Annotated in this window: 46 protein-coding genes, 1 other RNA gene and 1 pseudogene (2 of these 48 cut by a window edge); 32 read left to right on the top strand and 16 right to left on the bottom strand. The window is 57.4% G+C overall.

The annotated features are described in order from the left end of the window. The 3 genes from IE038_RS07095 to IE038_RS07085 all read left to right on the top strand — a co-directional run. On the top strand, positions 1-369 hold the 3' portion of the coding sequence (locus IE038_RS07095; RefSeq protein ID WP_189395387.1) for a DUF2076 domain-containing protein. It extends 381 nt beyond the left edge of the window; the window shows 369 of its 750 coding nt (coding positions 382-750); the start codon falls outside the window, past its left edge; it ends in the stop codon at positions 367-369. Positions 370-463: 94 nt separating this feature from the next. Further along, entirely contained in the window at positions 464-943 is a 480-nt protein-coding gene (locus IE038_RS07090) for an NYN domain-containing protein (protein WP_099775881.1), read from the top strand. Positions 944-962: 19 nt separating this feature from the next. Then, on the top strand, positions 963-1568 hold the full coding sequence (locus IE038_RS07085) for a 3'-5' exonuclease (protein ID WP_163933096.1): 606 nt from the start codon (positions 963-965) through the stop codon (positions 1566-1568). On the opposite strand, the gene IE038_RS07080 is transcribed toward IE038_RS07085, so the two are convergent. Next, positions 1565-2023 (bottom strand): Lrp/AsnC family transcriptional regulator, encoded by a 459-nt coding sequence (locus tag IE038_RS07080; protein WP_163933099.1) that lies wholly within the window; start codon positions 2021-2023, stop codon positions 1565-1567. The genes IE038_RS07085 and IE038_RS07080 overlap by 4 nt on opposite strands. A 148-nt stretch (positions 2024-2171) precedes the next feature. Between IE038_RS07080 and yedA the strand changes: the two genes are divergently transcribed. Both yedA and rhlE1 read left to right on the top strand, forming a co-directional pair. Further along, complete coding sequence (yedA, locus tag IE038_RS07075) at positions 2172-3104, top strand: drug/metabolite exporter YedA (RefSeq protein WP_189395386.1); 933 nt, start codon at positions 2172-2174, stop codon at positions 3102-3104. 99 nt (positions 3105-3203) lie between these two features. After that, positions 3204-4535 carry an RNA helicase RhlE1 gene (rhlE1, locus tag IE038_RS07070; RefSeq protein ID WP_189395385.1) on the top strand — a complete coding sequence of 444 codons (1332 nt, stop codon included), beginning with the start codon at positions 3204-3206 and terminating at the stop codon, positions 4533-4535. 49 nt (positions 4536-4584) lie between these two features. Here rhlE1 and IE038_RS07065 read toward each other — a convergent pair whose 3' ends face one another. Further along, the gene (locus tag IE038_RS07065) at positions 4585-5856 is read right to left on the bottom strand and encodes a TIGR03862 family flavoprotein (protein WP_189395384.1); all 1272 of its coding nucleotides are present in this window, start codon (positions 5854-5856) and stop codon (positions 4585-4587) included. Positions 5857-5972: 116 nt separating this feature from the next. After that, positions 5973-6884, bottom strand: a complete 912-nt coding sequence (locus tag IE038_RS07060; protein WP_163933102.1) for a histone deacetylase family protein — start codon at positions 6882-6884, stop codon at positions 5973-5975. A gap of 96 nt (positions 6885-6980) precedes the next feature. On the opposite strand from IE038_RS07060, the gene IE038_RS07055 reads away from it, so the two are divergent. The 7 genes from IE038_RS07055 (at position 6981) to IE038_RS07025 (ending at position 14699) form a co-directional block, all read left to right on the top strand. Beyond that, positions 6981-7550, top strand: coding sequence for a GNAT family N-acetyltransferase (locus tag IE038_RS07055; protein WP_163933105.1), 570 nt, complete (start codon positions 6981-6983; stop codon positions 7548-7550). Between the two features lie 75 nt (positions 7551-7625). Further along, a complete protein-coding gene (tesB, locus tag IE038_RS07050; RefSeq protein ID WP_189395383.1) occupies positions 7626-8495 on the top strand; it encodes an acyl-CoA thioesterase II in 870 nt (289 codons plus the stop codon). Then, positions 8492-9091, top strand: coding sequence for an HAD family hydrolase (locus IE038_RS07045; protein WP_189395382.1), 600 nt, complete (start codon positions 8492-8494; stop codon positions 9089-9091). Before tesB ends, IE038_RS07045 begins: the two co-directional genes overlap by 4 nt. Positions 9092-9408: 317 nt before the next feature. Next, the gene (locus IE038_RS07040) at positions 9409-10665 is read left to right on the top strand and encodes an aromatic amino acid transport family protein (protein WP_189395381.1); all 1257 of its coding nucleotides are present in this window, start codon (positions 9409-9411) and stop codon (positions 10663-10665) included. A 414-nt stretch (positions 10666-11079) separates the two neighbouring features. Continuing rightward, a complete protein-coding gene (locus IE038_RS07035) occupies positions 11080-12636 on the top strand; it encodes a methyl-accepting chemotaxis protein (protein ID WP_189395380.1) in 1557 nt (518 codons plus the stop codon). Between the two features lie 236 nt (positions 12637-12872). Continuing rightward, entirely contained in the window at positions 12873-13757 is an 885-nt protein-coding gene (locus IE038_RS07030; protein WP_189395379.1) for a helix-turn-helix domain-containing protein, read from the top strand. Positions 13758-14546: 789 nt separating this feature from the next. After that, complete coding sequence (locus IE038_RS07025; protein ID WP_189395378.1) at positions 14547-14699, top strand: hypothetical protein; 153 nt, start codon at positions 14547-14549, stop codon at positions 14697-14699. Between the two features lie 159 nt (positions 14700-14858). Here the strand turns inward: IE038_RS07025 and IE038_RS07020 are convergent, their stop codons facing one another. Then, a complete protein-coding gene (locus IE038_RS07020) occupies positions 14859-15707 on the bottom strand; it encodes a hypothetical protein (protein ID WP_229775636.1) in 849 nt (282 codons plus the stop codon). Positions 15708-16210: 503 nt separating this feature from the next. On the opposite strand from IE038_RS07020, the gene IE038_RS07015 reads away from it, so the two are divergent. The 11 genes from IE038_RS07015 to IE038_RS06965 all read left to right on the top strand — a co-directional run bounded on the left by IE038_RS07015 (position 16211) and on the right by IE038_RS06965 (position 36148). Beyond that, a complete protein-coding gene (locus IE038_RS07015; RefSeq protein WP_189395377.1) occupies positions 16211-16411 on the top strand; it encodes an AlpA family transcriptional regulator in 201 nt (66 codons plus the stop codon). A 380-nt stretch (positions 16412-16791) separates the two neighbouring features. Next, a complete protein-coding gene (locus IE038_RS07010; protein WP_229775635.1) occupies positions 16792-17388 on the top strand; it encodes an inovirus Gp2 family protein in 597 nt (198 codons plus the stop codon). Between the two features lie 484 nt (positions 17389-17872). After that, a complete protein-coding gene (gene drmD / locus IE038_RS07005) occupies positions 17873-20998 on the top strand; it encodes a DISARM system SNF2-like helicase DrmD (protein ID WP_189395376.1) in 3126 nt (1041 codons plus the stop codon). Next, positions 20995-25338, top strand: a complete 4344-nt coding sequence (locus tag IE038_RS07000) for an Eco57I restriction-modification methylase domain-containing protein (RefSeq protein WP_189395375.1) — start codon at positions 20995-20997, stop codon at positions 25336-25338. Before drmD ends, IE038_RS07000 begins: the two co-directional genes overlap by 4 nt. A 71-nt stretch (positions 25339-25409) precedes the next feature. Then, entirely contained in the window at positions 25410-26825 is a 1416-nt protein-coding gene (locus IE038_RS06995) for an ATP-binding protein (RefSeq protein ID WP_189395374.1), read from the top strand. Between the two features lie 3 nt (positions 26826-26828). Next, positions 26829-27824, top strand: coding sequence for an O-methyltransferase (locus IE038_RS06990; RefSeq protein WP_189395373.1), 996 nt, complete (start codon positions 26829-26831; stop codon positions 27822-27824). A gap of 13 nt (positions 27825-27837) precedes the next feature. After that, a complete protein-coding gene (locus IE038_RS06985) occupies positions 27838-29040 on the top strand; it encodes a restriction endonuclease (protein ID WP_189395372.1) in 1203 nt (400 codons plus the stop codon). A 9-nt stretch (positions 29041-29049) separates the two neighbouring features. After that, on the top strand, positions 29050-33084 hold the full coding sequence (gene drmA, locus IE038_RS06980) for a DISARM system helicase DrmA (protein ID WP_163935497.1): 4035 nt from the start codon (positions 29050-29052) through the stop codon (positions 33082-33084). A gap of 2 nt (positions 33085-33086) precedes the next feature. Beyond that, entirely contained in the window at positions 33087-34943 is a 1857-nt protein-coding gene (gene drmB, locus IE038_RS06975; RefSeq protein WP_189395371.1) for a DUF1998 domain-containing protein, read from the top strand. A gap of 1 nt (position 34944) precedes the next feature. Continuing rightward, complete coding sequence (gene drmC, locus IE038_RS06970) at positions 34945-35709, top strand: DISARM system phospholipase D-like protein DrmC (protein WP_163935499.1); 765 nt, start codon at positions 34945-34947, stop codon at positions 35707-35709. Between the two features lie 16 nt (positions 35710-35725). Continuing rightward, the gene (locus IE038_RS06965; RefSeq protein ID WP_163935503.1) at positions 35726-36148 is read left to right on the top strand and encodes a very short patch repair endonuclease; all 423 of its coding nucleotides are present in this window, start codon (positions 35726-35728) and stop codon (positions 36146-36148) included. Here IE038_RS06965 and IE038_RS06960 read toward each other — a convergent pair. The 9 genes and pseudogenes from IE038_RS06960 to IE038_RS06920 form a co-directional block, all read right to left on the bottom strand. After that, entirely contained in the window at positions 36093-37154 is a 1062-nt protein-coding gene (locus IE038_RS06960) for a DNA cytosine methyltransferase (RefSeq protein ID WP_163935506.1), read from the bottom strand. The two genes, IE038_RS06965 and IE038_RS06960, sit on opposite strands and share 56 nt — an antisense overlap. A 15-nt stretch (positions 37155-37169) precedes the next feature. Then, positions 37170-37532, bottom strand: a complete 363-nt coding sequence (locus IE038_RS06955) for a hypothetical protein (protein ID WP_163935509.1) — start codon at positions 37530-37532, stop codon at positions 37170-37172. Between the two features lie 362 nt (positions 37533-37894). Beyond that, a pseudogene (locus tag IE038_RS06950) lies at positions 37895-38234 on the bottom strand (integrase arm-type DNA-binding domain-containing protein); the annotation flags it as partial. A 173-nt stretch (positions 38235-38407) separates the two neighbouring features. After that, positions 38408-38799, bottom strand: a transfer-messenger RNA (tmRNA) gene (gene ssrA / locus IE038_RS06945). A 124-nt stretch (positions 38800-38923) separates the two neighbouring features. Beyond that, positions 38924-41734 carry an FAD-binding and (Fe-S)-binding domain-containing protein gene (locus IE038_RS06940; protein WP_163931249.1) on the bottom strand — a complete coding sequence of 937 codons (2811 nt, stop codon included), beginning with the start codon at positions 41732-41734 and terminating at the stop codon, positions 38924-38926. Next, the gene (locus tag IE038_RS06935) at positions 41731-42402 is read right to left on the bottom strand and encodes a LutC/YkgG family protein (RefSeq protein WP_189395370.1); all 672 of its coding nucleotides are present in this window, start codon (positions 42400-42402) and stop codon (positions 41731-41733) included. The genes IE038_RS06940 and IE038_RS06935 overlap by 4 nt, the downstream gene beginning before the upstream one ends. Further along, entirely contained in the window at positions 42402-43856 is a 1455-nt protein-coding gene (locus IE038_RS06930; RefSeq protein WP_163931246.1) for a LutB/LldF family L-lactate oxidation iron-sulfur protein, read from the bottom strand. The genes IE038_RS06935 and IE038_RS06930 overlap by 1 nt, the downstream gene beginning before the upstream one ends. Then, complete coding sequence (locus IE038_RS06925; RefSeq protein ID WP_163931243.1) at positions 43853-44677, bottom strand: (Fe-S)-binding protein; 825 nt, start codon at positions 44675-44677, stop codon at positions 43853-43855. Before IE038_RS06925 ends, IE038_RS06930 begins: the two co-directional genes overlap by 4 nt. Positions 44678-44827: 150 nt before the next feature. Then, positions 44828-46516, bottom strand: a complete 1689-nt coding sequence (locus IE038_RS06920) for a lactate permease LctP family transporter (RefSeq protein WP_163931240.1) — start codon at positions 46514-46516, stop codon at positions 44828-44830. 254 nt (positions 46517-46770) lie between these two features. On the opposite strand from IE038_RS06920, the gene IE038_RS06915 reads away from it, so the two are divergent. After that, positions 46771-47538 carry a GntR family transcriptional regulator gene (locus IE038_RS06915; RefSeq protein ID WP_163931237.1) on the top strand — a complete coding sequence of 256 codons (768 nt, stop codon included), beginning with the start codon at positions 46771-46773 and terminating at the stop codon, positions 47536-47538. A 73-nt stretch (positions 47539-47611) separates the two neighbouring features. On the opposite strand, the gene smpB is transcribed toward IE038_RS06915, so the two are convergent. Then, entirely contained in the window at positions 47612-48094 is a 483-nt protein-coding gene (gene smpB / locus IE038_RS06910) for an SsrA-binding protein SmpB (RefSeq protein WP_163931234.1), read from the bottom strand. A gap of 114 nt (positions 48095-48208) precedes the next feature. Here smpB and IE038_RS06905 point away from each other — a divergent pair, with 114 nt between their 5' ends. Genes IE038_RS06905 through IE038_RS06895 form a run of 3 tightly spaced genes read left to right on the top strand, consistent with a single transcriptional unit; the run spans position 48209 to position 50364 of the window. Beyond that, positions 48209-49612, top strand: coding sequence for a sodium-dependent transporter (locus tag IE038_RS06905; RefSeq protein ID WP_163931231.1), 1404 nt, complete (start codon positions 48209-48211; stop codon positions 49610-49612). A 7-nt stretch (positions 49613-49619) separates the two neighbouring features. After that, on the top strand, positions 49620-50054 hold the full coding sequence (locus IE038_RS06900; RefSeq protein ID WP_163931228.1) for a type II toxin-antitoxin system RatA family toxin: 435 nt from the start codon (positions 49620-49622) through the stop codon (positions 50052-50054). Further along, the gene (locus IE038_RS06895) at positions 50047-50364 is read left to right on the top strand and encodes an RnfH family protein (RefSeq protein ID WP_163931225.1); all 318 of its coding nucleotides are present in this window, start codon (positions 50047-50049) and stop codon (positions 50362-50364) included. The genes IE038_RS06900 and IE038_RS06895 overlap by 8 nt, the downstream gene beginning before the upstream one ends. Positions 50365-50418: 54 nt before the next feature. Here IE038_RS06895 and IE038_RS06890 read toward each other — a convergent pair whose 3' ends face one another. Further along, positions 50419-50940: an outer membrane protein assembly factor BamE gene (locus tag IE038_RS06890; RefSeq protein ID WP_163931222.1), complete on the bottom strand. Its 522-nt coding sequence runs from the start codon at positions 50938-50940 to the stop codon at positions 50419-50421. Positions 50941-51037: 97 nt separating this feature from the next. Between IE038_RS06890 and fur the strand changes: the two genes are divergently transcribed. Next, positions 51038-51442: a ferric iron uptake transcriptional regulator gene (gene fur / locus IE038_RS06885; RefSeq protein ID WP_163931219.1), complete on the top strand. Its 405-nt coding sequence runs from the start codon at positions 51038-51040 to the stop codon at positions 51440-51442. Between the two features lie 73 nt (positions 51443-51515). Here the strand turns inward: fur and recN are convergent, their stop codons facing one another. Continuing rightward, a complete protein-coding gene (gene recN / locus IE038_RS06880) occupies positions 51516-53189 on the bottom strand; it encodes a DNA repair protein RecN (RefSeq protein WP_163931216.1) in 1674 nt (557 codons plus the stop codon). 230 nt (positions 53190-53419) lie between these two features. Here recN and grpE point away from each other — a divergent pair, with 230 nt between their 5' ends. The 4 genes from grpE to dapB form a co-directional block, all read left to right on the top strand. Next, the gene (grpE, locus tag IE038_RS06875; RefSeq protein WP_163931213.1) at positions 53420-53986 is read left to right on the top strand and encodes a nucleotide exchange factor GrpE; all 567 of its coding nucleotides are present in this window, start codon (positions 53420-53422) and stop codon (positions 53984-53986) included. Positions 53987-54087: 101 nt separating this feature from the next. Then, a complete protein-coding gene (gene dnaK / locus IE038_RS06870) occupies positions 54088-56004 on the top strand; it encodes a molecular chaperone DnaK (RefSeq protein WP_189395369.1) in 1917 nt (638 codons plus the stop codon). Positions 56005-56196: 192 nt separating this feature from the next. After that, positions 56197-57321 carry a molecular chaperone DnaJ gene (dnaJ, locus tag IE038_RS06865; RefSeq protein ID WP_163931210.1) on the top strand — a complete coding sequence of 375 codons (1125 nt, stop codon included), beginning with the start codon at positions 56197-56199 and terminating at the stop codon, positions 57319-57321. A gap of 13 nt (positions 57322-57334) precedes the next feature. Beyond that, positions 57335-57671, top strand: partial view of a 4-hydroxy-tetrahydrodipicolinate reductase gene (gene dapB / locus IE038_RS06860; RefSeq protein WP_163931207.1) — the beginning only. Its footprint extends 467 nt past the window's final position; the window shows 337 of its 804 coding nt (coding positions 1-337); the start codon lies at positions 57335-57337; its stop codon lies beyond the right edge, outside the window.

Here is a 57671-nt window from a genome sequence, read left to right as displayed (position 1 = left end):
GCCAGTTCGTTCAACTCGCCAGGTGTCGCGCCGCAGCCGCAAGCGTATGCACAACCTGCTGCTGCGCCAGCCCGTGGCGGTGCCAGCAGTTTCCTGGGGGGGGCCTTGCAGACTGCCGCCGGTGTTGCGGGTGGGGTGATGCTCGCGCAGGGCATCAGCAGCCTGTTCAATCACCACTCGCAACCTGAAACGGTGACCGAGGTGATCAAGGAAGAGCCGGCCCCGGCCAGCGATAGCGGCTGGGGGAGCAATGATGAGCAGCGCTTGACCGCCGACAATGGCGGTTATGGCAATGATCAGGGTGGCTTCATGGACACCGACTACAGCGACGATGGTGGTTTCTTCAGCGACGACGACTCCTTCGTCTGAGCCGCAAATACCCGCAGTTACCCCAGGGCTGGCATACTGTGCGCCGTAACGGCTGACACGGTCAGCCAGTCCCTGGGCGTGATGAGGAAGTACGGTGAAGAAAATCGCAGTGTTCGCCGATGTGCAGAACCTCTACTACACCGTGCGTCAGGCCTATGGTTGTCACTTCAACTACGCCGCGTTCTGGGCTGATGTCAGCCAGCATGGGCAGATCGTCGAGGCTGTTGCCTATGCCATCGACCGTGGTGACAGCAAGCAACAGCAATTTCAGCAGATCCTGCGCAACCTTGGTTTCACCGTCAAACTCAAGCCTTACATCCAGCGCAGCGATGGCTCGGCCAAGGGTGACTGGGATGTGGGCATCACCCTGGACGTGATGGATGCCGCCGCACGGGTTGATGAAGTGGTACTCGCTTCGGGCGATGGTGACTTCGATCTGCTGCTTGAACGCATCATCAGCCGTCATGGGGTCGAGGCGGTCGCCTATGGTGTGCCGGGGCTCACCGCCAATTCACTGATCCGCGCCGCCAGTCGCTACGTGCCCATCGAAGGCGAGTTGCTGCTCAAGCATTGAGTTCAAACCAGAGGTTCTTGTGGAACGTATTGCCGTCATCGACTTTGAAACCACCGGTATTTCCCCAGGCCCTGGCTGCCGTGCCACCGAGGTGGCCGTGGTGATGCTTGAGGACGGACGCATTGTCGAGCGTTACCAGAGCCTGATGAATGCCGGGCTTGCGGTGCCTGCCTTTGTCGCGGGGCTGACCGGTATCACCACTGCCATGCTGCGCAGTGCACCGCCGGTCGCCAAGGTCATGAACGAGGTCGCTGAGTTTGTGGGCGACACACCGTTGCTGGCACACAACGCTGCCTTCGACCAGAAGTTCTGGGATTACGAACTGGCACAGATCAACCGTCAGCGTACCCAGCCTTTTGCGTGCTCGATGCTGCTGTCCCGGCGCCTGCTGCCCGCCGCGCCGAACCACAAGCTTGGCACCCTGACCCGTTGGGCAGGCTTGCCAGACACGGGCACCGCTCACCGGGCCATGGCCGACGCCGAAATGGCCGCTAACCTGGCCCAGCACCTGGCCGATGAACTGCGCTTGCGCCACGGTGTCAGTGCGGTTTCCCACCCTTTGTTCTGCAGCCTGCAGAAAGTGCCTGCGGCGAAGATTGCCGAAACGCTCAAGCGTTATCGCTAGGTTTTTTTCGCCGGGTTATCCAGTTGCCCCAAGGGCACGCGCCGTTCGACTGCGCTTGAGAGAATGATCGAGGTCTTGCTGAAGCCGAACTGAGCAACCTGATTGATCAGGTCTTCCAGTTCCGGCATTGAGCCGACAGCGGCCTGCATGATCACGCAGGGGTCGCCCGTGACCCGGTGGCACTCGGTGAGCTGGGGGATCTGTGTCAGCGCCTCGTACGCCTGTTGATTGCCGTGGCTGGCCAGGCGCAGTTCGATCACACACTGGATGGGCAGGCCGATCTTGCTCATGTCGACCTTGGCTTGATAGCCGGTTATTACCCCGCTGGCTTCCAGTTTGGCCACCCGCTCGGCGACTGCCGGTGCCGACAGATTGACCGTGCGGGCCAGTTGAGCGAAGGACGCGCGGCCATTTTCGAGCAGCGCGGCGAGGAGCATCCGATCGTATTTATCCATTGTGCGAGAGGTCTTTTGAAAAGAAGGTAATGGGCGGCAACAACCTTTGTTTTGAAACTGTTACGGCACTATAAACAGGTTTTGTGGCTTAAGTTTAGTTGGGCTGCTTTCTAAACTAACCCCTCAATTACTCGATTTCGAGCCTGCCATGCCTGCCTCTCGTCGCTTTCCGCTGTTGTTGATCGGTGCCTTCCTCGCGTTGTATCTGGTCTGGGGTTCTACCTATCTGGTGATCCGCATTGGTGTGGAGTCCTGGCCGCCGCTGATGATGGCTGGCGTGCGCTTCATGATCGCCGGTACGTTGCTTTATGCCTTTCTGCGCTGGCGCGGGGTGCCCGCACCGACGTGGCCACAATGGCGCGCGGCGGGGGTGATTGGGGTTTTGCTGCTCAGTTGCGGCAACGGTGGGGTCACGGTCGCCGAGCATGCCGGGGTCGCCTCCGGTGTTGCGGCCTTGGCGGTCGCGACCGTGCCGTTGTTCACACTGTTGTTCGGCCTGTTGTGGGGGCAGCGCAACACACGTCTGGAGTGGGCAGGCATTCTCCTCGGGTTGCTCGGTATCGGTTTGCTCAACCTGGGCTCGAACCTTCAGGCGAGCCCGCTGGGTGCCGCCCTGATTCTGTTTGCGGCAGCCTCTTGGGCATTTGGTTCCGTATGGAGCAAAAGCCTGCCACTGCCTCAGGGGCCGATGGCCAGCGCGGCGGAAATGCTGGTGGGCGGTTTGGTGCTGTTGTTGGGTAGCGCACTCAGTGGTGAGCGTATGACGCAGATGCCAACTGCAGCGGGTTGGGGGGCATTGGCCTATCTGGTGTTTTTCGGCTCGATCCTGGCCTTTAGCGCGTATATGTATTTGCTCAAGCATGTGCGCCCTGCAGCGGCCACCAGCTACGCCTACGTCAACCCGGGAGTGGCGGTGCTGCTGGGCATCGTGTTTGCGGGCGAGCAGATTGGCTTCGAGGAGTGCCTGGCCATGGCGGTGATCATTGGTGCCGTCGTGCTGATTGGTGTTCCACAATGGCGTAAGCCGAGTGTCAGCAGCGTTCCGGCGGTCGAGGCGGGCAAGGAAGCATTTTCCAAGTAAAGGGCGGCGTTGTGGCAGTTTTGATAACGGCGTGCTGCATGCCGGGGCGTCGAACAAGGTAAACTGCCGCCATTGCTGAATTCCCCTGACGGTATTGCCATGACATTCGCCAAACTTGGCCTGATTGAACCTTTGCTGCGCGCGCTCGAGCGCCTCGACTACCACTCGCCGACGCCGATTCAGGCGCAAGCCATCCCGGCAGTGCTGGCCGGGCGTGACCTGATGGCCGCCGCCCAGACCGGTACCGGCAAAACGGCCGGGTTCGCCTTGCCGCTGCTGCAGCGTCTGACCATGGAAGGTGCCAAGGTTGCCAGCAACTCGGTGCGTGCGCTGGTGCTGGTGCCGACCCGTGAACTGGCCGAGCAGGTTCACCGCAATATCCAGGACTATGCCGAACACCTGCCGCTCAGCACCTATGCGGTGTATGGCGGGGTGAGCATCAACCCGCAGATGATGAAGCTGCGCAAAGGCGTCGACCTGCTGGTCGCAACGCCCGGACGCCTGTTGGACCTGTTCCGGCAGAATGCTCTGAAGTTCAATCAGCTTCAGGCGCTGGTGCTGGATGAGGCCGATCGCATGCTTGATCTGGGCTTTTCCGAGGAGCTGCGGGCCATTTATGCCGTGCTGCCTAACCGTCGCCAGACCCTGCTGTTCTCGGCCACGTTCTCTGACGAGATTCGCCTGCTGGGCGGGCAGATGCTCAATGAACCGCTGAGCATCGAAGTCAGTCCGCGTAACGTTGCGGCAAGCACGGTCAAACAGTGGATTGTCCCGGTGGACAAGAAGCGCAAGCCGGAACTGTTCAGCCACCTGATGCGCAAGCAGCGCTGGAAGCAGGTGCTGGTGTTTGCCAAGACCCGCAATGGTGTCGATCAACTGGTCGAGCGTTTGCGCGGTCAGGGTGTGAATGCCGACGGTATTCATGGTGATCGTCCACAAGCGACACGCCAGCGGGCACTGGACAGCTTCAAGGCCAACGAGATCCAGATCCTGGTGGCGACAGATGTGGCGGCCCGTGGCCTGGATATCGACGACCTGCCGCTGGTAGTGAACTTCGACCTGCCGATCGTGGCTGAAGATTACATTCACCGTATTGGCCGCACCGGTCGTGCGGGCAACACCGGTGAAGCGATCTCGCTGGTGTGCGCTGATGAGGTGCAACTGCTCTCGGCTATTGAAACCCTGACCCGCAAGACCCTGCCGCGTCATGAAGAGCCGGATTTTGTGCCAGAGCACCGGGTGCCGGTGACCGACGCCAGCGGGCAGATCCTGAAAAAGCCGAAGAAACCGAAAAAGCCGAAGGAGGGTGGTTCCAAACGCAGCCTCGGTCGTTGGCTGGACAGCGGTGAAACGCCTGCAGCAACCCCACAGGCCAAGCCTGTGCGCAAGGTGCCGACCTTCAACACCGGTCCGCGCAAGCGCAAGCCGTAATCGCGCGGTATGCGTGGGCGTCGACCCTGTCGGCGCCTACGCGTTTGGTTTATGAGTGTTTCAACCACTCCAGCATACCCAGCCCCGCCCGACGCCCACTGGCGAAGCACGCGGTGAGCAGATAGCCACCGGTGGGCGCTTCCCAGTCCAGCATTTCCCCCGCGCAGAACACCCCAGGCAACTGGCGCAGCATCAAGTGTTCGTTCAGCGCTTCAAAGGTCACTCCACCGGCACTGCTGATGGCTTCGTCCAGTGGGCGAGGGCGCACCAGCGTGACTGGCAGCGCTTTGATCGCACGCGCCAGTCGCAGCGGGTCGGCAAAGGACGCCTGGTCGGTCAGCTCGCGCAACAGCGCAGCCTTGACCCCGTCCAGGCCCAGTTGGCTGTGAAGGTGCTTGGCCACTGAGCGTGATCCACGAGGCTTTGCCAATGCGGCAGCAACGTTATCCACAGGCTTGTTGGGCAACAGGTCCAGCAGCAGTGTGGCCTGACCGTCACGGTTGATGGTCTCGCGGATCTGCGCCGACAAGGCATAGACCAGGCTGCCCTCAAGGCCGAGCTCGGTGACCACGCACTCGCCCAGGCGCGGTGTTTGCCCAGGCAGGCTCATGGCAATGTTTTTCAGGGGCGCACCGGCAAACTTCTCTTTCAACAGTGCGCTCCAGGCCTCGACCTCAAAGCCGCTATTGGCCGCCTGTAGCGGCACCGTTTCGATGCCGTGTGCCTTCAGCCAGGGCAGCCATGCACCGTCTGACCCGAGCCGTGCCCAACTGCCGCCCCCGAGTGCCAGCAGCACAGCATCCGGTTTGAGCGAGAGCTCGCCCTGTGGATAAGCAATGCGCAAGGTGCCTTCGCTCGTCCAGCCGAGCCAGCGGTGACGGGTGTGGATAACCACACCGCTGTCGCGTAAGCGCTTGAGCCAGGCGCGTAGCAGGGGGGCGGCTTTCATGTCGCGGGGGAACACCCGGCCGGAGCTGCCGATGAAGGTCTCGATGCCCAGGCCGTGAATCCACTGACGCAGGGCGTCTGCATCAAAGTCGTCGAGCAGCGCCTTGATCTCGTCGGCACGTTCGGCGTAGCGCGAGACAAAAGCCGGGTAGGCTTCTGAATGGGTAATGTTCATGCCGCCGACGCCGGCCAGCAGGAATTTGCGACCCACCGAGGGCATGGCGTCGTAAAGGTCGACTGCAATCCCGGCCTGGCCAAGCACATCGGCGGCCATCAGCCCTGCCGGGCCGCCCCCAATGATGGCGACGTGTGGGCGATGCGGGTGCGGAGTCTCGGTCATGGTGGGCTGCAAGCGATTGAAAAGAGTCGGCATTCTACCTGAGGCGGGGGCCGGGAAACACTGTACAAAAAATGATCGGTATTCTGCAGGCCACGCCGATCAAGGGCTGGACCGGCTTTCACTCAGGTTATCCACAGGCGGCTCCACAGTCATTGTGGGTAAAGTACCCGGTGTGCGCTGTGGTGCAGGATACCGTGGCGCCGGGCCAGGGCCTGACGATCCTTGCTGTAGCCGCCACCAATCAGGCCAACGACCGGGATGTCCCGTCCCAGGCAATGGCGCAGTACGCATTCATCACGTGCGGCAACCCCGGCGTCGGTCAGTTGCAGGTAACCCAGTGCATCGTCCTTGTGAACATCGACCCCCGCGTCATACAGCACCAGGTCGGGCTGGTAGAGCGGCAGCAGGTAGTTCAGTGCATCTTCGACCACCCTCAGGTAGTCCGTATCACCCATGCCCCGTGGCAGCGGAATGTCCCAATCGCTCTGCGCCTTGCGCGCCGGGAAATTCTGCTCGCAGTGCAGTGAGACGGTGATGGCGTCCGGTGTGTCGTGAAGAATGCGCGCAGTGCCGTCGCCCTGGTGAACATCGCAATCGAAGATCAGGACCCGATGTACGCGGCCGGCTTCCAGCAGGTAACGGCTGATCACGGCCAGGTCGTTGAAAATGCAGAATCCGGCAGGATGGTCATAATGAGCATGATGGGTACCCCCCGCCAGGTGGCAGGCAATACCGTGCTTGAGTGCCTGCTCGGCAGCCAGCAATGAGCCGCCAACGGCTCGCACGGTACGACGTGCAAGTGCTTCGCTCCACGGCAGGCCAAGGCGGCGCTGGTCCTCTCGAGAGAGTGCGCCGTCCATGTAGCGCGCGATGTAGTCGCGATCATGGGCCAGTGCGAGAATCTCGTTCGGGCACAGTTCGGGGCGCAGCAGCGCGTGATCGGTGGTGAGCCCGCTGTCGATCAGGTGGTCGCGCAACAGACGGAACTTGTCCATCGGAAAACGGTGCTCGGCGGGAAAGTCCGGGCTGTAGTCGTCATGGTAAATCAGGGGTAGGGGCATGGCAGCTTCGCGGCGAGATCAGGCCTTGATCTTGCCAGTTGCGGGGGCTGCGGTGCCAGCGTTGTACAGGCAAAGCGGTAGAGAGAGGATTAGGCCATGACCCCGATACTGGAGTTGGAAAGCGCACGGCTGGTGTTGCGCCAGTGGCAGGATGACGACCTGCGCGAGTTTGCTGCGATGTGTGCCGACCCTCAGGTGATGCGTTACTTCCCGGCGCCACTGACACGTCTGGAAAGCGCTGCGTTGATCGGGCGCTTGCGTGGGCATTTTGCTGAGTACGGTTTTGGTTTATGGGCACTGGAACGCAAGGACAGTGGTGCGTTCATCGGCATGACCGGCTTGCTCACGGTCAACTTCAATGCCGCATTCGCCCCCGCCGTGGAAATCGGCTGGAGGTTGGCACGGCGTCATTGGGGGTTAGGTTTTGCCAGCGAGGCAGCATGGACCTGCCTGCGCTGCGCGTTTGCACAGTTGAGCCTGGAGCAGGTCGTGTCGTTTACCAGCGAAAGCAACCTGCCGTCCCAGAAAGTCATGCAGGCCATCGGCATGCAACAGGACCCTGGCAGCAGCTTCGAGCACCCGAGAATTCCACCGGGGCATCCTCTTCGCCCACATGTTTTGTACCGGATCAATCGGACGCAATGGCAAGCGACCTTGCGCGGGTGAATTACCGAACATAACGGCCAGCAATGACAAACCCTGTATCATTTGATCACTGGGCATTGCTTTGGAGAATCTCGAATGAGCCACGTGTTGGACGATCTGGTCGACCTGTTGAGTCTGGAAGCGATCGAGGAAAACCTGTTTCGTGGGCGTAGCCAAGACCTCGGCTTTCGTCAGTTGTATGGTGGCCAGGTACTCGGCCAGTCGCTTTCTGCTGCCACCCAGACCGTTGAAGAAGCACGCCATGTGCACTCGCTGCACGGTTACTTTCTGCGCCCAGGCGATGCGTCGATGCCGGTGGTGTACTCGGTAGACCGTGTGCGGGATGGCGGCAGTTTCAGCACCCGGCGGGTAACGGCGATCCAGAAAGGGCAGCCGATCTTCACCTGCAGCGCGTCATTCCAGTACGACGAAGAAGGCTTTGAGCATCAGGCGCAGATGCCGGACGTGGTCGGCCCGGAAAACCTCCCGTCGGAAGTGGAAATTGCCGAAAGTATGGCCGAGCATATACCAGAGCAACTGCGCGAAAAGCTGCTCTGCGCCAAGCCGATCGAAGTGCGCCCGGTGACCGAGAAAGACCCGTTCAACCCGCAGCCGGGTGACCCGATCAAGTACGCCTGGTTCCGTGCTGACGGCAATTTGGCGGACTCGCCGGCATTGCACAAATACATCCTTGCCTATGCCTCGGACTTCGGCCTGCTGACCACCTCGTTGATGCCGCATGGCAAATCGGTCTGGCACAAGGACATGCAACTGGCCAGTCTCGATCACGCCTTGTGGTTCCACGGCAACCTGCGCGCCGATGACTGGTTGCTGTACGCAATGGACAGCCCTTGGGCTGGCAATGCCCGTGGTTTCTCTCGCGGCAATATTTTCAACCGGGCCGGGCAACTGGTGGCATCGTCCTGTCAGGAAGGGCTGATTCGCCATCGCAAGGACTGGGCATGAACCTGCACCACATTCGTCATTGGGTGTTTGACATGGACGGCACCCTGACGGTCGCCGTGCACGACTTTGCGGCCATCCGCGAAGCACTGGAGATTCCCGCCGAAGACGACATCCTGACCCATTTGGCGGCCCTTCCGGCAGAAGAGGCCGCTGCCAAGCATGCCTGGTTGCTGGAACACGAGCGTGACCTGGCGATTGCATCGCGTCCTGCCGAGGGCGCGGTGGAACTGGTGCGTGAACTGGTCGCGCGTGACTGCCAGCTTGGCATCCTCACCCGTAATGCCCGTGAGCTGGCGCATGTCACGCTGGAGGCCATTGGCCTTGCGGATTGTTTCCCGGTACAGAGCATCCTGGGCCGTGACGAAGCACCACCCAAGCCGCATCCGGGAGGATTGCTCAAGCTGGCCGAAGCCTGGGATGTCTCGCCGAACGAGATGGTGATGGTCGGCGACTACCGCTTTGACCTCGACTGTGGTCGTGCGGCGGGCACCCGTACCATTCTGGTCAACCTGCCGGACAATCCCTGGCCAACGCTGACGGATTGGCACGCGGCGGATTGCCGGGCTTTGCATGCCCTGCTGCGTGCTGGTCTTTAGGTACAACGCGTCCGTTGTATCGGCAAAAAACCATCTGATCTCCTGCGTTTTCCCCCTCGCGTCTGCAGCGCTCGTCTCGCCCGGCATGGATCGGGCGAAACGGGTCGCCCTTCAATGAAACCGCTCTATATCAAGTGTTACAGGCCGTGTCTGTGCATCGCGTTTCGCCCTGTCTGGGGGTTATTTCAAACACCGTGTGTGATATTTTGCGCGCCGCTCTGGAAATCAAGACACGGAAGTCGTCTCACAAAGGCGGGTTCTGTGACGCATCAATTCAGGTGCATCCCGTAACAAATACGTAGTGAGTGTGATTGATCATGAGTACACCCCCTAACGCCGCCGCACGAGGCGCGGACCACGCCGAGGCAACTGAGTCCTCAGGCCTGGAGGTCAAACGGCTGACCTTCGTCGAGGCTGTGGCAATGATCGTGGGTACCAACATCGGTGCCGGTGTGTTGTCCATGGCCTATGCCAGTCGCAAGGCCGGCTACATGCCGCTGCTGCTGTGGTTGGCCGTGGCAGGTATATTTACCACCATCTCCATGCTGTATGTCTCGGAAACGGCCCTGCGTACCCGCAGCCATCACCAGCTCAGCGGTCTGGCTCAGCGCTATGTCGGTTCGTTCGGGGCTTGGGCAATCTTTCTGTCGGTAGCGGTCAACAGTATTGGCGCATTGATCGCCTACATGAGCGGCAGCGGCAAGATTCTTAGCCAGTTCTTCGGTATCAGCCCGGCGCTGGGCAGCCTGCTGTTCTTCGCCCCTGCGGCGTTGGTGCTGTACCTGGGCTTGAAAGCCATTGGCAAGGGTGAAAAGTTCATCAGTATCGGCATGGTCTCCATGACCCTGGTGCTGGTCGTCGCAACGCTTGTTCATGAGAACACGAACTTCGCCAACCTGCTTGAAGGCGACTGGGTCTATATGATTCCAGTGTTCAACATCGCGGTCTTCTGCTTCTCGGCCCAGTACGTCGTGCCGGAAATGGCCCGTGGTTTCAGTCACGCCCCCAAACGTCTGCCGGTGGCTGTCATTACCGGCATGGTGATTACCTTTGTGCTGCTGGCCATTGTGCCGATGTCGGTCATCTCGCTGAACGGTCTGGAGAATCAGACGGAAGTGGCGACCCTGGCCTGGGGGCAGGCATTGGGGCAGTGGGCTTTCTATACCGCCAACACGTTTGCCCTGTGCGCGATGATGACGTCCTACTGGGGCCTTGGCGGTAGTTTCCTGACCAACATCTTCGACAAGTTCCCGAAACTGGGCTCAGAGAGTCATCCGAAGAACCGTCTGATCGTGTTGGCCATCGTCTGTGTACCGCCGTTCCTGCTGGCCTATAGCGGTATGGTGGGTTTTGTCAGCGCGTTGTACTTTGCCGGGGTGTTCAGTGGCGTGATCCTGTCGATCATGCCGATCCTGATGCTGCGCTCGGCACGCAAGTACGGTGACATCGAGCCCGCCTGGAAGTGCGGCTGGATCGCTCACCCTGTGCTGCAGTGCATGGTGGTGGTGCTGTACCTGTGCAGCATGCTCTATGCGATTTCCAGCGCGTTGGGCTGGTTGCCATCCGGCTGGTAAGCACTTATGGAAACAACAAAGCCCGCTTCGTGCGGGCTTTGTTGTTTCTGGCCTCAAGGGCTGCGTGACTGTTGATGAAAGGTTTCATCAGGTGGCAGCAAGCGTGACATGATTTTTGTCTCGACGGACATTCGACCAAAGCATCGCCCCTGCGGTTTGGCCTTCCAGTTCCTTGCCAAGCGCTGTTTGAGTCGTCGCTGATGATCTGCAAAAAGCCCCGGACAGCTTGGCCTGCAGGGCATCAGGCGTGAATTGACGCGCGTCATGGCGCTTGATAAAAAATCAGACGAGCGGTCTATTCTGCGGGTGCTGGCCGTTCTAGGCGGTTTGTTTGGGGTTAAGCAACAAGGCTCATGGCCGATAGTCAGGGCACTACCTTTTCATTGTGCACCTGCATTTCTGCCTGGAGTCTTTATGTTCGGCTGGATCAGCAACATCCGTGTCAGCGCCAAACTGGGTTGGGGTTTTGGCCTGGTGTTGGGGCTTACGTTGTTACTGGCTATCACGGGGTGGTATGCGCTCAACACCCTTACCGAGCGTGGCGTGAAGATCGAAAAGATCGCACTGGTCAGTGACTACACCAAAGACCTGCGTATTCAGCGTTTACGCATGGGCGCCAACCTTCAAGCAGAGAGCTTGAGCCCCTTGCAGCAGATCCTGGATAAATTGGCGGCTCATCTGGGAAGCATCGAACATCATTTCGAAGCGCCTGCCGACCTCGATCTGATCCGCCAACAACGCCAGGCGGTCACTGAGTACAGCCAGATCCTGCAGGTGCTCGGTCAGCCCAACGCGGATACCGCATCCTTGTTCAAGCACATGGCGCAGTTGGGGGATGTGCTTATCGACACCACGCAACAGTTGATCCAGTCGCAAAATGCCAAGCGTGATAGCGATGCAGCCTCTGCTAAGGCCCTGCTGAGTGTTGTCACCGTACTGGCACTGCTGTTTGGCGTCCTGGCGGCCTGGATCATTACTCGGCAGATCGTCAACCCGCTGCAGCATACCCTTCAGGTGGTGGAACGCATTGCTCATGGCGATCTGAGTCAGGATGTGCAGGTCAATCGACGGGACGAATTGGGCCAGCTGCAATCCCGCCTTCAGCAGATGACCCTCAACTTGCGTGAGTTGATCGATGGCATTCGCACCAGTGTGAGTCGGGCGACCAGCGCTGCTGAAGAGCTGTCGGCGGTGACTGAGCAAACCAGTGCCGGGGTAAACAGCCAAAAGGCCGAGACCGACCACGTTGCCACCGCCATGAACGAAATGACCGCTACCGTGCAGGATGTTGCACGTAACGCCGAAGAGGCCTCTGAAGCGGCCTCTATGGCCGATCAGCAAGCCAGCGAGGGTGAGCGCGTGGTCGGTGAGGCCATCGATCAAATCGAACGCCTCGCCCAGGAAGTGGGGCACTCGGCAGACGCGGTGGGCCATCTGAAGGAGCAAAGCGACAAGATCGGCGGCGTGCTGGACGTGATCAAGGCCGTGGCCCAGCAAACCAACCTGCTGGCGCTGAACGCAGCGATTGAAGCAGCCCGCGCCGGTGAAGCCGGACGTGGTTTCGCTGTCGTGGCCGATGAAGTCCGCCACCTGGCCTTGCGCACCCAGCAGTCCACTGAGGAAATCGAGTCGCTGGTTGCTGGCGTTCAAAGCAGCACCCAGGCGGTTGCCGTGAGCATGGACAGCAGCCGGCAGATGAGTGAAAGCAGTGTTGAATTTACTCGGCGCGCAGTCACTGCGCTGGAGAACATTACCCGCACAGTCTCCACCATCCAGCTGATGAACCAGCAGATTGCCACCGCTTCGGAGCAGCAAAGCGCGGTGGCTGAAGAGATCAACCGCAGTGTGATCAATGTGCGTGACATCTCCGACCAGACGGCGAGCGCCTGTGAAGAGACCGCCTCTTCGAGCATCGAACTGGCACGGCTCGGCCATGAACTGGAAGTGCTGGTGGGGCGCTTCAAAGTCTGACCCCAGACAAACGCAGCCCCTGTCGACACCAAAAGGCACTTGCGATCATCGCCAAGTGCCTTTTTTATGTGGAACGCTCGACCGGGTGCACCCCAAAAATGCCCCGTTTAACCCTCAGCGCAGTCGCGTGTCCTAACCTTGCGCCTTTTTTTTCGCGCTGCTAGGGTGCTCCAACAATAATGAAAGGTGGCCGTGCTCCTACAGATTCTGGTGGGAATGCACGCAAGGAGCACCGTATGCAGATTCAACTCCACGACACGGTGAATGTGGACCAGCAACTGGTTATTGCCGGTTGGCAGGAGCACTACCAACAAATGTCGCCGGGGTGTTTCCGGGGCACCGTTGTGCACATGGAATTGAACGGTATTGATGTGTACGAAGAACGCATGAATACGCGCATAGAACAGCACTTTCATGCGCCTGCGGATTCATTGGTCTTCAGCTTCGATACGCGTGACGGTTCACTGTATCTGTTGAATGAAGACACTCAAAATACCTGGGTCACGCCGGAAAACTACAACGAAGTCGGCGTAGTGATTGGTCCTCAGTATTTAAAGCAACTCAACACCCTGAACCTGAGCCAGCTTGATGGTTTGTTTCTGACGCCGTTGGTTTCCCAACAGAGTCAGGTCTTTGGGCGCTGGTTGAGCCGTACCCTACAGCAGCTCGCAGTGACGCACTCGTCGATTCCTGAAGAGGGATTGGCGCAACAATTGATCGATGATTGCCTGTACATCCTCGATTGCCCGAGTCATACGCCAGATCGCGCGAGTCAAAAACACCTGGCCCACGACCGCCACCTGGTCCAGCGGGTTTTCGACCTGGTCATGGCCAGTCCCCAAGAACATTTCAACGTACTGCAACTGGCCAACGGTGTCGGCGTGTCTGTGCGTCAGTTACAGCAGAGCTTCACTTCGTTTACCGGGGTATCGCCGAGTCAATGGCAACGCTTGCGCCGGCTGAACTTTGCCCGCCGTGATTTGCTCCGCATGAAACCGGGGGATACCAGCGTGGCAGAAGTTGCCATGCGCTGGTCATTCTGGCACCTGGGCCGATTCTCCCAGGCCTATCGCAATTTATTTGGTGAGCTGCCCAGTAGCACCGTTAGGGGCGTCAGGTGAGTGATTTGCTTGCTGTTTTTGGGGGTGGGGGTAGTGGGCGGGGTGTTTGCTGGGGGCAAAGAGCTGGCTATGCCTGGGTTGGTAAATCGTTAGGGCGCGAGTATTTGGAGTGCAGGGTCCAGAAAGTACAGAGCCTTGAGTAATTGGGGTTTTATGAGGGATTTGATGGGCTGGGGTGATCTGAACAGATATCGCAAGTTATTGATTTTAAAGTGATATTTTTTTGTTTTTTCTGCTGGAGTGCCATTTGGAATGCCGATAGGATTTGCTTGGTACCTTGGGGCGTCATGATGGGGTGCTATTGCTATGTCGTTCCTTTACCACTTACCTGGAGATCGGACTGGCTGATACGCGTAGTGAGCGGCGACAGACCAGGCCACTGATTCTTCAGGGGGCATCCGTCGCACAACAGACAGGCCGAATGGTTGGCTACAGGGCCACGGTGATCGCGTTGCGTCTGATGTTGTTCACCTCTGTTCGCACCGTAGCTCCGCAAGGCGGAGTGGAGCGAATTCGATCTGGAACGGGCCGAATAGCGAATTCCGGCTGGGCGTATGAAGATGTGAGAGCCGCACATCGTCCCGTTCTCCGGGCAGGTGGCCGAGTTGCTCCGTGAACTGAGCACCCATATAGGTGGTCGTCGGCTGTTTTTTCCGAACTATCGCAAGCCAAACGAATGCATGATCGCCACAACGCTGAACTGGGCACTTGGGCACTTGGGCACATGGGCCTCAATGGTGAGGACAGCATAAGCTTTTCAGCCATGGCTTTCGTGCGACAGCTTCGACCATGTTGAACGAAACGGGATATCGCGCAGCCGTGATCAAGCGTCAGTTGGCACATGCCAAGAGAAACAAAGCTCGTGCAAACTACAATCAGGCTGAATATATTGAAGAACGATGCGAGATGATGAAGGCGTGGGCTGACGAAATTGATGCTTAAATTATGCTGGCGGATGCTCCTGATCTATTTTTAATTCATTTCCTTTTATTGATATCGCAAGGCTGTTTACTGGATTTCTGACAGCCTTGCTCGTAATAAGGATGCTTCGGTAGGGTGTTTTTGGCGGGGAATGAATAGATCAAGTTGCTTGTGCAATGTTTAGCTGTCGATCAGTTGTTTCAGTCTTTCTGGGATGTAAATTCCTTTCTCTTCTTCCAGTTTTAGCAATATCTCTAGCACTTGAGTTCGCTTCAGGTCATGTTTGTCGGCTAGCTTGTCAAGGCGCTTAATAGCTTTGTCGGATAGGATGAAATTGTGCTGCTTTTTGCCAGTCAATTTGGCGCGGTATTTATTTTGGCTCCATCGTTTCTTGATGGAGTTAATAAGTAGTGCTTTGTCTGATGTGTTGATGAGCGGGGAGTCAAGTAAAATAATTAAATCGTCTTTCTCTTGCGGTTGGCATTGAAGATAGGTCAAGGGTGAGTGTTTGACTTTGATTATTTCCCATGCCGTATTCAATTTTTCTTTCTCGTCTGGCCCATCGAACCATTTAAATAAATCGTCTGATTTTGTATGGGTTTCCCATTCGGATCTTATTTGGTTGATGGTTACTGATTTTTGAATATTGTCTGTTTGCCATGTGTCAATTGCTGCAATGGTTAGATCTCTGTCGGCTAGGTTTTCGGGGCCGTTTGTGTAGTTTGTCCCATTTTTCTCGGTCAGCTTTCTAATTATGAAAGCGTTCTGTCTTTTGTTGTTTGTTATCCACTGAAAGCTCTGCTCGGGCAAGAGGTTGGTGCTCTTTTGGTTTTCGATTGATTGTTTTAGTCCTGGCTGGTTGATGATGACTTCCGCCATTCGATCACGCATGTCTGGGCTTCCTAATTTCCCTAAGTTTATATTTTGTAAGTTTCCCCTGATGAGAAACCATAGCCAGGTGGCAAATCGTCTGTCGGTATTAAGGCCATTAAATATTTTTTGAAGTTTATCGTTGAAACGGACTGCCATGTCTGCGGTTCGCCTGGTAGGTGGTGGAAGGATTGTAGTAAATCTCTAGTAGATCCATAGGGGAAAAATAGTCAATTTGTAGCTGTTTTTTAGCGCAATCCTATGGCTTTTCTAGAATGCAAAATCAGCTCAGGTGTCAGTACACATGGGGTTTTCATGAGGTAAAGCTTGCTGTGTGAGGGGCCTCAGTCTCCCAAGGCATTGTGAGGCTGTCGGATCCGCCTCTTGCAAGTGGAATGGACTGCGGGCGGTGTTGGCTGAGGGGGAGTGGTAGAAAGGCGCGCCTACAAATGAGGAGAGTGAGAGTCGAGTGCTCGGTCGTTTATTTACTTACATGACTCCCTTGGTTTGATTGAGTTTGTACGTCGTTATTTTTGCTGTGATTGCATGGTCGGGCTGTGGGTGCAGGATTGAAAGTTCAAGTCTGTTTTCCTGGTTGGGCTGATCACCAAGTAAAGAATTACGAGGAAGCCAGATCTGATGAGTAAAATTAGGAGCTCATCATGAAAATAATTCGACTGCAGCAGGTAATGGAAATGACGGGCCTTGGGCGCTCGACGATTTACAAGTATGTTTCCGGTAACTGGTTCCCGAAGCCGATCCCCTTGGGAGGACGGAGTGTTGGGTGGCTAGAGAGTGAGGTTAGGGAATGGATCTTGGATCGAATTGAAGAGCGCGATACGCAAGAAGCTGTTTCGGTTTGATCTTAAGTTTTTATGGTTTTTAGAGGGGGGTTGCTACGGCCAGGTTAGCTGGCCGTAGCAATTTTTTCCCAGAGTTTATTTTTGGAGTTTTGTATGGTTTTTATTGGGTGTTTTCCTGATGGATCTAGGCGTTTTTCTTGTTGAGCCTTTCGGTATTGGTAGTATGCTCTATAGTTTATCTGTCAGGTGTCATTGTGTGTGGATGTGTATTTATGATGGATATCAGGCATCCACGGATGCCTGAATGATGTGCTCAAGATGCGTCGTAAAAAAGTACTCACTGCTAGAAGTATATGAAACTAGCACTGGAGTGTTTGAAAATGCAGCGTCATCCTTAAAACCGAAATCTGATTATTCATGATGCAAGCAGCTATTTGGGAATGCCTGTTCAGGCCGATAAAGGGCCTTTTGTTCAGCAGTATCTGGAAAGACTTCACAGTACTACAGAGAGAGCTGTTCAGCAGTATTCGCGTGTTTTCGCATTTAGGGTTGATCTGAGGTTCCCTGCAGGCGTTGATCTGCCTGAAAGCCATTATACGAATCCGGTAATTGGCCGATTTGTTGAGTCGTTTAAAGCCAAGATACGGCATAATCGTCGAATGGCACGCCTGGAGAACAAGAGTACGCATGACAGTAATGTGCGGTGCGTTTGGACCAGGGAAGTGGGGCAGCATGGAAGACCTCACTGTCACATGGCCTTCCTTCTGAACTTCGACGCTTTCAATGTCCTTGGCAAATTCGAGGCCGGAAAAGACAACATGTTCAACCGTCTTGAGGGGGCATGGGCCAGTGCCCTGGGGCTACCAGTTGAAGCGGTCAGGGGACTGGTTGAGATACCGACCAACCCAACCTACTGCCTGCGTCGGAATGACCCGCAGAGTCAGGCTGACTTTTTCTACAGGACCAGCTACCTCTGCAAGGTAGCCACCAAGGTTTATGGGGATGGCCAGCATGGCTTCGGTGCGAGCCGGCTGTGACAGCCCTTTGCAATGTCTATTGTGCTGATGACCAAGAGCATCTGTACTCTCCGCGCTCAAAAGAGATTCAGGTGAAGGGAGCACGATCAGCGATCAGCGCTATCAGGCAATTCAGCAAGAGATAGAAGTCGCCCGCTACGTAGATACCGTGCTTGATCGCTACGCCCGTATCTGTTTGGTCAGGGTTGTACGAAGTCGATGACAGCCTCGGTTAGTTGCCCAAACGGCAGAAAGCGTGGAGGGCGGCTTTACCCACGCCGTCCCAATGGATAAGGTGATGCATACCGCATCATAGCAGGCCGTAGTATCCCAGGGATGGCCAATCTACAGTGTTCTCTGCGATCACGAATGCCGTTTCCAGCCCTGGACTTCGCACCTGTACTCAATTGAATTTAGTGCTTCGCGCTTTCGAAAGCGCGAAGCACATAGGTGTTTGTTCATTCGTAATCATCGGCTAGATGATGACGGTGTTAAGGGGTTAAGAATGACTGCAATGGCGGAAGGCAGCAGCTACCGTGATATCCCGGAACCAGGTCAGCTTGTCGAAGTTAGACGCCGGCAGTGGGTGGTGGCTGAGGTGGACGCTTCCAAGTTAGGCAGCGTGCAGCAGCACGCTGTCACGCTGGCTTCCATTGATGAGGATGCCCTCGGCGAAGAGCTCCAGGTGATTTGGGAAATTGAGCCAGGTGCGCATGTCATTGAACGTGCTGGTTTGCCAGCCATCACCGGACAGGACGACTCCTGTACTCTGGAGGCTTTTCTCGATGCCGTGCGTTGGGGGGCTGCTACCAATGCTGATCGCGGCTTCCTCCAGGCACCGTTTCGCAGTGGTGTAAGTCTGCAAGACTTCCAGCTGGATCCCCTGGTTCGTGCAATCGACATGGCGCGCGTCAATCTGCTGATCGCCGACGATGTAGGTCTGGGCAAGACCATCGAAGCCGGCTTGGTCATTCAGGAAATGCTACTGCGTCATCGTGCTCGAACTGTGCTGATCGTCTGCCCCGCGTCACTGCAAGAAAAGTGGCGTGTCGAGATGATGGAAAAGTTTGGTCTGGAATTTCGTATCGTCGACAGCACTTACATCAAGGAGATGCGACGCGAGCGTGGAATACATGCCAATCCTTGGACCTCGTTCCCGCGTCTGATCACGTCGATGGATTGGGCTAAGGCCGGCGATGGTTTGCGTGCCTTCCGCGATATCCTGCCGGCGCATGTCAGCTATCCGCGCAAATTTGATATGTTGGTTGTCGACGAGGCGCACAACGTCGCGCCGTCAGCTAGCGCTCAATACGCTATTGAAAGCCAACGCACTCGCTTCATTCGCACAATCGCCCCGCATTTCCAGCACCATCTGTTTCTGACTGCGACACCGCACAACGGCTACACCGAGTCTTTCACTTCGCTGTTGGAGCTGCTCGATGATCAGCGTTTTGCTCGCAACATCCTGCCGGAAGAGAAGCAGCTGTCTCAGGTGATGATCCGTCGTCTCAAGAGCGAAATCACCGACAAGGATGGAAACCTGATCTATGCGCAGCGCAAGCTCGAAGCGTTGCCTGTCGACTACACCACCAAAGAAAGAGAGATTCATCGCAAGCTGCAAGCATTCTGTGCCAGCAGGGAAATCGCGGATGACGAGTTGGGCGGCGTGACCGGCGCGTCCTTTGTCAACCAGCTGCTACGCAAGCGCTTGTTCTCGTCACCTGCTGCCTTCGCGTCGACCCTGGAAAAGCATGTCGCGACCTTGGAAAGTGGCGGAACTATCAAAGGGCGGACTGATCTGTCCGAGCGAATTTTGCTCAAGGCTATCCAGCGTGCCGAAGAGGATTACGCCAACGACTCAGACGTCGAGATCGCGCAGCAAGAGGCCGTCGAGGATGCCACGCGCCACTCACGCCCGTTGAACGCAGAGGAGCGTATCCTGCTTGATGAGCTCAGGCATTGGGCTCAGCAGGCGATGAATCAAATCGACTCCAAGGCCAAAGCGCTGCTTAATTGGATTCATCGGCATCTGAAGACCGATGGATCCTGGAATGGTAAACGAGTGATTCTCTTCACCGAGTACCGTACCACGCTCGACTGGCTACATCAGATTCTGGCGACTCATGATTTGGGTGGCGATCGCCTGATGATCTTGCATGGCGGTATGGATCACGATGATAGAGAGCAAGTGAAGGCGGCATTCCAGGCCTCTCCAGACATTTCCCCCGTGCGCATCCTGCTGGCCACCGACGCCGCTTCCGAAGGCATCGACCTGCAGAATCACTGTAACTATTTAATTCACCTGGAGATTCCGTACAATCCAAACGTCATGGAGCAGCGCAACGGTCGTATCGACCGCCATGGCCAACGTGAAAAAGAGGTGGTGATTTGGCACCCGGTCGATGCTCGCCAAGATCAGGATGCTGTCGGTGGCCACCAAGATGATATCCTGCGCGCCTTGCGCAAGCTCGATTCCATGCGTGCCGATATGGGCAGCGTGAACCCAGTGATCGCACCGCAGATGTCAGGGCTCATCGAAGGGGCCCTGCGTGATCTGGATACCCGATTGGCGGACGCGAAGATAGCCCAGGCTCGCCGATTCGTTAGAGCTGAAAAAGACCTCGCTAACCGAATAGCCAAGCTACATGAGAAGTTGGTCGAGACTCGAGAGGACTTTCATCTCTCTCCCGAGCACATCCTGAAGGCAGTCGAAACCGGCTTGGCGTTGGCCGAGAAGCCGGCGCTCAAACCGCTGACGTTGGTGGGAATCACGCCGGGTAAAGTCTTCGAGCTGCCGCCCCTGGGGGGCGCTTGGGAGCGTTGCCGCGAAGGGCTGGAGCATCCATTCACCGGAAAGATCCGCCCGGTGACATTCGATCATGAAATCGCCAATGGGCGAGATGATCTGGTGCTCATCCATCTCAATCATCGATTGGTGCAGATGTGTCTGCGTTTGCTGCGTGCCGAAGTTTGGGTGCAGGAAGACAATAAGCGTTTGCATCGAGTGACGGTGCGAACGTTGCCTGACGATCGTATCGAGGCCCCAGCGGTCGTGGTCGTGTCGCGCTTGGTGATCACTGGCGGTAATCACCATCGTCTACATGAGGAACTGACGTTGGCTGGGGGCTATCTGCGCGAACAGGGCTTCAAGCGCGAAGAAGGCGTCGCCCGCGTACAGGCCTGGTTGGAGGACGCGCAGCCGTGTCGGCTTGATGACTCGGTCTTCGCCATATTGCGCTCTCGCTTTGCCACAGCAGCAGAGGCCATCCAGCAATCCCTCGGAGCACGCTCACGCAATCGTCTCGAGTATTTGGGCAACACCCTGGAAACCCGCAAGAGCAAAGAAAAAGAAGACATTCTCGCCGTGCTTGATGAGCTGGATAGCGCCATTCGCAGGGAACTGGGCAAGGACGAGTTGCCTGAGCAGTTTTCTTTGTTCAGTGAAGATGAGCGTACCCAGGTTCGACGCGACAACTCCGCCCTGCAAGCACGTCTTGCGCGTATTCCCACGGAGCGGGAAGAGGAAGCCAGGGCCATCGAAGCACGCTATGCCGAACCGCAGGATCGCACCTTCCCGGTAGCCGTCATTTTCATCGTACCTGTATCGCTAGCCCAGGGAGGCCGCGCATGAAACCCCTCGATATTCACGATGAATGGTTGTCGCTGATTGAGGTCTCCGGTCCTTTCCTCGCCACGCCGGTACTGAAACGAGTCTTCTCCACTGGTCTACCTGCGGTCGAGCCTCGTATTCGACAGTACCTGCGGCAGGCTTATGATGAGTGGTGCGAGGCTCGTGACAACGACGATCCCAGGTTCACCGAATTGCATCGCGCCTGGATTCACGAGGTGCTTGCCCGCGGCTTGGAATACGACGAGAACGATAGCGGTGAACTTCTATTACGAGGTGAGTGCATTCCTTCTGAGATGCGCGTCACTCTGCCGGAACACGGTGTCACCTTGGAGCCTGACTATGCGTTGGTCTCGGGCGGCAAAAGCCAGCTGCTCGTGCAAATTTATGCGGCGGGCACGGATCTCCAGGCCGCACTGAAATTGGATGGCTGGTCCGCCAGTCCAGCCGAGCGCATGGAGCGGCTTTGCCGGGCCAGCGGCTGTCGCCTTGGTTTGGTCACCGATGGTGAGCGCTGGATGCTGGTCGATGCTCCCGTTGGCGCTGTATCGACCTTCGCAAGTTGGTATGCACGCCTCTGGGGGCAGGAGCGGTTGACGCTGCAGGCCTTTCTCACTCTACTGGGTATACGGCGCTTCTTCGGCCCAGACGATGAGTCCTTGCCCTCGATGCTGGATGAGTCTCTCCACCATCAGGAGGAGGTCACCGATGCCCTGGGTGAACAAGTCCGCCGGGCGGTTGAGGTGTTGATCCAGTCACTGGGTAAGGAAGACCGTGAACGGTCAGGGACGCTGCTGCAAGGTGTCGAGCCGACCGAGCTCTACGAAGCGGGTCTGACCATCATGATGCGTCTGGTGTTCCTGCTGTCGGCTGAGGAACGGGGACTCTTGCTGATGGGAGAGGAGGCGTACGAAAGCAACTACGCCATTTCCACTCTGCGTATGCAGCTGCGCCAGGAAACCGAGGAGGTGTTGGAGCGGCGCAACGATGCCTGGTCACGGTTACTAGCGACATTCCGAGCGGTTTACGGCGGCATCGAACATGAAATGCTGCTCCTTCCGGCACTGGGTGGTTCGCTGTTCGACCCGGATCGTTTCCCGTTCCTTGAGGGGCGTTCCAAGGGCTCCGATTGGAAGATCGACTCCGCGCGACCACTACCGATAGATAACCGTACCGTGATGCTCCTGCTGGAGGCGATCCAGCAGTACGAAGGGCGTACGCTTTCCTACCGAGCTCTGGATGTGGAGCAGATCGGTTACGTCTACGAAGGATTGCTGGAGAGGACTGTCGGACGAACCGAGCGGGTGTCAGTGGAGCTTGCCGGGGGCAAGGGGGCAAAGAAGACCCTCTATGCTCTGGAAGAGCTCGAAGCTCTGCACCTACGGGGAGGCGACGTGTTGGCCGATATGCTCTCCAGTGCCGATGCGATCAAGCGTGGAGTAGGAGCTATCCGCAAGGATCTCGAACGCTCGGTCGATGCTGTCCAGGCCAACCGTTTGCTCACCGCTTGCGCTGGAGACGAAGGCCTGCGTGATCGTGCATTGCCATTCCTCAACCTGCTGCGTACCGATCATTGGGACTACCCGCTGATTTACCCTGAGGGGGCATTCATCGTCACTACAGCTAGCGATCGGCGCGAGACGGGAACGCACTACACACCGAAATCGCTCACCGAAGCCATTGTTGACGAGACGCTGACGCCGATCATCTACAAGGGAGCGGCAGAGGGGACTCCGCGTGAACAATTGGTGCTGAAGCCGCCATCCGAACTGCTGGATCTGAAGATCTGCGATCCGGCCATGGGCTCGGGAGCTTTCCTGGTGCAGGCTTGTCGTTGGCTGGCCGATCGCCTAGTCGAGGCATGGTCGAAGGTTGAAGACAGCGGAAAGAAAGTGAGCGTGAACGGCGAAATCCTGGATGCGCTGGGTGCCGAGGAGCCTCTGCTCAGGGATGCCGAGACCCGCACCGTGATCGCTCGCCGCCTTGTCGCCGAACGCTGCCTCTACGGCGTGGATCTGAATCCCCTGGCGGTGGAGCTCGCCAAGCTCTCCATCTGGCTGGTGACGATGGCCAAGGGCAGGCCGTTCGGCTTTCTGGACCACAACTTGCGCTGTGGTGATAGCCTGCTTGGCATCCATCGGCTGGATCAACTCACCGAACTCTCGATGGCGCCTACCGGTAGAGGCCAAAAACGCTTGTTCGGACAGAATATCGAGCGGGCGGTTCATGAGGCGATCGATTTGAGGCAACGGCTGCGGGAGATGCCGATCCGCGACATCCTTGACGTCGAAGTCATGGCACATCTGGACGCAGATGCGCGTCGCAAGCTCCAAGTGCCGGAAAGCATTGCCGATGCGTTTATCGGTGAGGTGTTTTTCTCGGGCGGTAATGGTGCGGGGCAGGAGAGCATGTTGGCTTCGCTGACGATCCAGGCTGGACAGGCCATTGACGGCGACCGCGACATGATTGCCTCAATGCGGAGAAGGTCGGTCGTTGCACTCTCGTCAGATTTATCCCGCGAAAAGCCTGCGCGCAGGCCTTTCCACTGGCCACTGGAGTTTCCGGAGGTGTTCGTTCGCGATCAAGGTGGTTTCGATTGCATCGTGGGCAATCCACCTTTCCTTGGTGGAAAACGTATCAGCACAGTAATGGGGGTTAGGTTTAACGTCTATCTCGCGAGCACACATTCAGGCGCGAGCAAAAACATGGATTTAGCAGCGCATTTCTTTCGCCGAGCTTTCGATATCCTACGGAGGGAGGGAAGCTTCGGGCTCCTGGCGACCAACACAGTTGCCGAGGGAGACACCCGACAAGGTGGTCTGGAGTGGCTGCTCAAGCACGGTGCAACGATATACGCTGCTTGGCCAAATGAGCCATGGCCGGGCTCTGCTGCAGTTGTTACCAGCCGTGTTCATCTCTACAAGGGTGATTGGTGTGCCACTAGGTCGTTGAATGGGCACCCTGTTCGCTACATATCGGCATACTTATCTAGCCAGGATGACTGGAGTCCAGCGCGGCTAAAGTCTAACGAGGGTAAAGCTTTTATTGGCTCGTTTCTTAATGGAATTGGCTTTGTACTTGAAGAGGCGGAAGCCAAGAAACTCATTCATGAAGACTCAAGATATTCCGAAGTAATTTTCCCCTACTTGATTGGCCAAGATATCAATACTCATCCTGAGCAAAAGCCTAGTCGCTGGGTGATCAATTTTTGGGATTGGCCTGAGGAACGTGCACGAAAATATTCGGAAGCAATGCAGATTGTACTTGCCAGAGTCAAGCCGCATCGTGATCAAATAAATCCTGCCAAAAAGAAAGTGCGGGATAATTGGTGGCTCTACGAAGCATCTGCAAAAGAGCTCTACCACACGATAGGATGTGGCCATTATTTTGAAAAACATCCGAAAGGCTGGGATGTTAGTGTGAACTCTAGGAAGCGAGTTCTGGCGCTGACACGCGTAAGTAAGACGTTGGCTTTCTCATTCGTAAGCTCAGAGCAAATTTTTTCTGAGCAGACAGTTATTTTTCCCTCTGATCGGGGATCCGATTTTGCGTTGCTTCAATCAAGCATACATGCTGCATTTGCTTGGCAACACTGTTCTCGCATGAAGAACGACCTGAGGTATGGGCCGTCTGATGCTATAGAGACATTTCCTTTTCCCGCCGATTTAAAAATGATGCCACTAGATAACCTTGGCGAGCGCTTCCATCAGGAGCGCCTTGAGTTAATGCGGGCAGACCACATCGGTCTGACTAAGCTCTACAACCGCTTCCACTCTGATGCTGAGTATGATCCTCGTATTGAGGGGCTACGCGCGCTACAGCAAGAAATGGATACCGCCATCGCATACGCTTACGGCTGGGATGACCTTGATTTGGAACATGGGTACCATGCAGTTTCGTATCTGCCAGATAACGATCGTCTCCGTTTCACAATCTCTGAGACTGCTCGCGTTGAAGTGTTGCGTCGTTTGTCGGGGCTGAACCGCCAGCGGTATGAGGAAGAGATAGCTCGAGGATTACATGGCAGTAGTATTAAGCGAGCACCAACCCGAAGCTCGCGTGTCGCTCCCCTCATTGACAAAATTCCAGTTCAGTCCGGGCTCAACTTCGATGTTGAGCCAGTGTCGGTTGTTAATGGAGAATCACCAATCGCCAAAATTCTTCAGTTCCTTGGGACTACCAAAAAATGGCAAGCAAAGTCCGATATTCTTGCAGAAACTGGCATTTCGGATGGGCAATGGAATGCTGCTATCTCCGACTTGATTGCAGGTAATAAGGTCGAGCGCCAAGGTGAAAGGCGCAGTGCTCGTTATCGGGTCAGGGGAGAAGGCGGCAGTGAATAGTATTCTTCTCGTAGCGAGAGTAAGAAGTCTGACGTGTCAGTGAAGAAGAACCGAACAAATAGGATTTGTATATGACCAAACCTAGCGAAGATCGCGCACAAGCAAGCCCGACCAAACAGTTTTTCGTGTCGATGCTGACGCGTGACATTAGCCTTGCCGACGCCATCCTGGATCTGCTCGACAACTGCTTGGATGGCGCATTGCGGCTTGTTCACGGTGCCCAGGTCGACTATTCCAAGCATTTCGTGAAGATCGAGATCGACGGAGATCATTTTTCCATTGCCGACAACTGCGGCGGAATCCCTCGTGATGTCGCCAAGAACTATGCGTTCAAGATGGGCCGTGATTCTGACGATGACCGTGACTCAGACGCTGAAACGATCGGGATGTACGGGGTCGGCATGAAGCGCGCCATCTTCAAAATGGGGCGCAACGCTTTGGTTCGGACTCGGCATGACGAGGATACATTCGAGGTGCCGATCACCTCTGAATGGCTTGATGCGAAGAACTGGGATCCCCTGCCGATCAATGAGCCGAGTGAGGCGAGCGAAAATCTAGATGAGCCAGGCACTACCATTCTCGTTCGTGAACTGCATGAGGGCGTCGCAAGACACTTTGGCAATGCTGCTTTCGAGAATGAGGTGCGTACTGCGATCGCTGAGCATTTCACGATGTTTCTCCAGTGGGGGCTCAAAGTGGAGCTCAACGGTGAGCCTGTTCTGCCAGTTCGGGTCGAAGTGCTCGTTTCGGAGGATGAGGACAGTCCCGCACCGTACGTATTCCAGAAAACGATCGATGATGTGCTCGTTTCCATCACTGTCGGATTGAACACTTCCAAGAGTTCTGGCGATGACAACGAGGATGACGCTGGTTTTGAAGGTGACCGATCATCTTCGACCTCTGGTTGGACAGTACTCTGCAACGATCGTGCGGTTATCGTGGGGGATAAGAACCGCTTGACGGGATGGGGAGACGGTATTCCGCTCTACCACCCGCAGTTCTCCATAGTCACAGGCATCATCGAGTTTAGATCGCATCGCGCTGACAAGCTTCCGGTCACCACGACGAAGCGCGCCCTTGACACGTCATCGAACGTTTGGTTGGAGTCCCTCGTCAAGATGAAGGAGGGCATGCGGATATGGATCTCCTACACCAACCAGTGGAAGAACCACCCACGTGCCGACCAATCCCGCTACTGGGCAGATGCTCGGCCGATGCCGCTTGGCAAGGTCATAGCGGCTATCGAATCACGCAAACTCGCCAAGAAGCCCGACGGCCATATTGAATTCAATCCCCTGAAGGCCAAGGTGCTGCCAGTGCCGGACGAGAAGAAGCCCTCTTCCCGAAGGATAGTGTTCTCCCGACCCATCGAGGAAGTGCGTCTTGTCTCAAAGATGTTGTTCGATGACCAAGAAGAAAAGCCTGGCATCGTTGGGGAGGTTTGCTTCGAGATGCAGCTGGTGAAAGCCAGGAAGCAGGGAGACTGAGCGATGAGTGCCGGTTCCTCGCTTCCCTACAAATTGCGGCCGAATAAGGCTGTAGATCGTGAGCTATTTCTGTCGCTGTTAATGCGGCTTGCCCCTAGCTTCGTTCTTGAAAAGTACCACTATGTTGGCCTGGGTGGTCCTTTTCTTGAGGACTTTCGGCTGGTCCATGCGCGATTGGGCATCGAAAAAATGACGTGCATTGAGGTCGAAGAGGAGGTTCACAAACGTCAGCTTTTCAACCGCCCCATAGCGTCAATCGAGTGCATTCATAGCAGTCTTGAAGACTATCTCGACCAGACAGATTTCGATTCCCCTGCCATCGTCTGGTTCGACTTTACGGAGCCTAAGGGAATTACCTCTCAGATAGAACGCTTTGCACGAACGATCGGAACTGTGCCGATCGGGAGCATTCTGCGGGTGACTCTCAATGCGTATCCCTCATCGTTGGGGAGCCCAGATCCTAGAGAACTCTCTGTCGAGGTCGATGGCGACGCTTCGGAAGATCGATCACACAAACCCACTATTCAAGAGTGGCGGCTTGCACGCTTCAAGTCGCGTTTGGGGGGGTTGTTTCCTAGCGGGCTGAGCGCCGAAGGTATGAGCACCAAGAACTATGGTGCGAGTGTGCTTCAGGTGCTTAAGTTGGCAGTTGATAAAGAGGCTCTTAGCTTCAGGGACCGACAGATCTTTTGGGCGTTGGCTACTCACTACTCCGATGGGCAGCCAATGGTCACAGCAACACTTGTCGTTTGCCAGACGGATGACGAGACAACGAAGGACCTCATCAAGGGCTGGGAGTTCTACTCCACTACTGATGATCCGCACCGACTGGATTTACCCGCTATTTCGACGCTTGAGCGTTTGACGATGGAGTCTACCAAGGAGCCAGAGAAAAAGATGGGGTTCGATCTGCCCCGCTCTGGTATGGGGGGGGATCCATTAACCGCGTTTAAAAAATACTACAGGATCTATCCGCATTTCTCGCGGATAGAGCTGTAGGGCAGACGTAGGCATGAAGACTTTCCCTCATCAGATGCTTTCCCAATGTGATCTAGTAGTGGATGCAATTTATGAAAGCAGTGGGAATGGCCAGATAGTAGGCGAGCCAATCTCCAAAATCCTTCCTGGTTCAGGGAATATGGGGGGATTCAGAGTTTCTGGACGTGGCGAACGAAAGAACTGGGTAGTTCTTTTTTCCACCGGAGAGGACCGTGATTGGCCAGATACGCTTGACCTGAACACAGGGAGGTTCGTTTACTACGGCGATAACAAGACGCCAGGGCATGAATTGCACGAGACCCGAGCAGGGGGTAACAAGGTTCTTCGTGCCGCATTCACCAGACTTCATGACGATGCAGGCCTGCGTGCCGATGTTTCACCGTTCTTCGTGTTCAAGAAAATGCCCACAGAAAATGGAGCTCGATCGGTGCAGTTCAAAGGTCTGGCCGTTCCTGGATACCCGGGCTTGTCAGCGACAGAAGACCTAGTTGCCGTTTGGAAATCTTCCAAGGGGCAGCGATTCCAGAACTATCGAGCGACTTTCACGATCTTGGATGTGCCTGTCGTATGCAGAGCCTGGATCGCCGATCTCGCTTCGGGTAATTCTCTCGGTTTGAATGCCCCGAGTGCCTGGAGTGACTGGGTGAAGACTGGAAGATACCGAGCTCTGACTGCTGAGCCGACGACGGTTATTCGCTCAATTGAGCAGCAAACGCCTGACACGCCTTTGAAGAGAGATATCCTGCGGTGCGTTTGGCTGAACTTCAAAGACTCGCCTATCGCATTCGAAGGATTCGCTGCGCACCTCTATGGGATGCTGGATGCCAGGGTGGTAATTGATGAGGTCACGCGAGCTGCGGTTGATGGTGGGCGCGATGCGGTAGGGCGATACCTTCTGGGCTTACCAGATGATCCTGTCTATGCCGAGTTTTCTCTCGAGGCCAAGTGCTATCGCCCCCCTGCAGAGGGTGAGACACCTAACACGGTGGGAGTGAAAGAAGTCTCTCGGCTGATCTCACGTATCCGACATCGACAATTCGGTGTGTTGGTCACTACCTCTGTCGTCGCTCGGCAAGCATACGAAGAAGTTAGAGAGGATCGGCACCCGATCGTCTTCATCGCAGGTCGAGATATCTCAGATATATTGATCGCCAATGGTTTCAACACCGTAGAGCGGGTATCGAGTTTGCTTCAGAACGAATTCAGGGTGGGGTAAAGGGTGAGCATGGAAGAGAGTCAGCAAAGCACTAGCCTAGAGGCTTGGATAGTCGTCGATCGTGGCTTGGGGCGTGACGCTCGTTTGGCTGGCAAGGTCGTCTATCTGAAAGGAGACCATCCCGCGTTGCGCGAGGGGGCCTGGGTACTGGTTTTGAACCCAGCCGGTAGCATCGTGTGTGTCGGTCATGTCTTGCGTATTCGAGTCGATGCGGAAGGTACTTCGCTTTACTTCGACAAGGTCCAGACGATCAAGTCAGTGGTAGGGATCGGCAGCACCGGTTTGCTGCCTCCGACCGCTGGAAGCGTCGTACGTACTCCCTGGACCGAGTTCGCAGAGGCTATCCCTCGTGCATTGGGCGTCACTCTCGCCGACATTCCGCTTATTGAGGACGAGGCTTACGTTCGTGAACTGCTGCAGTACGCCATCATGGACGACCTTTTAGGGCCTGCCGGTGGACCGGAGGAGCTCATCATCGATATGAGCGTTCGCGATCGCTACCTCGTCGGCAAGCTCGCGCCGATGGAAAACGCAGAGCGCGGTGAGGAAATGGCTCCCCCGGAAAAGAGTGAGGAGGTCGAGCCTGCGGATCTGGAGCCGAAGGCCCAGTCGAACAAGGTCGACTCTCCCCAAAAGACTGGTGGCGGTGACTCCGAAGCCGAGGAAGAGGTCGATACGGCCTCGAACCAGTCGCTCGCACCGTCGAGCTTGGGGTTCACTTTTTGCGTCGACGGCGATGCGGAAAACCTTGAGGTGGTGGTGAGTTGGGGGCGCTATGAGCGCTTCGAGTCTGATGACCCGGCTCATGCCAAGGTGGTCAAGAAGGCAGTACGGGACGCCGAAGGCCGGGTGATCAAGACCACCGAGCAAGTTCTCAAAGCCAAAGTCTGGCGGCGCAAGCCCTCCGGTGGAACCTTCCAGCTGGCGCTGAAGGATGGAGTGATCTCTCCGGTCACCCCTGATTCTGCCTGCCCAGAAGTGATCATCCAGGGTACGGTGCGTTCACCCAACGAGAAGGGTGAACGATTGATCACTCTGTTCCTGGTGAATGGCCAAACGGAGCCTGATGAGAATCGCGATACCGCTTGGGTGTTCCAGCCGGAAATCCTCGTACGAGCCAATGACAAAAATTCGCTGAAAGATATATTCCGCCGCCGCCCAGCATTGGAAGCCGATGCTGGCGCTGCGGACGATGACGATGACGATTTACGCGAGCGCTTGGCGCTGGAGATGATCTATCGCGATCGGGTCGAGTTCGCAGTAGGGCACGGCGTTGCAGTGCATGCAGTGTCTGGTCCAGATGTGGCAAGGGCGATAGAGCTGCGCACTGCGGTGATGCCGCAATACGAAGTGCCGGTCACCGAAACACCGGGTTTGGATCCGCAGGATCGGCCAGCGATGCGCAGATTGGTCGACGAAGGTCTGCTGGATATGAAGCGACTGGCAGAACTGGAGAAAGACCAACTCGTCGCTGCACTCGGGATACTGACCGAGGACTATGCAGCATGGATCAAGGATCAGCGTGCACGCACTGATAGGGATGTGGCTGGCTATGCGCAGCAAGCCGATGAGGCGCTGAGCCACTGTCAGTCGATCCTGATTCGTCTGCGTGAGGGTGTGGGGTTATTGGCTGCGGATGACAAGGCCTTGGCGGCTTTCCGTTTCGCTAACCGAGCGATGGCGATCCAGCGGGTGCATAGCGCGTTCGCCTTGCAGCGTCGTCGCGGGCGCACTGTCGAGCTAGCGGAGTTCGATGTACCGAAGAACCGCTCTTGGCGTCCCTTCCAGTTGGCTTTCCTGCTGCTGTCCGTTCCTGGGCTGACCGATCCTAAGCATACGGATCGCACTCAGCCTCTGCAGGCCTATGCAGATTTGCTCTGGTTCCCCACTGGTGGTGGTAAGACTGAGGCCTACCTGGGGGTGGCTGCATTTACAATGGTGATCCGCCGCCTACAAGGAAATTTAGGGGACTACGATTCGTCTCGCGGGCTGGCGGTGATCATGCGCTACACCCTTCGGTTGCTGACTTTGCAGCAGTTCCAGCGGGCTACCGCGTTGATCTGTGCGATGGAACATATTCGTCGGGAATCATTGTCGGCAGGTGATAAGTCCCTTGGTGAGAGCGCATTCACCATCGGCCTTTGGGTCGGTAACAAGGTAACGCCTGGCACTACCGAGGATAGCCATAAGTTCATCGAGGCCATTCGTACCCCAGGGCGAAACCCCACCGGAATGGCTTCGCCGGCGCAGCTGACAGGTTGCCCATGGTGCGGAAACGAGATCGACCCGAAGAGGGATATCGAGGTCGATAAGATATCAGGGCGTACGACGATCTATTGCGGCGACAAGCTGAGCACCTGTGACTTCTCTCGTGGTCGTTCGAGCAAGCAGGTACACCCTGGTTTGCCGGTGATGGTCGTGGACGAGGAGATTTACCATCGCCCGCCGTCAATGATGATCGCCACGGTGGACAAGTTCGCCATGATGGCGTGGCGTGGGCAGGTTCGGAACCTCTTCGGCCGGGTATCGAAGGAGTGTTCCCGCCATGGATTGCTTTGGCCTGGCTCGGATTGCAATACCGGTCATAGGGCTGTTGCCGGTAGGGCTGCTGCTTCGGTCAAGGCTATTTCTCCGGTGCGGCCTCCGGATCTGATCATCCAGGACGAATTCCACCTGATCAGTGGTCCCTTAGGAACCATGGTGGGTCTCTACGAGAGCGCGGTCGATGAGCTGTGCACCTGGCAGTTCGATGGCGATGCTATCCGGCCGAAGGTGATCGCCTCCACCGCTACCGTTCGCAAGGCGCAGCAGCAGGTCAACAACGTCTTCATGCGTCAGGTCTCGGTGTTCCCGCCCCATGGCTTAGATGTCGAGGACAACTTCTTCTCGGTGCAGCGGCCCATCGAGCAAAAGCCAGGACGGCGTTATCTAGGGATCTGCTCTCCGGGCAGCTCACGGCCGGCGATGTTGATCCGTGTCTACACGGCAGCGCTGACTGCTGCTCAAGCACTATTCGATCGATTCGGCAAAGCTGCCGATCCTTACATGACCATGGTGGGCTACTTCAACTCGTTGCGAGAGCTGGGAGGCATGAAGCGTTTAGCCGAGGACGATGTGCAGACCCGTGCGTACCGTGTCCAAATGAGCATGGTGCAGCGGCCTGGTCTGGCGCAGCGCAGCGTCATGAATATCCGTGAACTGACTTCCCGGGTTTCCAACCAGGACATCCCCAAGTATCTCGATCAGCTCGAAGTCATGTTCAAGTCTGAATGGGATCCCGAGCTAGGTAGGTACGTGACCAAGTGGGAGGAGGGCGATGCACGTGCCATCGACATCGTTTTGGCGACCAACATGCTGTCGGTCGGCGTCGACGTCAATCGGTTGGGCATCATGGCCGTCAACGGTCAGCCGAAAGGAACGGCGGAATACATTCAGGCAACCAGTCGTGTCGGCCGACAATTCCCTGGGTTGGTCTGTACCGTACTGACATGGGCTCGCCCACGCGATCTCTCGCATTACGAGACCTTCGAGCATTACCACGCGACGTTCTACAAACACGTCGAGGCTCAATCGGTCACTCCGTTCTCGCCGCGTGCGATGGATCGAGGTCTGACCGGGGCGATGCTGTCGCTGATCCGTGCCAAGAGCGATCGCTTCGCTCCGAACGAGGGGGCGCAGAGTCTCAAGCAACCTAATCAGGTGGAAATGCTGGATGCGATGAAGGTGCTCGAAACGCGTGCCGACAACATCGCGGAGGCCCCTGCGAAGAAGCTCGCTAGCGGCATGCTCAAGCAGCGGGCGGATCAGTGGGTGAATGAGGTGATGCAGGGCAATCGTATCTTGGCGTACGAGAAGCGTGGGTCTGAGAAGGACCTGACCTATGCCTTGATCAAGTCACCTGGAACGCATACTTGGGATAACTGGACGGTGCCCATGTCGATGCGCGAGGTCGAGCCTGGCGTTCGCTTGGTCATGAACTCAGCGAAGATCAAAGACGATATTCAATGGAAGCCTCGCCCGGCGGCGACTGATAAGGACGAATGAAGATGGCGCACGAAAAGACTCCCGTTGGCTCGGTACGGCCCAGCCAGCTGCTATGGACCTATGGTCCAGGTGCCCTCATCGATTTGCCGAATCTGTCGGTCGTGACTTCAGGTATCGACATCTGGGAGAGGGATCGATGCAACCTGGTGATTGAAAATCGCCTGCTCGCCGCGGTGCAAAGAGCGCTTGGTCCTCAGGTCGAATCACTACGAATGCCGCCTATCAGCAAGAGCGAGTCGAATGACACGAGCTCTGCGGAGGCTAATGTCGGTGTGCCGGTACGGCCGTTCCCTCGTTGGTTGCGCTGTGTGAAATGCGGGCTGCTCTCGCCTTACGACAGCGGGTTGTTCGAGTTGAAGGAAGGGTATCGCCGCCCTGAGGCGACTCGTTTCGTGCATCAGGGCTGTCGCGGCTCGAAGGGCGATCAGCCTGCGAAGGATGCCGATGCTGTTCCTGCACGTTTCCTTTTGGCTTGCAAGAATGGGCATCTGGATGATTTTCCTTGGCAGTGGTTCGTCCACAGCGGCCCCAACGATTGCAAAGGCACGCTGCGTTTCTTCGAGAGTGGTGCATCCCTTCAGACCGAGAACCTGTGGGTCAAATGCGATACTTGCGGCGCGGCGCGGAACATGGCTCATGCCTTCGGACAGCTCGGTAAGGAGAACCTGCCGGGCTGTCGTGGACGGCATCCTCATTTGGATCAGTTCGATCCGGATTGCGATGCCGAGCCACGGGCCGTCCTGTTGGGGGCTACCAATAGCTGGTTTCCGGTCTCCTTGTCGGCGTTGGCGATACCTCAGGCAAAAGATGGTCTAGCGCAGCTATTGGAAGATGGTTGGAGCTTCTTCGGCGATCTGGAGTCGCTCGATGAGGTTCCTCTGACCATCAAGCTATTGAAAAAAACTGGCTCATTGCCTGGAATTGACCAATATTCCGCAGCAGCCATTTGGGCAGGCATCGAGGCTCACCGCTCAGGAGAGGGCGAGAGTGTCACCGAGGCGGATATCAAAGGTCCCGAGTGGCGGGTGCTGATCGCCCCGGTGCCGGTGAATGACTATCCGCATTTCTTGTCCGAGGCAGTTGCCGTTCCTCCGGGCTACCAAGGCAAGATCGCCAGGGTATTGTTGTTGAAGCGTCTGCGCGAGGTGAACGCCTTGCTCGGCTTCACGCGAGTCGAGGCGCCTGACGACTCCGGTGGAGTTGGAGTTGGACCGATTCAGGCACCACTGTCACGTACGAAGCCTGACTGGGTCCCCGCGAATCAGGTGCACGGTGAGGGCATCTTCATTCAGTTCGACGAGCAGGCGATAGCTGAGTGGGAGCAGATAGCTGACGTGCAGGCCGCCGACATGAAATTGCGCGGTGGGCACAAAGGTTGGCGAAACTCCCGCCGTCTCTGTCCTCCGGAAGACGGTTATCCAGGTGCTCGTTACGTGATGCTGCACACTCTGGCGCATCTTCTGATCCGCGAGTTGGCGTTGGAGTGCGGATACAACGCGGCCAGCATCAGAGAGCGGATCTATGCCGAGGTGAATGAGGATGGCAACCAGTGCGGCTTCATCATCTACACGGCCGCTGCGGACTCCGATGGTACCTTGGGTGGCTTGGTCGAACTGGGCAAACCCGAAAACTTGGAGCGCCTACTGGTTCAGGCTTTGCGGCGTGCGCGCATTTGCTCCTCCGACCCCCTGTGCGCTGAGCATGATCCCCGGAAAGACCGTAGTTTGCATGCAGCGGCATGCCATGCTTGCTCCTTTGTCGCGGAGACATCGTGCGAGCGTGGCAACCGTTATCTTGATCGGGCGATGGTCGTGCCGACTTTCGAGAATGCCAAAGCGGCATTCTTTCCGGATGCTTGAAATGCGAGAGCTACTCGCAGCGGTGTCTGAGTTGGTTTCCATAGTCTCCTATGACCGCGTAGCAGCTTTGGCGGCGAAGATCAGAGGAATGCAGGTCGCAAAAGCTGGAGATCTTAGAGTGGGCGCATTGTCCGCGAAGGCCGACAATACGCTCAAGGGGTTGGTCGGGGCCTGGAAAGTCTCGACAATCAGTGGCGAGACATTGGCGGCAATGCTCATGGCCGCCGCACATGCGTTTCGTCATGCAGAGAGTCGGCAGAGGGTCGAACTGGTGTGGACTGGGCCTACAACCGAGCTCGTTCCTGCTCGGCGAACCGAGCAGGCTTTGATACAGGTGATCAATGCCGCTCAGCAGCGGTTGTTCATCACCAGTTACGTCGCGTACGACATTGAGATGATCGCCAGGGCTCTGAAGTCAGCGACAGAGCGTGGCGTGAAGATTGAGTTTCTGATGGAGCTTTCGAGCGCTCAGGGTGGCAAGGTTAGCGTGGACCCTATTGGTAATCTGAAGAGAATTGTCCCTGATGCGCTTTTCTACGTCTGGAGAGACAAAGGTGCTGCGTTCGTCAATGGTAGTGTGCATGCGAAGGTCGCAGTTGCGGATGGGGCATATTGCTTCATTACCAGTGCCAACCTGACTGGATATGCGATGGATCAGAACATGGAGGCAGGGGTCTTGATCTCGGGCGATCCATTACCAGAGCAACTTCATCGACATCTGGAAGCCTTGGCGATGACAGGGGTGATTGTTACAGTCGACGATTGAGTGTCGGGGAGGGGTAATGTCGCGTAGCGACATCATGCGTGCGGTCAAGCGTGCCCATACTGGGCCAGAGATCATCGTTCGCCAAGCAATGCACGCCCTGGGGCTCAGGTTTCGTTTGCATCGTCGGGATCTTCCTGGCTCGCCAGATATAGTTCTGCCGCGATTCCGAACGGTGGTCTTCGTGCATGGGTGTTTCTGGCATCGACATCCTGGCTGCCGTTATGCGAGTACGCCAAAGAGCAGGCAGAAATATTGGCTTCCCAAGTTCAAGGGCAATGTCGAGCGGGATGCAAAAAAAGAAGCCCAGCTGCGAGAGCTGGGCTGGCGGGTGTTGGTTATTTGGGAGTGCGAAGCTCGCAAGCCTGCAGAGCTTGATGAGCGACTCAGGCGGGAGTTTCCTGGCGTCGGTTCCGCCCGTACGCCTCGACATGGCGCATGAGGCTTTCACCGATCACTTCACCCAGGCGAACTGGTACGGCATTGCCAATCATCCGGCCCACTGCTTTGAACGTAATGTCTTTCGCCGGCATGAACTCGTAGTCTCTGGGGAAGGATTGCAAGATCGCTGCTTCTCGAAGTGACAATGCGCGGGCCTGCTCGTAGTGGCCAAAACGGCCATTACCAAAGCCATAACAGAGCGTGGTCATTGTGGGGCTCGGCTCATTCCTCTTCATTCGGCCATAGACGCTGGGATAGGTTTTACCGCTGGCCTTGCGGTGGCATTCTGCAACCAGGTGCGGAGGCCAATCCCGCCAAGTGCCGCCCTCACGAGAGTTCAAGATTCTCTGCAGATTGATCGGGGTCAGCGTAGCCGCACGATGCATTGGATCATTTGGGTCGCAAGCACCTGCTGCGATTCGAGGTAAATCGCCGATCGTTTCCATAACACTGACAGGCTTATCGCGGTGAGTGGGCTCAATGAGTTCGATAGGACCAAGCTTGGATGCCAATAATACGTGGCGACGCCGGTGCTGAGGTAGGCCGTATTCGACACAAGCTACACGTTGGGCCCATACCTTGTAGCCCTGACTCTCGAGGTTCTTCACGAAGTCGCCATAGACCTTGTGCTTGGTCACGTCCGGCACATTTTCCATCGTAACAAGCTCTGGCTTGACTTCACGGATCAAGCGAGCGAAGTGATAAAGCAGAGGCCACTTGCTGTCAGTGCTGGTATCCCGCCCTTGATTATAGGTAGAGAAGGGTTGGCAAGGAGCACAGCCAGCTAGCAAGCGGTAACGGCCTTCGACTCTTGGGTACCAGGCGCTCAGCTCCCTCTCGTTGAGTTTCTTGACGTCCTTAGCTACGAAAACCGCATCGTTGTTGACTTCGTAGGCGTGCTTGCATTGGGCTTCGATATCGTAGCCAGCGTGGACGTCGATACCGGCATTGCGCATGCCAGCGGTCAGGCCGCCGGCACCACAAAAGAGGTCAACTGCATCAATCATTGGGTGGGTCTTCTTTCAAACGAGGCGCATTTTAGTCACTCGTGGCTTCAAGTCGAGTGTCGGTTCTTTCGGGTAAGCCCATCCGTCTTGGATACGAAACATGACTTCATCCTTCAGGAGGACGTGCTTAGGATACTTTGTGATCCGGTAGCCCAGGAGGCTGGTGACCTCTCGCTCTAGATACTCAATGATCTCCACTTCCCAGGCGAAAACACCATGCTCTGTCTCGATCTCGAAAGGAACGGTGATCTTTGTCCAGTCGTCACCTGAGCGTTCTTCATCGTAGCTCTCATGCTGTCCAATGCCCACGGCGAGAAGGGTGTACTCCTGGTCACCAATCACGTAGCTGCCGTCAGTGCAGATCTCAATCCAGTACATTTCCAGTCATCCCTGACATTCGTTATGCGGAATGATCGATCACGTGACGGCTCACGTCAATTGGCAGAATTCGATCTCACCTCATGGCAAAGTTTTTGCCGTTGCTGGGATGCTCATGGAGCCGTCCTTCATTTACGGAAATTACCCGTAGCACCTGCGTTAGCAAGCCTGTCATGTGGTCGCATGTGGTTACCGAGAGAAGCCAGGCGCTGATGCGCTTCGGAGCGATACGCTGACTCTGAAATCGACCGCAAGGCTTCATTCCGACGACTGGGTCAAAAATGACTCAAGGCCTTCAACCTAGCCGCCTACCAATTCTCATCTTTTGAGAATAAAGTTGTCGTGCGGAGTCAATGTTACCCATAGGACGGTTGCATACCCTGGAAGGTGTGTTCGGTATCCGCTTTCGTGGCTTGCTGTACCCAATCCGTTTCTCTTTGGGGTCAATGCCGTGTTCGTTGAGCTCTCGTGCCTCCACTTTTTTCTTACGGGCTTGTATCAATGAAATTTCCCGGAAGGTTCCGAGGCCCATGTTGATTCGGTTCTTTGTCACCGGATGCTGGTAGTTTAAGTTCCAAAGCTTAGATCCATTCTTCTCACTCGTATTTGTAGGCCGTCGCCATCGCTCAGGACATAGTCCTTCTCCTGAGGCTTGGCAGCTTTGACCTTGAGGTCCGAGAGACGGGTAACTTGAGCGCACATGGGGTATTTCAGGAACGGTTTCAGTACTCCAAAAACTACCAGTGGATGACTTGGAATACCGAATAGCGTGGACTCTGTAAGACCTCCGTGGACGCTAATGGTGCTTAAATCCTTGTAGTTACTGGATTCCAGGCACAAAAAAAGACGTCCATGGACGTCTTTTTTTATGGAATTGGTGGAGCCGGGGGGATTTGAACCCCCGTCCGCCAGTACTCCGCTGTCGGTACTACATGCTTAGCCGTGTCTATTAAGTTAACCCTCAGCGGCCCGACGGGCAGGGTGCATTGGGCGAGTTGTGTAAGTTTTAGCCACTTCGTCCACAACGTACTACGCGGCGATCCTGTTCTGTATGACAATCACTTCGGGTTTACAGGCATCCCCTGGTGATTGCTGGAGCCGAAGCTACCAGAAGAGCGGGCTCAGCTGCTTACGCAGCGAGAGCGTAGCCCTCGTAGGTTTCGTCATTGGCAACTATAGAAAGTTGCAACAGTGGATTTACGAGTTCTGTTACCAACTCGGCATGCACCTAGAGTTTCGCTACCGGCGTCGAATCCTAATCGGCCCCATTTGCTGCTCTAGTTGGAACGCTTTCTAGGCGTTCACAGGGGAGTATACGCTTTCGCTGGGGTAACGTCGACTGTCTGCTGGAACCATGGATCGCCGACCTGGCTGGCGATCCATGGTTGGGTTCAGATTGCCCGAGCCCGTGTCACGCGGTCCACCAGGTAAACCAGGCCGTGGTAGTCGATACCGCCATGGTTGGACAGTCCGATTTCACAGGTGCGGCTGGTGGAGATACCTTCGCTGCAATGCTGCACCGCATCCTTCAGGCTGCGCAGTGAGTGGGCATTGAGTTCTGGTGTGGTAAAGCCCTTGTCGCCAGCGAAACCACAGCAGTGAATGCCTTCAGGAATCACCACCTGCTTGCTGCAGCGCCGCGCTAGGTCGATCAGTGCCTGGCTTTCGCCCAGGTGCTGGGTGCTGCAGGTCACGTGGACGGCAATCGGTTCGTCTTGCGGTGTGAACTCCAGTTTGTCGACCAGGTGGGTACGGATGAAGCGCACCGGGTCGTACAGGTCCAGCCGTGTGTCGGCCAGGTCCTGAACCAGGCGCAGGGTGCAGGGGCTGGTGTCGCAGTAGATGGGGTCGAGCCCACCACGGCTGGCATGCAACAGCGCGCTGATGAGTTCCTGGCGTTTGTGCTCGGCCTGCTCGGCGTAGCCCTTGGAGGCAAAGGGCTGGCCGCAGCAGAGGCCGTCCTGATTCTCGGGGAATACCACCTGGTAACCGGCCTTTTCCAGCAGCGCGCGGGTCTTATCCAGCAATGAAGTCTGTTCGCGGTCGGTCGCGGCGGGGCCCATGACCCGCGAGACGCAGGCGGCCAGGTACACCACGCGGGGGCGGGCGTCGTGGCTGCTGGGGCTGAAGCGCATGGCCTTGAGCGGTTGCGGCATGGCCGCGGTCCACTGCGGTATACGGCCTTTGCTGAGCTCGCTCAGTGTGTTGCTGATACGGCCCAGACGCGGTGCGCCGAGCAGCTTGCGTGCTGTATCGGCAGCCATGAGGGTCAGGCGGGCACCGCTGAGCGCCGTGTGGAAGTGCTCGGCTAGCCAGTCCGCGGTTTTGACATGCTGTGCCGCCTGGCCGCGAAGTTTCTTCACCAGTTCGCCCGTGTTGATGCCTACCGGGCAGCGCTGTGCGCACAGGCCGGTAGCGGCACAGGTATCGATGCCCTGGTACTGGTAGTCACGCTCCAGTTCGCGGGTATCAACGCCAGCGCGCTTCTTCGCCTGGATGTCACGCCACATGACGATGCGTTGGCGTGGGCTGAGTGTCAGTCCTTTTGACGGGCAGACCGGTTCGCAGAACCCGCATTCGATGCACTTGTCGACGATCTCGTCGGCTGCTGGCAGCGGCTTGAGGTGCTTGAGGTGGATCTGTGGGTCTTGGCTGAGCACCACATCCGGGTTGAGGATGCCGTTGGGGTCAAGCAGGCGCTTGAGCGACCACATCAGTTGGTAGGCGTCTTCGCCCCATTCCAGTTCGACGAACGGTGCCATGTTGCGCCCGGTGCCGTGTTCGGCCTTCAGCGAGCCGCCGAATTCGACGGCCACCAGGTGGGCCACGTCGTCCATGAACGCCTGGTAGCGTGCGACTTCTTCGGCACTGTTGAAGCCTTGGGTGAAGACGAAGTGCAGGTTGCCTTCCAACGCATGGCCAAACAGGATCGCTTCGTCGTAGTGATGTTTGTCGAACAGGGCGATCAGGCGGTTCACGCCGATGGCCAGTTGTTCCACCGGGAAGGTCACGTCTTCGATGATCACCGTGGTGCCGGTTTTGCGCACGGCGCCGACGGCAGGGAAGGTGTCCTTGCGGATGGCCCAGAGCTTGGCGTTTTCCTTGGCGTCTTCGGTGAAGTCCACCTGCTTTTCCACCGGAAACGGTGCCAGCGCGGCCATGATCTGCGCCAATTGTTCATGCAGCAGAGCCTGGGTGGCAGCGCGTGACTCGATCAGCAGTGCACAGGCACCTTCCGACAGTTGCTGGACGAAGGCGGGCATTCCCGGCTTGTCCTGCACCGAACGCAGGCTGCGACGATCAAGCAGTTCGACGGCCGAGACGGGCTGGCTCTTCAGGACGCTTACGGCGGTGCAGCAGGTCTCCACATCCGGGAAGACGATCAGTGCCGAGGCCTTGTGCGGGTGGTCGATAACGGTGTTGTAGGTCACCGCACTGATGAAGCCCAGGGTGCCCTCGGAGCCGACCATCAGGTGCGAGAGGATATCCAGTGGCTGGTCGTAGTCGGTCAGGGCATTGAGTGAGAGACCGGTAGTGTTCTTCAGGCGGTATTTGTGACGGATCTTCGCAGCCAGTTCGGTGTTGGCGCGTGTCTCGCGGCCGAGCCGGGCGAGTTCGTCCAGCAGTGTGGCGTGGCTCTGCTCGAAGGCGCGGACACTGGCCGGGTCTTCACTGTCCAGGCGCGTGCCATCGGCCAGCACCAGGCGCATGCCTGCCAGCGTGTGGTAGGTGTTCTGGGCGGTGCCACAGCACATGCCGCTGGCGTTGTTGGCGACGATGCCGCCGATCTTGCAGGCGTTGATCGAGGCCGGGTCGGGGCCGATCTTGCGCCCGAAGGGGGCCAGCCAGGCGTTTGCCTGAGCGCCGATCACCCCGGGTTGCAGGCGGATCTGCTGGCCCTGAGTGCGGATCTCGCGCCCGTTCCAGTTGTCGCCCAGCACGATCAGTACCGAGTCGCTGATGGCTTGCCCGGACAGGCTGGTGCCGGCTGCGCGGAAGGTCACTGGCACGTGGTCACGTTGAGCCAGTTTGAGCAGGGCGACCACTTCGTCCTCTGACTCGACACGAATGACCAGCTTGGGAATCAGTCGATAAAAGCTGGCGTCAGTGCCGAAGGCCAAGGTCGAGGTCGGGTCATCGAAGCGGCGTTCCTTGGGGATCAGCCGCTGAACGTCGAGCAAAAATGCGGCAGGCAGGCTCATCGGTCCTCCAGAATCAACACCACCAGGTCTTTCGGGCCGTGGGCGCCGTAGGCCAGCACTTGCTCGATGTCGGCCGTCTTCGACGGACCGGAGATCAGCAGGGCGTTGGTCGGCATGCCGGCGGCCCAGGAAAATTTCTGTTGGACCTCGTAGAAGTTGTCATGGATTTCGCTGGCGTTGAGCAGGGCGAAATGCACCGGCGGTACCAGGCTCATCAAGCGTGGCTCCTGCGGTGTCGGCCAGACGATCAGGCTACCGGTCGCGGCGATTGCGCCCAAGGTGCCGGTGAGGCTGGCCGGTGTGTCATTGAACAGCTCGGCTTTCCAGTCTTCCACGGGCCGGTCGTAGGCCTTGAGTGGTGGCAGGTCGCCGCATTGCTGCCAGTAAGCAGTCAGTTGCTGGCCGTGAGCCGTGGCAGGGGCGATCAGCAGGCTTGGCAGTTGGCGTTCGCGCATCAGTTGCGCAACACGCTGTGGCCAATCGGCAGCCGTCGTCAGGTGGATTTCGGTGTGCACGGCCTCCATCAGCTTGCGCAGTTGGGCAATGCGTTGCTCAGGGGCGTAGCGCCAAGGCTCGGTGACCAGCGCTTCATCGAAGTTATCGGCCAGCGGTGTCGTGCCGGTGAGGCTCTTGCGCAGCTTGGCGAGGATGTTCTGTTTTGCGCTCATCAGTGCTTGTCCTGCTTGGCCAGGTGTTCACGCGCCAACTCATGCAGTGAGCGGGCGGCCGGTTTCGGGGCGCTGTGGTTCTGTGTCCAGGGGCCGACGTTGCTCGGTACCAGTTGGCGCAGGCGGGTGGCGAAGAAACCGAACAGGCGGTAGAGCCGTGGCGATGTATTCAGGCGAGTCCAGACGTTCCAGATCATCCGTTCCTTGCGCGAGTACTTGCTGCCCTGGCCGCGCATGACCTGATGTGGGCTGTCTGGCGCTTTCACGTTTTCTTCGCGTAAGCGGCGCAGCAGGGCCGGAATCGGGATTTTCACCGGGCAGACTTCACCGCAGGCGCCGCACAGCGATGAAGCGCTCGGGTGGTCCGGAACCTTGGCGAGGCCAACCATGTGAGGTGTGATGATCTTGCCAATAGGGCCGGGGTAGACCTCGCCATAGGTGTGGCCACCAATACGGGTGTAGACCGGGCAATGGTTCATGCAGGCGCCGCAGCGGATGCAGTTCAGGGTCTGGCGCAGTTCACTGTCGGCGAAGGCTTGGCTGCGGCCGTTGTCGAGCAGGACCAGGTGGACTTCCTGCGGGCCATCGAGCTCTTCTGCCTTGCGTGGGCCGGAGATCATGTTGACGTAGGTGGTGATCGGCTGGCCAAGCGCGGAGCGGGTCAGCAGCGACAGCAGCGGCACCACGTCGCGCAGGTTCTCCACCACTTTTTCGATGCCGGTTACGGCAATGTGCACCGGCGGGACCGTGGTGGACATGCGCCCGTTGCCTTCGTTTTCTACCAGCAGCAGGGTGCCGGTTTCGGCAACGGCAAAGTTGACCCCGGACACGCCGACATCGGCTTCGAAGAACTTTTCACGCAGTACCCGGCGGCCGATCTGAATGAGTTGGTCAACGTCCTTGGTGTACTCCACGCCAAGTTTGTCGTGGAACAAGGACGCGACCTGGCCGGCATTCTTGTGGATTGCCGGCATAATTATATGAGAAGGCTTTTCGTGGTCGAGCTGGACGATGAACTCGCCCATGTCCGATTCCAGGCATTCAATGCCCTGTTCAGCGAGGACATGGTTCATCTCCATCTCTTCACTGACCATCGATTTGCCCTTGATCACTTGCCGGGCCTCGTGAGCCCGGATGATCGAGAGGACGATGCCATTGGCTTCGTCCACCGTTTCCGCCCAGTGTACTTTCACACCATTGCGAGTCAGGTTCTGCTCAAGCTGCTCGAGCAAGTCGGGCAGCTTGGATAATGCACGAGCGCGAATGGCGTTACCCAGTGCGCGCAGATGCTCACGTTCATGAGCATCACTGAACGCCACGGCACGCTTGGTCATCAGCGAGTCCATGGCGCTGCGGAAGTTGTTCCGCAACTGTTGATCGCCCAAGGCCTTGTGAGCCCGAGCGCGAAAATCGTCCTGCACCTCGACGGTCGGAATCAGCGATTGCGTGCTCATTGACCACCTCCGGTACGTTGCCAGAGGAAGCTGGCCAAGTGTTGGCCGCGCAGCGCTTCACGCTGTTTTTCCAGGGCGCCGTTGATGTTCATCAGGCAACCGCAGTCGGCGCTCACCACCTGGTGGGCGCCGGAGTCTTTCAGGGCGCGGGTCTTGTCCGCGACCATTGCACCGCTAATGTCTGGCATACGGACGCTGAAGGTGCCGCCAAAGCCACAACATTCGCTTTCATGGTCGTGCTCGACCCGTTCCACATTACCCAGTTGTGACAGTAGAGCACGCCCGTGCACATGGGTGTTCATTTCCCGGCGTGCCGAGCATGACGTATGCAGCGCCACTTTGACCGGGTTCCCGTGGTCCTGCAGTTGTACCTTGCACACATGCAGCAGGAACTCGGCCAGCTCGTAGGTGCGAGCGGCCAGCGCCTGGACCTGTTTCAACGTTTCCGGCTCGTCGTGGAACAAGTCGGCGTAGTGTTCACGAATCATCCCGGCGCACGAACCCGACGGAACGACCACCGGATAATCGCCTGCAAACAACGCCAGTTGCGCCCTGGCCACTTCCCTGGCCTGCTCGGTGTAACCGCTGGTATAAGCCGGTTGACCACAGCAGCTCTGGCCTTGCGGGTACTCGACACGAATGCCTTCGCGTTCCAGCAGGTGGATCGCGTCCATGCCCGCTTCCGGGTAGAACAGATCGAGTACGCAGGTGCCGAACAGGTAGACCTGCGCGGGTTTGCGTTGTGGGTATTCCCGTGGTTGGGGCAGTGGCGGTGCGACGCGGGTGGCGTTAGGCACGGCGTTATAAAACAGGTCGCTCATCAGGCGTGTCTCCGGGTGGGCCCGGTTATCCATCCTGCGTGCTGCCGGCACTCTATCCAGCGAAGCTTTCGGCAACCTTGCAGGCGGGGTTGTTGAACAGCTGGCGCGGGTGTGACCGCGCCAGGTTTATTGCATCAAGCGTAACTCGGATCAGTGCACCAGCATGCCGGTCAACCAGTACGCCTGGATCAGGGTGATCAGGCCGACGATGGTGGCAAAGAACAGGCTGTGCTTGAGCGTGAAGCGGAACAGGTCCGATTCCTTGCCAACCAGGCCAGTGGCAGCGCAGGCGACTGCGATGGACTGTGGCGAGATCATCTTGCCGGTAACGCCGCCGCTGGTGTTGGCCGCAACCAGCAGGGTGTCGTTGACCCCGATCTGGTGAGCAGTGGTGGCTTGCAGCGAGCTGAACAGTGCGTTGGACGAGGTGTCCGAACCGGTCAGGAACACGCCCAGCCAACCCAGGAACGGCGAGAAGAACGGGAACGCAGCGCCTGTACCGGCCAGCACCAGGGCCATGGTCGAGGACATGCCCGAGTAGTTGGTGACGAAGGCAAAGGCCAGCACCATACCAATCGACAGAATGGGCCAGCGAAGTTCGTAGAAGGTCTCTTTCAAAGTGGTCAGACCAGTTTTGACGTTGATTTTCAGCACCAGCATCGAGACCAGTGCGGAGAAGAAAATCGCCGTACCGGTCGCCGAGATCGGATCAAGTTTGAACACCGCCGGGATCGCTGTCGGGTTGGCAACGATCGGTGCGCTCTTGATGACCAGTTGATCCAGGTGCGGGATGGCAAAGTTGAACACCCAGCTGTACATCGAGCCGCCGGCAGCGAACATCGCCTTGAACGGTTTCAGGGTCCAGATGGTGACCAGTACGGTGAGGATCAGGAACGGCGACCAGGCTTTGAAAATCTCACCGAGGCTGTAAGGCGACGGCTGAGTCGTGCGCGGCTGGCCAAAGCCACCGCTGCTCTGTACAGCGGCCGCGCCGACGCTGGCGTTGGCGGTTGCGAACGAACGCTTGGGCTGCCAGACCTTCAGGAACAGAGTCAGGGAGATCAGGCTGACCAGGGCCGAGGTGATGTCCGGCAGTTCCGGGCCGATGAAGTTGGAAGTGAAGTACTGCGTGACGGCGAAGCTGAAGCCGGCGACCAGCGCTGCTGGCCAGGTTTCTTTGACGCCACGCATGCCGTCCATCATGAACACCAGCCAGAACGGTACGAACATCGACAGCAGTGGCAGTTGACGACCGGTCATGGCGCCAATGTGGAAGGCGTCGATGCCGGTGACCTGGCCGGCCACGATGATCGGGATGCCCAAGGCACCGAACGCCACTGGCGCGGTGTTGGCGATCAGGCACAAGCCGGCAGCGTAGAGCGGGTTGAAGCCCAGGCCTACCAGCAGCGCGGCGGTGATGGCCACAGGCGCGCCGAAGCCGGCCGCGCCCTCAAGGAATGCACCGAAGCAGAAGCCAATCAGCAGTACCTGCAGGCGCTGGTCGTCGGTAATCGACAGTACCGAGCTGCGGATGACCTCGAACTGACCACTCTTGACCGTCAGTTTGTACAGGAATACCGCGGCGACGATGATCCAGGCGATGGGCCACAAACCATAGGCAAAACCATAGCCGGCGGCGGCAAACGCCATGTCGGCAGGCATCTGGAAAGCAAAAATCGCCACCAGGATCGACAGCGCCAGGGTGATGCTGCCGGCGACGTGGCCTTTGAGGCGGAATACGGCCAGAGCCAGGAAGAAGAACACGATGGGGATGACTGCCGCCATTGCGGACAAGCCAAGACTGCCAAGCGGACTGTAGATCTGTTGCCAGGTTTGCATATGGGGTGGCCCCTAATTGTTGTTGGTCATGCGCTGACGGTTGGTTAATTGGTAATACCAATTTACAATGTCGTGGCGCTAGGTTAAAAGCCGTGGCGGGGGTGTGTCAATTTGCCTCGGCGAAACTTTCGTCTCGGGACGTAGGACTTGGCGTCTGAATGGCGAGGAAAGATGCAAACTGATGGGTGTCGATCAGGCCTGGATACGCCAGAATAGGCGGCTCCGGAGGTGCCCGGGATTGTGGAGAGTATGTGATGGTTTTCGATCAGGTCCGCCAACGCCGTTTGTCCGACGATATCGTCGAACGGCTTGAGGGGATGATTCTTGAAGGCACTTTGACTGCGGGTGAGCGATTGCCGGCTGAACGCTTACTGGCTGAGCAGTTTGGTGTTTCACGGCCGTCGTTGCGTGAGGCGATCCAGAAGCTGGTGGCCCGAGGCATGCTGGTGAGCCGCCAAGGTGGCGGTAACTACGTGGCTGAGTCGCTGGGTTCGACCTTCAGTGATCCCTTGTTGCTGTTGCTTGAGAACAATCCTGAGGCGCAGCGCGATCTGCTTGAGTTCCGGCACACGCTAGAGGCTTCGTGTGCCTACTATGCCGCGATTCGTGCGACTGAAGTCGATCGCGAACGGCTCAAGGCTGCCTTTGATGCCCTGCAGGACTGCTATGCACGGGCCGATGAGATCAGTCGGGCGGAGGAGGGCGCCGCAGATGCGAGCTTTCACTTGGCGATTGCCGAAGCCAGCCACAATGCCGTGCTGCTGCATACCATTCGCGGGTTGTTCGACCTGCTTAAGCGCAACGTGGTGACCAACATTGGTGGCATGTACAAGCAGCGCAGCGAGACACGTGACATGCTGATTGCCCAGCACCGTGACTTGTATCTGGCGATTGTCGAGGGGCGTGCACAAGATGCTCGCGAGGTCTCCAGCCGGCACATTCTGTATGTGCAGGAAGTCCTCGAAGAGGTACGTCAGGAAGCGCAACGCGTCGCCCGGGCAGAACGCCGCAAAGGCCGCTAGCCAGCGCCTTTTCAGGCGCCGGCCTTGTCGGTACCAGGCGCTGGCGGGCGCTAAACCTTACCCGCCATTGGCCTCAGTCGTCTCGACCCTTGCTGCGTACTGCGCGCTGCAGTTCGCGGTCGGAATCACGCTCGCGCTGGGTATCGCGCTTGTCGTATTCCTTCTTGCCCTTGCCCAGAGCGATTTCGCACTTGATCAAGTGCTTGCTCCAGTAAATCGACAAGGCCACGCAGGTGTAGCCCTTCTGCTGTACGGCAGCATGCAGGCGCTCCAGCTCGCGGCGATTGAGCAGCAGTTTGCGGGTACGTGTCGGGTCGGCAATGACGTGGGTGCTGGCCGTGGTCAGCGGCGTGATATGGCTACCCATCAGCCATGCCTCGCCGTCCTTGAGTACCACGTAGCTGTCCGTCAGGTGCGCCTTGCCGGCACGCAGACTCTTTACTTCCCAACCGGCCAGGACCAGACCGGCCTCGAACTTGTGCTCGATGAAGTAATCGTGTCGCGCCTTTTTATTCTGCGCGATGGTCCCTGTTGGATGTTTCGTTTGTTTAGCCATAGGGGCGGCATTATAGGCAGTCGCTGCGCTGTCGGCTATGGGTTGCGGTGTGCTTGAGCCGCCGGAGTGAATCCCGGACAATGCGCGCTCTTTTTTTCTTAGTTGAGTGTGTTGATGTCGACGGACAAGGTTTCTGTCCATGGTGGCTGGGCCAGTCGCTGGGTCTTCGTGCTGGCGGCGACAGGCGCAGCCGTAGGTCTGGGGAGTATCTGGAAATTCCCCTACATGGTCGGGGTTTACGGTGGTGGTGCCTTTGTCCTGGTCTTCCTTGCTTGCATCGCCCTGATCGGTATCCCGGTGATGCTGGCCGAAACCCTGATCGGGCGGCGCACCCGGCAAAGCCCGGCCAATGCCCTGCGTGACCTGGCCGTTGAAACCGGTCGCTCGCCGCGTTGGTCCTGGTGGGCCTTCGCCGGCATGCTCACCGCGCTGTTGATTCTCTCGTTTTACAGCGTTGTTGGAGGGTGGTCGTTTGACTACATCCTCGACATGGGGCGTGGTGACTTTCAAGGTGTGACGGCCGATCAGGTGGGGGCGTATTTCAATGGCGTCATCAGTGATCCCTGGCGCCTGGTGCTCTGGCACAGCCTGTTCATGGCGTTGTCTGCGGTCGTGATCGCCAGGGGGGTGGTTGCCGGGCTGGAGCGCAGCTTGCGTATCATGATGCCGCTGCTGTTTCTGCTGCTGGTCATCCTGCTGGGCTACAGCTTGACCACCGGGCACTTCATGCAGGGCGTGCACTTCATGTTCGACTTCGATCCGTCGCGCCTGATGGACGGCCTGCTCCCGGCGATGGGGCATGCCTTTTTCTCGCTGAGCGTCGGTGTCGGTTCTTTGCTTATTTATGGCGCTTACATGCCGAAGCAATCATCGATTGCCGGTACGATTGTCTCGGTGGCCCTGCTGGATACCTTTGTATCGTTGCTTGCGGGTCTGGCGTTGTTTCCAATCGTGTTCGCCGCTGGCCTGAATCCCAGCGAAGGGCCGGGCCTGATGTTCGTTGCATTGCCATTCGCCTTCGGCAATGTGGCCTTCGGCCAGTTGATGGGCGTCGTATTCTTTGTTCTAGTGGCGGTGGCGGCCTGGAGCTCAGCGATTTCACTGCTGGAGCCAATGGTCGCCTACCTGGTTGAGCGCACGGGCGTGCGGCGTGGCTGGATCACCACATGGCTGGCGTTCAGCTGTTGGTTGGTGGGCCTGGGAACCGTGTTCTCGTTCAATATCTGGCAGCAAGCGAAGTTTTTTGTGAGCGATGAGCGTGGCTTTCGGCTCTACGAATGGGGTGCCAAAGCCGGCCTGGACTTCTTCGGGGTGATCGACTTCTTTACCTCGCGCATCATGCTGCCGCTGGGTGGTTTGTGCTTTGTGATATTCGCGGGTTGGATCATGGGGCGTGAAGCGGTGCGCGACGAACTGGCCATGCGCAGCCCGCTGCTGTTTGCTCTGACCTTCTTCTTGATGCGCTATGTGGCGCCCCTCGGCATTCTGATTGTGTTTGCCGCTCAGCTTTGGAAGTGACACCTGGATGACTACCCATATTCAACGTTCGGCCCTGCTGCCTTACCCTGCCCAGGCGCTTTACGACCTGGTCAATGACGTGGCGCGTTATCCGGAGTTTCTGCCTTGGTGCTCTTCGAGCACGGTGCTCGAAGCCAGCGACACGCAAATGCGTGCCAGTCTGGAAGTGGCCAAGGGCGGCATGAGCCAGCGTTTTGTGACGCGCAATGTGCTGGTGCCCGGGCAGTCGATTGAAATGAACCTGGAAGAAGGGCCGTTCAATCAATTGCACGGTGTCTGGGTGTTCAAGGCATTGAACGAGAAAGCCTGCAAGATCAGCCTTGACCTGTCGTTCGACTATGCTGGTCCGCTGGTGCGGGCAACCTTGGGTCCGCTCTTCAACCAGGCGGCCAACACCTTGGTCGATGCGTTCTGTCAGCGGGCAAAGCAAATCAATGGCTGAGGCGATGCTTGAGATTGAAGTGGTCTATGCGACTGCTGAGCGTCAGCTGTTGCTGAGCTGCAGTGTTCCGGCGGGGACCTCGGTGACTGAGGCGGTTCGGCTGTCCGGCATTGCCGAGCAACTCGCAGGGGTTGATCTGAGTGAGTGTCCGCTGGGTATTTTTGGGCGTGTTGTGCCCAATCCGGCGGAGCGCCTGGTGGAGGCAGGGGAGCGTATCGAGTTGTATCGGCCGCTGCTGATTGATCCTAAAGAGGTTCGCAAGCAGCGTGCAGCCAAGGTGGCTCGGGTGTTCAAGAAGGCGAAGCGCTAGAAATACAGGTCACAAAAAAGCCCGGAATGATCCGGGCTGTTTTTTTGTGTCGGCTTATTGTGGTGAGGTGTCCAGCGGTTGCTGCACAGGAACCGGGATGACCTCGATGGTGTCGACGTCGCGCTGGATCTTCTCTTCCAGCGAACCAGCCTTGGCTGGCTTCTCTTTAACGGCTTCGTTGCCGTGGGCCGGGCTGACGGTGGTATTGCCGTCGCTCCCCAGGATCTCCTGGTCACGGCTCACGCCTGGCATGAAGTCGCCGGACAGGTTGGCCAGCTGGTCGTTCTCGTTGAAGAAAACACTCATGCGTTCCTGTTGGCGTTGGCCGCCACCAGGTTGCAGGCTGTAGAGGTAGTCCCAGCGGTTAGGGTGGAACGTGTCCTGAATCAGTGGGTTGCCCATGATAAACCGCACTTGCCGGCGGGTCATTCCCGGGCGTAATTGGTCTATCATGTCTTGCGTTACGACATTGCCCTGCTGGATGTCGATTTTGTAAACCCCGGGGAATGAACAACCGGCGAGTGCGAGCAGTCCCACAAACGTGAGGCTGGTTAGCAAGAGCTTGGTGTTTTGCATCGGTGGGCGACTTCCACTATCTTGGCTGGACAACGTAAACCCCGATCATACCCGTATTAAGAGAAGCTGCGAAGCAGCATCGGCGAGAAAGCTGACCATGGTTGAAAATAGCGAACTACGCAAAGTCGGTCTCAAGGTGACCCTGCCTCGAGTCAAAATTCTACAGATGCTTGACTCCACCGAGCAGCGTCATATGAGCGCCGAGGACGTCTACAAAGCGTTGATGGAAGCAGGCGAGGATGTCGGCTTGGCCACGGTTTACCGGGTGTTGACCCAGTTTGAGGCTGCTGGTCTGGTGGTCCGTCACAACTTTGATGGTGGTCATGCGGTATTCGAGCTCGCTGATGGTGGTCACCACGACCACATGGTCAACGTGGAGTCCGGTGAAGTGATCGAGTTCTTCGATAGCGAGATCGAGAAGCGTCAGCGAGAGATCGTTGCCGAGCATGGTTTCGAGCTCATGGATCACAATCTGGTGCTGTATGTGCGCAAGAAACGCTAATTGTTTCCTGCGTTAAGGCACAGCATGGAAGGCGACCCTAGGGTCGCCTTCCTGGTTTTGGCGAAGGGATACTTCAAGCTTTACTGGTGACGACCATTTTGCGCGCGTGGGCCAGAGACTCCTTGGTCAGGTCGATACCGCCGAGCATTCGCGCGACTTCTTCCACGCGTTCACGTTTACTCAGGCTGGCGACGGCTGTGTGGGTTGCGTCACTGTTGCGCACTTTATGCACGAACAAGTGATGGTGGCCCTGGGCGGCAACTTGCGGCAGGTGAGTAACTGTCAGTACCTGGCCGCGCTCGCCCAGTCGGCGCAGCAGTTGGCCGACGATTTCGGCCGTTGGGCCACCAATACCTACGTCAACTTCATCGAATACCAGTGTCGGGATGCGTGATGTTTGTGCAGTGATGACCTGAATCGCCAGGCTGATGCGCGACAGCTCGCCCCCGGAAGCGACCTTGGCCAGTGCCTTGAGGGGTTGGCCGGGGTTGGCGCTGACCAGCAACTCGACCTGTTCCAGGCCGTGAGGCAGCAGCTCGTCACCGCTATTGGTTTGTAGCGCGATGTTGAAGCGCCCGCCTGGCATGCCCAGGCGCTGAATTTCTTGCTCTACGGCACTGGCAAGGCTGTCAGCGGCGGCTCTGCGCAGCGTGCTGAGTTCGCAGGCTTTTTCCTGGTAATGGCGGGCGTAGGCGGCCAGTTCTTCGCTCAGCCGCTCGATGGCTTCATCGCTGGCATCGAGTGTTCCGAGTTCGCTGGTCAGCTTGCACTGCAGTTGAGTCAGTTCGGTGGGGTGAACCCGGTGCTTGCGTGCCAGCGTATAGATGGTGTCGAGGCGTTCTTCCAGTTGCTGCAGGCGTGCGGGGTCGGCATCGAAGTTGTCGAGGAAACGATTGAGTTCGCCTACGGCCTCTTCGACCTGAATCTGCGCGCTGGCAATCAGGTTGGCCGCTTCGCCCAGTGCCTTGGGGGCGTTATGTACGGCAGTCAGGCGGTTGAGGCTGACGGTCAGTGCGCTGAGTACATTGCCCGAATCGCTTTCGCTGCAGTGGTCGATGACCTGGCGGCAAATGCCGAACAGGGCTTCGGCGTTGGTCAGGTTCTTGTGCTCCTGCTCCAGTTGCTCCAGCTCATCTTCTCCGAGGCCCAGATTGTCCAGCTCCTCCAACTGATAACTCAATAGCTGGTGACGGGCTTGTTGCTCTTCGCTGGAGTTGGACAGGCGCTCCAGTTCCTGGCGCGTTTGCCGCCAGCGTTGAGCCGCCAACTGTACCTGGCGAGCCAGATCGGTGGCGCCTGCATATTCATCAAGCAGACGACGATGGGTATCGGTTTTCAGCAGGGACTGGTGTTCGTGCTGGCTGTGGATATCGATCAATAGCTCGCCGAGGGCCTTGAGGTCGCTCAGTGGGCAGGGGCTGCCATTGATGTAGCCGCGGGTGCGCCCCTCGGCCGTGATCACGCGCCGCAGGATGCAGGGGCCGTCGCTGTCCAGGTCGCGCTCGGCCAGCCAGGCCCGCGCCTCGGGGATGTCGATCAGGTCGAAGGTGGCCAGAATGTCGGCCTTGTCTGCGCCGGGACGCACCACGCCGCTGTCGGCACGGTCGCCCAGTGTCAAGCCCAGGGCATCAAGCATGATCGACTTGCCAGCCCCGGTTTCGCCAGTGATGACGCTCATGCCGCGGGACAGTTCGAGGTCCAGGTGTTCGACGATGGCGTAATTATGTACAGACAGATGCACCAGCATTGGGGCGGCTCCCAAGTGTTAAGTCTGGTTATTTATACAGTGTTTTCAAATCGGCTGACAATGCCTGGTTTTAGCGCTGTTTGCTTGAGCGGCGCGGCGTTTGATTGCGAGTCGTTATGAGCGGGGCTGAGCTTCTGCTGAATTCAGCCCTTGAACCTGCATTTTGCGACCCCATATAGGCGGCAGATGCGCGAGTTGAGCTCGCTGACAAAATTGAAAGGAGAGATTTTATGGCTGACGAACAGATGCTGGACGAACAGAATCTGAACGCCGACAAGTCCGCAGGTGCAACCGGTGACGACCTCAGTGCTCGTGTTCAAGTGCTCGAAGAGCAGTTGGCGGCGGCTCAGGATCAATCTCTGCGTGCTGCGGCTGATCTGCAGAACATTCGTCGTCGTGCCGAGCAAGATATCGAAAAGGCCCACAAGTTCGCGCTGGAGAAGTTTGCTGGCGACCTGCTGCCGGTCATCGATAGCCTGGAACGCGGCCTGGAGCTGTCCAGTGCCGAAGATGAAAACATTCGGCCAATGCGTGAAGGCATTGAGCTGACGCTGAAAATGTTCCACGACACCCTCAAACGCTTCAACCTTGAAGCCATTGATCCGCATGGCGAGCCGTTCAATGCCGAACATCACCAGGCGATGGCCATGCAAGAGAGTGCCGAGGTAGAGCCTAACAGCGTGCTGAAGGTGTTCCAGAAGGGTTATCAGCTCAATGGTCGTCTGTTGCGCCCAGCCATGGTTGTGGTCAGCAAGGCCCCTGCACCGATTTCGCCGTCGATTAACGAGCAGGCTTGAAATCGACCGGGGCGTCCCCATTTAGGTGTCAAGCATTCAAGTATTACCGCAGTTAGCCAGTACTGCTGCGGCAACCTTATTCAAGTTTCGGGAGAGTTAACATGGGTAAAATCATCGGTATCGACCTGGGGACCACCAACTCCTGCGTCTCCATTCTGGAAAACGGTAACGTCAAGGTTATCGAGAACGCCGAAGGCGCACGTACCACCCCATCGATCATCGCTTACGCCAATGACGGCGAGATCCTGGTCGGTCAGTCGGCCAAGCGTCAGGCTGTGACCAACCCGCACAACACCCTGTACGCAGTAAAGCGTCTGATCGGCCGTCGTTTCGATGAAGAAGTCGTTCAGAAAGACATCCAGATGGTGCCGTACAAGATCGTCAAGGCAGACAACAGTGACGCCTGGGTTGAAGTGAACGGCCAGAAAATGGCTCCGCCACAGATCTCGGCTGAAATCCTGAAAAAGATGAAGAAGACCGCCGAAGACTACCTCGGCGAGGCAGTGACTGAAGCGGTTATTACCGTGCCTGCCTACTTCAACGACAGCCAGCGTCAGGCGACCAAGGACGCCGGTCGTATTGCTGGCCTGGACGTTAAGCGCATCATCAACGAACCTACCGCTGCTGCGCTGGCATACGGTATGGACAAGGCCAAAGGCGATCACACCGTGATCGTTTATGACCTGGGTGGCGGTACCTTTGACGTGTCGGTGATCGAAATCGCCGAGGTTGACGGTGAGCACCAGTTCGAAGTACTGGCAACCAACGGTGACACCTTCCTGGGTGGTGAAGACTTCGATATCCGTCTGATCGACTACCTTGTTGACGAGTTCAAGAAAGAAAGCGGCATGAACCTCAAGGGTGACCCGCTGGCCATGCAGCGCCTGAAAGAGGCTGCTGAGAAAGCCAAGATCGAGCTGTCTTCGAGCCAGCAGACTGATGTCAACCTGCCGTACATCACTGCAGATGCCACCGGTCCTAAGCACCTGAACGTGAAGATTTCCCGCGCCAAGCTGGAATCGCTGGTTGAAGACCTGGTTCAGCGCACCATCGAGCCTTGCCGTATCGCGCTGAAAGATGCCGGTATCGATGTAGGTTCGATCAACGACGTGATCCTGGTTGGCGGCCAGACCCGTATGCCGCTGGTACAGAAAGCCGTTACCGATTTCTTCGGTAAAGAAGCGCGTAAAGACGTCAACCCTGACGAAGCCGTTGCCATGGGTGCTGCTATCCAGGGTGCCGTTCTGGCCGGTGACGTGAAAGACGTTCTGCTGCTGGACGTCAGCCCGCTGACCCTGGGTATCGAAACCATGGGTGGCGTGATGACTGCGCTGATCGAGAAAAACACCACCATTCCGACCAAGAAGTCGCAGGTGTTCTCGACTGCCGATGACAACCAGAGCGCAGTGACCATTCACGTGCTGCAAGGTGAGCGTAAGCAGGCTGCACAGAACAAGTCCTTGGGCAAGTTCGACCTGGCCGACATTCCACCAGCACCACGTGGCGTGCCTCAGATCGAAGTGACCTTCGACATCGATGCCAACGGTATCCTGCACGTTGGTGCGAAGGACAAGGCTACTGGCAAGACCCAGTCGATCGTGATCAAGGCCAACTCTGGTCTGTCGGACGAAGAAATCGAGCGCATGGTGCGTGATGCCGAGGCTAACGCCGAGGAAGACCGCAAGTTTGAAGAGCTGGCCACTGCCCGCAACCAGGGTGATGCACTGGTCCATTCGACTCGCAAGATGGTCGCTGACGCAGGTGACAAGGTCACTGCCGAAGAGAAAGCTGCTATCGAAGCTGCGGTCGTAGCACTGGAAGCCGCCGTGAAAGGCGACGACAAGGCTGCCATCGAGGCCAAGGTTGAAGAGCTGTCGAAGGTTTCCGCGCCAGTTGCTCAGAAAATGTACGCTGAGCAAGGTGAGAAGCCTGAAGCTGCTGCCAAGCCAGCTGAAGAAGCCGGCAAGCATGACGATGTGGTCGACGCCGAGTTCGAAGAAGTCAAAGACAACAAGTAATTACTACAGGTTGTCGGCCGGTTGACTGCATTTTAGCGGTGGCTGGTAGGATGTCGCCGCGCGGGGGCTTGCTCCCGCGTTGGCGTGTCTGGAATACCCGAATTTTTACGGCATTCGACCAGGTTCGAATGCTGGCGGCATAGCGCGAACAGCGCAGAGGTTTGCCGAACGTCCTCAAGAGTACAAAGACTTATGGCAAAGCGTGATTATTACGAGGTTCTGGGTGTAGAGCGTGGCTCCAGCGAGGCCGAGCTCAAGAAGGCTTATCGTCGCCTGGCGATGAAGCATCACCCGGACCGTAATCCCGATGACAAAGAGTCGGAAGAGAAATTTAAGGAGGCCAACGAGGCCTACGAAGTGCTGTCCGATAGCAGCAAACGTGCGGCATATGACCAGTATGGCCATGCCGGTGTCGACCCTAGCATGGGTGGCGGCGGTGCTGGCTTTGGCGGTGCGAACTTCTCCGACATCTTCGGCGATGTGTTCAGTGATTTCTTTGGTGGTGGTCGTGGTGGTTCCCGTGGTGGTGCCCAGCGCGGCAGTGACCTGCGCTACACCCTGGAGCTGAACCTCGAAGAGGCGGTGCGCGGTACTACGGTCAATATTCGTGTTCCGACACTGGTGAATTGCTCGCCGTGTGATGGTTCCGGGGCCAAGAAGGGTTCTTCGCCGTCGACCTGCCCGACCTGTGGTGGTATTGGTCAGGTGCGCATGCAGCAGGGCTTCTTCTCGGTCCAGCAAACCTGTCCGCGTTGCCATGGCCAAGGCAAGATCATTACCGATCCTTGCGATGCGTGCCATGGCGAAGGGCGTGTCGAAGAATACAAGACGCTGTCGGTCAAGGTGCCGGCCGGTGTGGATACCGGAGACCGCATTCGCCTGTCTGGCGAGGGCGAGGCGGGTAGCCATGGTGGACCTACCGGAGACCTTTACGTTGTGATCAATGTGCGCGAGCACGCGATCTTCCAGCGTGATGGCAAGCATCTGTATTGCGAAGTGCCTATCAGTTACACCGATGCTGCGCTGGGTGGCGAACTGGAAGTGCCGACCCTTGATGGTCGGGTCAAGCTGAAGATTCCTGAGGGAACTCAGACTGGCAAGCAGTTCCGTCTGCGTGGTAAAGGTGTTGCTCCGGTGCGTGGCGGTGCGGCGGGCGACCTGATGTGCCGCGTTGCAGTCGAGACGCCGGTCAATCTGAGTCGTCGTCAGCGTGAGCTGCTCGAAGAGCTGCGTGATTCGCTGGACTGTGACAGCTCTCATTCTCCCAAGGCCAGTGGCTGGTTCGAAGGCGTGAAGCGCTTCTTCGGCGATCTGTAAGAAGGAATAGGGCATGCGACGTATAGCGGTAATGGGTGCTGCAGGGCGAATGGGTAAAACCCTGATCGAAGCTGTGCAGCATGCGCAGGGTGCGGGCCTGACCGCGGCGGTGGACCGTCCGGACAGTACGCTGATCGGTGCGGATGCTGGTGAATTGGCGGCGCTGGGTCGCATTGGCGTGGCGCTGTCGGGCGGTCTGGAACAGGTGGTCGACGACTTCGATGTCCTGATCGACTTCACTCATCCGTCAGTGACGCTGAAAAACCTGGCATTTTGCCGTGAGGCGGGCAAGGCCATGGTCATCGGTACCACGGGCTTCAGCGCTGAAGAGAAGCAGTTGCTGGTTGAAG

The organism is Pseudomonas laurentiana (genome assembly GCF_014648275.1).
Classification (GTDB): Bacteria; Pseudomonadota; Gammaproteobacteria; order Pseudomonadales; family Pseudomonadaceae; genus Aquipseudomonas; species Aquipseudomonas laurentiana.
This window is presented reverse-complemented; position numbering and strand designations above follow the sequence as displayed.

What these genes read in the sequence shown, in the direction of transcription:
- IE038_RS06965 (WP_163935503.1), top strand. Translation starts at nt 35,726, where the DNA reads ATGTCGCGTAGCGACATCATGCGTGCGGTCAAGCGTGCCCATACTGGG.
- IE038_RS06915 (WP_163931237.1), top strand. Translation starts at nt 46,771, where the DNA reads ATGGTTTTCGATCAGGTCCGCCAACGCCGTTTGTCCGACGATATCGTC.
- IE038_RS06935 (WP_189395370.1), bottom strand. Translation starts at nt 42,402, where the DNA reads ATGAGCGCAAAACAGAACATCCTCGCCAAGCTGCGCAAGAGCCTCACC.
- smpB (WP_163931234.1), bottom strand. Translation starts at nt 48,094, where the DNA reads ATGGCTAAACAAACGAAACATCCAACAGGGACCATCGCGCAGAATAAA.
- IE038_RS07025 (WP_189395378.1), top strand. Translation starts at nt 14,547, where the DNA reads ATGTTGAACGAAACGGGATATCGCGCAGCCGTGATCAAGCGTCAGTTG.
- IE038_RS07000 (WP_189395375.1), top strand. Translation starts at nt 20,995, where the DNA reads ATGAAACCCCTCGATATTCACGATGAATGGTTGTCGCTGATTGAGGTC.
- IE038_RS06905 (WP_163931231.1), top strand. Translation starts at nt 48,209, where the DNA reads ATGTCGACGGACAAGGTTTCTGTCCATGGTGGCTGGGCCAGTCGCTGG.
- IE038_RS06960 (WP_163935506.1), bottom strand. Translation starts at nt 37,154, where the DNA reads ATGATTGATGCAGTTGACCTCTTTTGTGGTGCCGGCGGCCTGACCGCT.
- drmB (WP_189395371.1), top strand. Translation starts at nt 33,087, where the DNA reads ATGGCGCACGAAAAGACTCCCGTTGGCTCGGTACGGCCCAGCCAGCTG.
- dnaJ (WP_163931210.1), top strand. Translation starts at nt 56,197, where the DNA reads ATGGCAAAGCGTGATTATTACGAGGTTCTGGGTGTAGAGCGTGGCTCC.
- IE038_RS07040 (WP_189395381.1), top strand. Translation starts at nt 9,409, where the DNA reads ATGAGTACACCCCCTAACGCCGCCGCACGAGGCGCGGACCACGCCGAG.
- IE038_RS07020 (WP_229775636.1), bottom strand. Translation starts at nt 15,707, where the DNA reads ATGGCAGTCCGTTTCAACGATAAACTTCAAAAAATATTTAATGGCCTT.
- IE038_RS06995 (WP_189395374.1), top strand. Translation starts at nt 25,410, where the DNA reads ATGACCAAACCTAGCGAAGATCGCGCACAAGCAAGCCCGACCAAACAG.
- fur (WP_163931219.1), top strand. Translation starts at nt 51,038, where the DNA reads ATGGTTGAAAATAGCGAACTACGCAAAGTCGGTCTCAAGGTGACCCTG.
- IE038_RS06925 (WP_163931243.1), bottom strand. Translation starts at nt 44,677, where the DNA reads ATGAGCGACCTGTTTTATAACGCCGTGCCTAACGCCACCCGCGTCGCA.
- IE038_RS07030 (WP_189395379.1), top strand. Translation starts at nt 12,873, where the DNA reads ATGCAGATTCAACTCCACGACACGGTGAATGTGGACCAGCAACTGGTT.
- tesB (WP_189395383.1), top strand. Translation starts at nt 7,626, where the DNA reads ATGAGCCACGTGTTGGACGATCTGGTCGACCTGTTGAGTCTGGAAGCG.
- IE038_RS07080 (WP_163933099.1), bottom strand. Translation starts at nt 2,023, where the DNA reads ATGGATAAATACGATCGGATGCTCCTCGCCGCGCTGCTCGAAAATGGC.
- rhlE1 (WP_189395385.1), top strand. Translation starts at nt 3,204, where the DNA reads ATGACATTCGCCAAACTTGGCCTGATTGAACCTTTGCTGCGCGCGCTC.
- IE038_RS06955 (WP_163935509.1), bottom strand. Translation starts at nt 37,532, where the DNA reads ATGTACTGGATTGAGATCTGCACTGACGGCAGCTACGTGATTGGTGAC.
- IE038_RS06895 (WP_163931225.1), top strand. Translation starts at nt 50,047, where the DNA reads ATGGCTGAGGCGATGCTTGAGATTGAAGTGGTCTATGCGACTGCTGAG.
- IE038_RS07065 (WP_189395384.1), bottom strand. Translation starts at nt 5,856, where the DNA reads ATGCCGACTCTTTTCAATCGCTTGCAGCCCACCATGACCGAGACTCCG.
- IE038_RS06890 (WP_163931222.1), bottom strand. Translation starts at nt 50,940, where the DNA reads ATGCAAAACACCAAGCTCTTGCTAACCAGCCTCACGTTTGTGGGACTG.
- yedA (WP_189395386.1), top strand. Translation starts at nt 2,172, where the DNA reads ATGCCTGCCTCTCGTCGCTTTCCGCTGTTGTTGATCGGTGCCTTCCTC.
- IE038_RS06930 (WP_163931246.1), bottom strand. Translation starts at nt 43,856, where the DNA reads ATGAGCACGCAATCGCTGATTCCGACCGTCGAGGTGCAGGACGATTTT.
- IE038_RS07035 (WP_189395380.1), top strand. Translation starts at nt 11,080, where the DNA reads ATGTTCGGCTGGATCAGCAACATCCGTGTCAGCGCCAAACTGGGTTGG.
- IE038_RS07055 (WP_163933105.1), top strand. Translation starts at nt 6,981, where the DNA reads ATGACCCCGATACTGGAGTTGGAAAGCGCACGGCTGGTGTTGCGCCAG.
- recN (WP_163931216.1), bottom strand. Translation starts at nt 53,189, where the DNA reads ATGCTGGTGCATCTGTCTGTACATAATTACGCCATCGTCGAACACCTG.
- IE038_RS06900 (WP_163931228.1), top strand. Translation starts at nt 49,620, where the DNA reads ATGACTACCCATATTCAACGTTCGGCCCTGCTGCCTTACCCTGCCCAG.
- IE038_RS06985 (WP_189395372.1), top strand. Translation starts at nt 27,838, where the DNA reads ATGAAGACTTTCCCTCATCAGATGCTTTCCCAATGTGATCTAGTAGTG.
- IE038_RS07015 (WP_189395377.1), top strand. Translation starts at nt 16,211, where the DNA reads ATGAAAATAATTCGACTGCAGCAGGTAATGGAAATGACGGGCCTTGGG.
- drmA (WP_163935497.1), top strand. Translation starts at nt 29,050, where the DNA reads ATGGAAGAGAGTCAGCAAAGCACTAGCCTAGAGGCTTGGATAGTCGTC.
- drmC (WP_163935499.1), top strand. Translation starts at nt 34,945, where the DNA reads ATGCGAGAGCTACTCGCAGCGGTGTCTGAGTTGGTTTCCATAGTCTCC.
- drmD (WP_189395376.1), top strand. Translation starts at nt 17,873, where the DNA reads ATGACTGCAATGGCGGAAGGCAGCAGCTACCGTGATATCCCGGAACCA.
- IE038_RS07045 (WP_189395382.1), top strand. Translation starts at nt 8,492, where the DNA reads ATGAACCTGCACCACATTCGTCATTGGGTGTTTGACATGGACGGCACC.
- IE038_RS07010 (WP_229775635.1), top strand. Translation starts at nt 16,792, where the DNA reads ATGCCTGTTCAGGCCGATAAAGGGCCTTTTGTTCAGCAGTATCTGGAA.
- grpE (WP_163931213.1), top strand. Translation starts at nt 53,420, where the DNA reads ATGGCTGACGAACAGATGCTGGACGAACAGAATCTGAACGCCGACAAG.
- IE038_RS06920 (WP_163931240.1), bottom strand. Translation starts at nt 46,516, where the DNA reads ATGCAAACCTGGCAACAGATCTACAGTCCGCTTGGCAGTCTTGGCTTG.
- dnaK (WP_189395369.1), top strand. Translation starts at nt 54,088, where the DNA reads ATGGGTAAAATCATCGGTATCGACCTGGGGACCACCAACTCCTGCGTC.
- IE038_RS06940 (WP_163931249.1), bottom strand. Translation starts at nt 41,734, where the DNA reads ATGAGCCTGCCTGCCGCATTTTTGCTCGACGTTCAGCGGCTGATCCCC.
- IE038_RS06990 (WP_189395373.1), top strand. Translation starts at nt 26,829, where the DNA reads ATGAGTGCCGGTTCCTCGCTTCCCTACAAATTGCGGCCGAATAAGGCT.
- IE038_RS07060 (WP_163933102.1), bottom strand. Translation starts at nt 6,884, where the DNA reads ATGCCCCTACCCCTGATTTACCATGACGACTACAGCCCGGACTTTCCC.